We start from the raw sequence: 57,671 nt of genomic DNA, 5'->3' as shown, positions 1-57,671 counted from the left end.
AGACGATGATCGCACCACCGGTCGCCAGATCGTCGAATGTGAGCTTTCGGTGAAAACTGTCCCGGGCGATCATTGCACCGCTCGGCCCGCCAACCTGAACCGCCGCAGCATCCTGACCGCCGACCATTTCCAGAAGCTCCCAGACTGAATGACCGTAAGGAAGCTCGTAAATCCCAGGGTTTAAACAGTCACCGCAGACCGAGAACAGCTTGGTTCCATGACTGCCTTCAGTGCCCATGTCATGGAACCACTTCGCACCCTGGTCCAGAATGCGTGCGGCATGGCAGAAGGTCTCCACATTGTTGACCACGGTCGGATAGCCGAGATACCCGCGATTGACCGGGAACGGCGGGCGGGTTTTCGGCTCACCCGGCAACCCTTCACAAGAACTGATCAGGGCACCTTCTTCGCCGCATATGTAGGCACCCGCCCCCATCTGGATCCGAACATCAAAGTCGAAGCGCTTGGTGCCAAGGATCGCTTTCCCAAGCAGTCCGCGCCGGCGGCGTTCCTCTAGCACTTGTTCCAAGAGTTCGCGCAGGTAGACATACTCGCCGCGCAGATAAAGGATCCCTTCCTTCGCCCCAACCGCACGGGCGGCTATTGTCATACCCTCGATCAGAAGATGTGGCCGCTCTGTGAGAAGAACGCGGTCCTTGAAGGTGCCAGGTTCGCCCTCATCTGCATTGCAGATCACAAAGGACCGCTCAGCGCGCTCAGCTGCCGCAAATCGCCATTTGCGCCCCGTCGTAAATCCAGCACCCCCACAACCGCGCAAGCCGCTTTCTTCAATCATCGAGATAATCTGGGAGGAGGTGATGCTGACCGCTTTGGAAAGGCCCGCATCTTCGGGCACCGGCCCGAGAAGCACAGCACCGGCATGGCGGATGTTGTTGTGCACCATGCGCACTGCACGGTCATGCGGTGAGAGAGTGGCAAACCGGTCGCTGACAAGATCTTCTGGGCATCCGCCTGCTTTAATCGTCAGGGCCACTTCCCGCGCAGATTGAGCTGTCAGATTGGTCAGGACAATATCGTTGACCATCGCTGCAGGCGCTTGGTCGCACATACCAATGCAGGGAGTGTATTCAATGGACACGGCCCCATCTGCGGATGTTTCGCCAATCTTGACCCCGAGCGCATCTTCGAAAGCGGCTGTGACGGCTTCCAGTCCGGCATACCGATCGACAATATCGTCGCACAGACGGATGGTGGTCCGGCCTTTCGGCTTCAGGGACAGGAAGGAATAAAAGCTCGCGACCCCTTCGACCTCAATCCGGGTCAGGCCAGTTTCTTCAGCGATCTGGTCCATGGTCGCTGGTGCAATGCATCGGAAACGGTCCTGAATCTCGCGCAGGATATCCAGCATCCGGTGCTTGTCATTGCCGAAACGTTCGCAGATCTCGGCGATCGCACCGTCTGGTACCGGGGTCACGCTGCAAGCTGTCCTCGATACTCCGTTGCCAGCCTGCTGACCGTTATCCATGAATTTCTCCCAAGGTCCGGCAGGACCCGAATGCAAGCCTTTTTCACTTCGTAAGGCGACACACCCGGACCTGAGGTTCGCCGCATCACTGGCAAAACTCCGTAGCCCACACCGTTCCAGAGATGGCCTGACACGTCTTTGAGCAATATCAACGGACAGCAACCAAACGGCTCAGCCTGAGCCCGAATGCAGCACCTACAAAAAAGCCCAGGCAATGTGCCCGGGCTTTTGATAACCGTTGATGGTCGATTTTACATGCTGCACTCACCAGCGTAGGCATCCGCATGATCGCTCAAGCCGGTGGCAATGATCTTGTTGGTATAGACATCGCCTTCCTTGATGACTTCGCGGACATAGATGTCCTGGATCGGGTGGTGATTGTCGCCAAACTTGAAGTCACCACGGGTCGATGCGAAATCAGCTTCCTTGAGTGCCGCGCGGAATGCATCAGCATCCTTCACATCCGCCTTGGCCATCGCCGACAGCAGAAGATTGGCGGTGTCAAAGCCTTGTGACGCATAGAGCGACGGCAGGCGGCCATATTCAGCCTGGAAGCTTTCGACGAAGGCCTTGTTGGCCGGATTGTCGATGTCCTTTGACCACTGGCTGGTGTTTTTCACGCCCATCGCCGCATCGCCGACAGCTTGCAGAATGCCTTGGTCGAAAGAGAACGCCGGCCCAACGACCGGAAGGTCGATTCCACTGTCCGCGTACTGCTTCAGGAAGGAAATCCCCATGCCACCTGGCAGGAAAAAGAACACGCTATCAGCACCGGAGGCCCGGATCTGAGCAAGCTCTGCGGCGTAGTCAGTCTGGCCGAGTTTGGTATAAAGCTCGCCAGCCAGCTCACCACCATAAAACCGCTTGTACCCTGTCAACGCGTCTTTGCCGGCCGGATAGTTCGGCGCCAGAATGAAGCTGTTCTTGTAGCCTTGGTCCTTGGCGTAGGCACCGGCTGCTTCGTGCAAATTGTCGTTCTGCCAGGCCACATTGAAATAGTTCGGGTGGCAGCCTTTACCTGCGAGAGCGGATGGCCCCGCATTTGGCGACAGATAGAATTTGCCCTGGGCGGTTACAGATGGCACGACGGCCATAGCAAGATTTGACCAGATAATGCCGGTCAGAACGTCAACATTTTCCGACTGCACCAACTTGTCCGCCAGCTTCACAGCCACATCCGGTTTGCGTTGATCGTCTTCAACGATCACTTCCAGGTCGGAGTTGCCTGCCTGTTTCACAGCAAGCAGGAAACCATCCCGCACATCGATACCAAGCCCGGCGCCGCCACCGGACAACGTGGTGATCATGCCAACTTTGACCGGCTCCGCCACGGCGGCACCGCTCAGCATGGCCAGCACACTTGCTGTTGCCGCAAGTCTCTTCAACATCAGAACTTCCCCTCTGTTCAACTGCTCCCGGACCTTGTTTTTCAGGTCCTTGATCAGCAGCTTAACTCGAGGATCGGAATTGGCAATGCTTCTTCTGCTTGACCGTAAATCTTGCCAGGTGCGCTCAGAGTTCCGTCCGGACATGCCAGAGTTCGGGGAACAGTTCGACCTCCAGCATGCGCTTCAGATAGGTCACACCTCCCGTGCCGCCGGTGCCTCGCTTGAATCCAATCACACGTTCCACCGTGGTGACGTGATTGAACCGCCAACGCCGGAAGTAGTCTTCCAGGTCAACCAGCTTTTCACCCACTTCATAAAGCGCCCAATATTGTGCGGGATCACGATAGACCTTCTGCCAAAGGTCCACGATTTCGGGCACCTCGTCATGCGGTTTGTCCGATGGTTTTGCGATCACATGCTCAGGAACGTCCAGTCCTTGCCGCTGCGCAAATGACAGCACCACCTGATAAAGGCTTGGCTTGGCAAGTTCCTGATGCAGCAAATCGACGTTTTCGGGGACATGTTCATGCGGACGGATCATCGCAAGATTGCGGTTTCCAAGGGCATATTCGATCAGGCGGTATTGCAGGGACTGGAACCCGGAGGACAATCCGAGTGAATCCCGGAACTGTGTGTAATCGCTTGGTGTCATGGTCCGAAGCACGTCCCACGCAGAATTCAATTGCTCCATGATCCTGCTGACACGTGCAAGCAGCTTCATCGCTTCCGGCATGTGATCTTCGGCAATGGCTGTCCGTGCCCCTTCCAACTCGTGAAGCATCAACTTCATCCAAAGCTCGGACGTTTGGTGTTGAATAATGAACAGCAACTCATCCGGAGCCTTCGACAAGGGAGCTTGCGAGCTCAGGATAGTCTCAAGACCGAGGTAGTCGCCGTATGACATTTTGCCGGAAAACGCCATTTCCGCGCCTTCAGTCTCAGGATTATAGCCACCAGACTGAGTTTCGTTTTTGTTGTTCATGAAACACCTCACCTCCAGAATCATCCGGGAAGGTTTCAGCTTCACTCAATCAAGGCAAGAACAAACGACCAGCGACAATTAAGTCTCAAACCTCACGCTGCGGCTTCAATTCTTTGCAGCATTCAAGATCGCAGTTGCTGAAAAATCGTACTGCGACAGGCCGGTCATAGCCTGACTGAAACGGAGAAAATCGATCTTGGCCCAGTTCTGATCACCCAACCGGTCGAGGAAGAGATTGACGTTATCCCGGGTGATCGCGGACATCTGGAAAGACACATTATCTAGTGCACTCTTGGGTGCGGGTCGGTTGTAGTAATCATAGAGCATCACGATGACCCAGGCTCCGGCGAAAAAATGACCGCCATGCGTCATGGTCAACTGTCCATTCTTGACCGCCTCCATCCCCGCTTTTGACCAATTCAACCCAGCAAAGGCAATATTCTCACCGGGCTTCATACCAAGCTCGATTGCTGCCCGTTTTGCTCCAAGGGCAATGGCGTCATTCGCGCCCCAGATGGCATCAACCTTCGTCCGATTCAAAAACGACTTTGTCCGCTCATAAGCAGTCTCTTCGTTCCAATTCACCGGTACTGCGCCGATTAGATCGACACCGCTGTCAGCCGCAGCCTGTTCCATACCCCTTTGCCGGTCGAGAGCCGCCGGCGTGCTATCGTCGCCGGTGAGGGCCAACATCCTTAGGCCGCCGTTGGCTGCACCTCCGGTTTTTCCGAAGGAGACTAGGGACTGCGCCATCTCATAGCCGGCCCATTCATTGTTTGGGGTAATGGACCCGATGATCGAGGACTGAACGCGCTCGTTCAAAACTCCGTACTGGGATTGGGTCAACGTGTTTAGAAGAAATACTGTCTCAACCGGCTGCCCATCAAGCAGCTGCATCAACCGGGCACCTTCCTGAAGCTCATTCACCAAGATGAAAAAGTCAGGCAGATCTCCCTTGCTGAGACGCTCCTGTAAGAGCTTCTCCATATAATAGGGTCGCCGGTCGGCATTCAAAATTTCAAGATCGACATCGAAGTCTGCAGCCGCCGCCTGCATGGTCTTTGAAACATGGCCCCAAAACCCGCTGTCCCCACCTGGATTAACGAATGTGACACGGAAGCCAGCGGCATGAACATTGGCCGCGCAAGCACTCACGAGAACACCGAAGGCCAGCAGGATGCTGCGCAGGATAGTCATGATAAGCACCGCCCCCTTCACAATTGAAGTGTTCGCGACCGATGCTTTATCCTATTACCGACATTCCGCATTGTATACGTTGTAAAAACACCTCATCAACCACTGCGGATCGCTCGGTCGTCCTTGTCAAAGAAGTGCATGCGGCTTTCATCGAACTTCAGTCCGATGCGGGTCCCTTCTGCGATTTCTTCACTGCCGCTGATCCGCACCAGGACAGTATCAAGGCCATCAAGCGCGACATAAAGGAACGTGTCAGCCCCGAGATATTCGGCAACCTCAACGGTGCCCGAACAGTGCCCCTCTTCCGGTGCAACAACCAGCATGTGTTCCGGCCGGATGCCCAGTTTGACCGGCGCACCGGATGCACCACCATGCGGGTAATGGCCACCGCCATGTCCATCGAGCGAGAACGTATCTCCTGTTACTGAACAGGGCAGAACATTCATCTTCGGGGACCCGATAAACTGGGCAACGAAAAGATTGTCGGGCCGCTCATAGAGTTCGCGCGGAGAGCCGACTTGCTCGATCTCGCCAGCCTGCAGGACAACAATTTTGTCCGCAAGTGTCATCGCCTCGACCTGATCATGGGTCACGTAGATCATGGTCGTTCCAAGACTCTTGTGGAGTCGGGCAACTTCGAACCGCATTTCAACACGCAGCGCGGCATCCAGGTTGGATAACGGCTCATCAAACAAGAAGGCGCTTGGTTCGCGAACAATGGCCCGGCCGATGGCAACACGTTGCCGCTGACCACCGGACAAAGCTTTGGGCCTACGTTCAAGGTAATCATCCAGCTTTAGAATCTCCGCCGCCGCGTTCACTTTCCGGTCGATCTCCGCTTTTGGCACGCCTGCAGTCTTCAGGCCGAACCCTACATTCTCCCGAACGGACATGTGCGGATAAAGCGCATAGGACTGAAACACCATTGAAAGACCGCGCCCGGAGGGCGGCAATGCGGTGACGTCCTTGCCGTCAATCTCGATTGCGCCGCGGCTCGATTCTTCAAGTCCGGAAATCAGACGCAGCAAAGTGGACTTTCCGCACCCGGATGGGCCGACAAAGATGACGAATTCACCGTCCTGGATATCGAGATCAATTCCCTTGATGACTTGCAGATCACCGAACCACTTCTCGACACTCTTGAGCTGGATTGCACCCATATCTGCTGCCCCCTTAAGCCGCTTGATCTGCTTGCGATGGTCTTGCCCAGGCAAGCCAGATCGCCGCTGTCCAAGAGAATGATCCGCCACCGGCAGCTTCTGCCGTTTCCGGGCTGAAATATTCCGCAAATCCGCCGGTTTGAATGAGCGCCGCCGTGTCACGCCGAAGCCTGTCAGACCGGCCTGGGTCACCAACTTCCGCGAAACCGCGAGCAATCATGAAATTGACCATCGCCCAGACAGGGCCGCGCCAGTAACGCAAATGCTCATAGGCTTGATGCTCCGGATCGTAGGACGGCATCAGATATCGCACCTTTGCGCTGATCCGGTCGAAATGTTCCTGAAGCGGCTTTAACACCTCAGGATCAGTAAGGCCTGCATAGGGCGCAAGGAAAGACGCACTTGAAACACCGTCGGTCTGTTTCCCGGTTCGCAGGTTCATGGCAACGTGTGCCTTGAGCTCTGCATTCCACAGACGCGCAGCGCCCGTTTCCATCCGGCTGATCCATCCCTCAATTTCCGGCTGCGCGGCAGTTTCTCCGAGGCGATCGGCGAGTGCCAAGAGATCTCGGCAAGCTCTCAAGAGAATGAAGGTAATACCGGGGTCAGCCACAAAAAACGGACAGGTTCGGGCAACCTTCTCGGGATCCCAACCCACTTTCCGGCAAGCCGCAACGATAGAAAGGTAGCGGTCATAGTCCTCTTTGTGCGGGCGCATGGCCGGATCGACATGAGAGGTATCTTTCCGCTCGTATGGAGCGACATCCTTGATTTCGACACCGCGCAAGGCGTCATCCCAGTCCGGAAGATTGTCCCGTCCTGATTCCCAGGGATGAATCACAGCAATTACGCCGAGATTGTCTGGATCCCGGTAAGCCATGAACCAACGGTGCCATTGAAGGATTTTTGGGAAGAGCAACTTCGCCCGATCCAGAGCGGCGTCAGAGGCATCAAGTTCCAGCAAGTCCTGGACGATGGTTGCGGCGACCGGAGGCTGAGAGTGGCCTGAACTTGGAATGGGTCCGCCATCTGTTCCCCAAACGGATGGGCCGGGGAAGTAACTCGGATCGTCCTTCCGGAACAGGATATGCGGGACCATCCCGTCTCGCCATTGCCCCTCGAAGAGAAGCTCTATCTCCCGCCAGGCCCGGTCGGTGTCGAAGGTCGCAAAACCTCGGGCAACAAAGACCGAATCCCAGTTCCATTGGTAGGGGTAAAGCCCCTTTGTCGGCACCGTGTATCCACCCTGGTCGTTGTCGGTCAGGATTTTCCGGGCGACTTGGTCTAACTCAATCTGTGACACGAAGATCTCCTTGAGCTTCTTGTGAGCTCTTTGATGAGTTGGTTAGCCCTTCACACTGCCGGCCGTCAGGCCTTGGACAAGGAAGCGTTCGAACCAAAGAAAGATGAAGAGAACCGGAACGGTCGCGATCACTGCGCCTGCCATAAGGTGCTGGCGCGGAACCTCCGAAGAGTTCAGCGAAACCACACCGCGCGACAGGGTAAATATGTCCGGATCATCGAGGAACATGAAAGCAAACAGGAACTCGTTCCAGGCAATCATGAACACATAGAGCGATACAGAGGCCAATGCCGGCAATGACAACGGCAGCGTGATCTTCATGATCACCCCAAGCCTGGACAATCCGTCCATCAGGCCAGCTTCTTCCAATTCAGACGGCAAACCTCGGAAATAACCTTGCAACATATAGAGCGCGACCGGAATTGTTGTTGCTGGATAGACAATCAGCAAACCGGTCAACGTGTTGCGCAGCCCCAGCTGTGAGAAGACGGCATAAAGCGGGATCACAAGAACAATCGCCGGAACCATGTAGATCAGGAGCACCGAACGGGACAAAAGCGCCTGCCCCGGAAACCGCAACCGGGAGACCGCATAAGCGCCGGGCACCGAAAACAGCAGCGTCAGGATCACGGTACCCACCGACACGATGGCCGAGACCATCAGATAGCGGCCGAAATTGAACTGCGTGAAGAGCTCGACATAGGACCGGAAGAGCCCGTCAAACCCTTGCGAGAGGTCGATCGACAGATCAAGCGGATTGGCAAGCAACGCCTGCTGACTTTTCAGCGATGTCATCACCATCACGTAAAAGGGCAGCGCGACGATAATCGTGAAGACGACGAAACCAATTCCCTTGAAGATTCGGATGTAGATCACCTCGCGTTCGTACCGCGACATCGACCCGAGAGTTGCGCCATTAAGGCTCACATGGTTGGCCGCCGTGACGCTGGCAACGAAGGCGAGCAGTCCGGCCAATTGCCAAAAGGGAACGTTGTTTAGAGGCAAAGTGAAAGGCGCCGCGAACGTACCCAACAGCAGAATCAACGTCAGGACGACCGCGGACAGCACCCAGGCAGGCATCCCTTTTATGTCCGCAGTCTGCCTCCAAACCAGAGCCAGCGCTCCAATCAAGCCCGCCACTCCCGCGGCGGTCGCCTGAGGCAGAGCCACTTCGCCAGTGATAAGGGTCAAGGTAACCCCGATCACCACCATGGCAATCACGCCCCAAATAAGGCCCGTGATGGCTATCAGAAGAATGCTGCCGGGTCTCATAGGCCTTCCTCCTTTGGTGAGAAGTGCAGGAAGAGTGTCGCGAACGTAACGAGGACAACAAAGATCACCACGGCTACCGCAGCCCCTGCTCCAAGGTTGGACAGGGCAAACCCTTGTTCATAAACATCAACTGTCAACGTTCTCGTTCCGGCATTCCCGCCAGTCAGAAGGAAGATGTCGTCGAACTTGTTGAAGGTCCAAATGAAACGGAGAAGGAACAGGACCGACAGGATGCCCATCAACTGCGGCAAGGACAGGTACCAGAACTGCTGTAGCGGCGTTGCACCATCCATTTCAGCCGCTTCATAGATATCTGTGTTGAGGGACTGCATGCGCGCGAGAATGAACAGGAAAGACAAGGGGAAGTAACGCCATGCCTCAAATGCAATCACGGTCGACAGCGCCAGAGGAAACTCCATCGGGATCCCGAAGAATGAAAACTCCACGGCCCGCTGACCAAAGAAATTGATCGGGTCCGCAACTACACCCATTTTCGTCAAAAGCGCGTTTAAGGTTCCGGAAAACGGGTCGAACAGAACCACCCAGGTGAAGGCAACGGCAATCACCGGCGAGACGTAAGGAAAGAGGAACAGTCCGCGAAGAAACCCGCGCCCCCTGAACGTCGTGTTCAAAAGTTGAGCAGCAAACAGCCCGAGCACCAATGCTCCGGCAGTTCCGAAGATCGTGTAATAGAACGTCACCCGCAGCACCGACCAAAATTCATCTGCATCAAAGATCCGGACGAAATTGTCGAAGGTGAAGTCGAGGTTTGTCAGGACATTGTCTGCATCGCCCGACACCTCGGGGATGCTTGCCCGCTCGGGGCGGTCAGCTGCCAAATAGGCCGGGGTTACTGTTCCCTCAAAGCGCAGCCGCTCACGCCATTTTGGCGGAACAGTTCCGATGTCACATGTGATCGACACGCCTTGAAGCGCGCAAACCTCAGGCACGCTCGTTACGTCGAACCCGTCAGGGAGTGTGTCCCGCAAAACAACATCCCGGATTTCCTTGTCCTGCGAGGAGTTGCGCAGCCGGTATTCGAGTGTCGCCGCATCGCCTGCACTTTCCGGATTGCCGCGCATGCGTTCGTTTACCAGCACACTTGGGGGCCGGAGGTCCGCGAGTTGAACCGGCTTGAAGCTGATCCAGAAATTGGCAAGCAACGGACCGGCAACAATGGCGAGAATGATCAGGAATGTTGGCGCCAACATCAGGTAGGCGAGCCGCATCTCCCGTCGTTGCATCGGTCCAATGCCTTTCGGCGGCCGGCGCTCAGCGATGGTCTTGTCCTGCGCGGTCATGGTTTCCTGCTCAAGTTTCAAACGGACAGAGATAGGGCAAAAAGTCCCTGTGCCTCGACGGTTCAACCCGTCGAAACTTCATAGTGCAAAGGCCCTCTTTCAATGAGGGGTGATGGCCGATGGGGTTGGCCCGTGTTCGAGAACACGGGCCATTTTGCAGTTACTGGATCTTGGCCAGTTCTTCGTTCATCTGAGCAACGGTCTGTGCTGCGTCCCGTTCGCCATCAATGTATTCCCGGACAAGCCGGTTGATCGCCTGGCTATTGATAATCTTGGAGGCCAAAGACAACTGTCCTTCCTTGACGCCCCAACGCGCAGCCGTATCGAGACCGGCAACAATGGTGCTGATGGTCTCGGCATCATAAAGATCGGTCAACGGTGCCTTGCGGTCCACACCAACCGGCAACTTGGACCAGCCTTCAACAAACGCTGTCGGATTGTCTTTGGTGCCTCGGCGGATTGGGAACTTGCCCTCCGGTGCGATCGACAGGGTCGACATGTAACCGTCATCCATCGAGAACTCTACAAACTGCATGGCAGCGTCCGTGTCCGCATCGTTTGTGATGCCGAAGTAACGCACATCCCCCCAGGCAGCGCCATCCGGATTTGACGGGCCCTTCAAGGTTGTCACGATACCGGTTTTTGACGCCAGTTCTTTGGATGTCGGGTCATCGGAAATGGTTGGCGGGGCACTGTCGCGAAGACCGGCGAGCTCATCGAGAATGAACGGAGACCAGATGATCATGGCCGCTTTGCCGGCAAAGTATAGCTCGCGAGACTGCTTCCAAAACAGATCTCCTGGAGGAGATGCCTCTGCAATTGCTTTATAGAACTCGAGTGCTTCGATCGTCTTTTTCTCGTCCAGCGGCTTGAAGCCGTCATTGCCAACCGGGCTGACGCCATTGGCCAAAAGAACATGCTCGAGCACCTGGCTCATAAAGTTCTCATCAACCTTGGTGGCTGCGACGAATGCAAACATTTTCGGCGGGTTATGCAGTTTCTCAACCGCTGCCAAAATGTTCTCGTAGCTGTCAGGAGCTGCGAGGCCATTCGCATCGAAAAGATCCTTGCGATAGACAACCATTTGTGTCCAGCCATCAACCGGCACAGAAGCAATCCCACCTTCGACCGCGGCCATTGCCACTGCGCCAGGCGCAAATGTATCGGTTCCCAGATTTTCCAGAACCTCTGTCGCCGCTTCGGTGTCCAGGATACCGGCCTCTGCCCATGGCAGCGCATACTGCAGGGTGTGATAAATCACATCCGGCAGATCACCGGCAGCGAAAGCTGCGGTAGCACGGGTTCCAAGATCGGATTCCGTGACTGGAATGACATCAACCTCGATGCCGGTTTTGTCCTTGAAGGCCGCAGCCAGTTCTTCCTGTTTCGCCAGCCGCTCCGGCTGCTCTTCCGTCGTCCAGAAACGCAGGGTTTGCGCCTGAGCCACCGTAATGCCCAATGCGAGTACACCCGCAATGGTCGAGGTCAGGAAAGTGCTCCTCCCAATCATGTCAGTCTCCCTTACTGCCAGTTATGGCTGTTGGTTCAGCCGGGACCGGAGCACTTCTGCCAGTGCCTCCGGTGTCTTATGCGGCGCGCCGTCTGATACGCGCCGGATCAAAGTTGCTTCTGAAAGTGCCTTGAGGGTCTTCGGATCTTTGCCGTCTAAAACATCGATCAACATCCGGGCGACGCGGCTGCCTGCTTCCGACGCACTTTGCGAAAAGGTGGTAAGCGGCGGCTCGAGATAGTCACCAAAGGGCAGTCCGTCATAGCCGATGATCGTGACATCAGAACCGACGGTCAGGCCATGTTTCCGGCAATATTGAATAGCGCCAATCGCAAGCGCATCTGTCACGCACAACAAGGCGGTGGGCGGCAGATCGTTGCCCGCCAGAAGTCGTTCCGCTCCAGCAAAACCGCCTTCTTCGTTGAGGTCCACGAATGTTTCAAGAGCGGGATCATAAGATACGCCCAACGCCTCGAGACCGGCACGGTAGCCATCCCGGCGCTGGAGCGCGAAATTCAGCTCTAGCGATCCGCCTATGAATCCGATGCGGCTGTGTCCGAGGCTGTAGATATGCCGCACGCCATCGGCGAAGGTTTTTTCATTGTCGATGTCGAACCACGCATGGGTGTCAGGAAGATGCGACCGGCCGTGCGTGACGAAGGGAAAGCCTTGTTCGCTCAAGAACGCAATACGCGGATCTTCAACTTCGGTTCTGGTGAGAATAAAACCATCGACCTTCCGCCGGGCAATAAGACGCTGAAGCGTCTCGATCATGTGATCCCGCGAGTGGGCGGTTGTCACCAGGAGATCAATCCCGAGTTCATCCAAGGCCCGTGCAATTCCATCGATAAACTCAGACAGAAATGGATCAGCGCCATTGCCATGCCCAACGGGTATGACAATGCCGAGCGTATCCTGCCGACCCCGTTTCAAGTTACGGGCAGTCGCCGACGGCTGATAACCAAGATCCTTGACGGCTTTCAGGATGCGCTCGCGGGTGGCTTGGGAAATGTCGGTGTAATTGTTCAGGACCCGCGAAACGGTTCCCTTTGCGACGCCCACATGGCGCGCAACGTCGTCAATCGTCACTGACCCGCGGTGACCCGACATTTTTCCTCCCAAAGGCCGAGCGGCCCGAATTTCTTTATGCCTGCGGCTCAGATGATCGAAGGCGATTTATTTCGATAATGGTTCCAAAACCGATTTCGGAAGTCAACAAAATCGGTTTTGGAAACTCAAAAATTCGTTTTTGCAGAACGGGAAGGCTTTGGCAGATAAACGAAACTTCAATCGGAAAGGTTTCGGAACAGATCCAAACAGCGCCAGCTTGGCAGTGTTACCACGCACACACTCCCCTGAGAGTATGCCTCTATCGGTAAATCAGAAGAGCACTCGCCCGCAGCTGGTCGACCAGTACTTTATACAAAACAGTTAAGCCCGCGCAGAAAAGGCGCGGACTCGATGTTGGCAGATCTGAAAACAGGCCGCTAGAACGGTACACCCGAGACCAGAATGACATTCGCATAAGGTGTGCATTCGCCCGTGCGAATAACGGCGCGCGCCTGCTTCGTCCGCGTTTTGAAGTCCTCGTGAGGCACCCGGTCATGCTCGATCGGCTTGCCGGTTTCCGCAGCCCAATGGGCCAGCCGAACTTCGATCTCGGTCGCCAGTTCCGCACTTGCCTCTTCGGCGAAAACAGCTTTCTCGACTACCAATTCGCTCGTCAGAACATCCAGGATATCAAAGAAGCCGGGCACCCCAGGCGAAACAGCCAAGTCAATGACATCGACGCCCGGCGGCACCGGAAGACCAGCGTCTGCAACAACGATTTCATCCATGTGCCCGAGGGAGGCGATCAGCGTACTCATGTGCCGATTCAGCATCGGGGTCCGTTTCATGGGCGTTTCCTTCGCATCCTTTATCGGTCAAGTCAGGGAAACCAGCGCCTCACAGAGCGGCACCGGGTCGTAATAAGGATCTGATTTGCTGGATATCAGATCCAGCCGCAAAACGGTAATGCCAAGTTGCTCCACTGCCCCGATATCATCTTCTTCCGTGCTTTGATCCGTTACGACAAAATTCAACAGCTGTTCGACCGGGCAATCGCTACCGGCATCTTTTCGAAGATAAGCAAGCAATGCCTGAACGCGATCCTCAAGCGTCATTCCGGGCGCTTCGGGATCATGACCCAAACTGGGCACATACACTTTGGGAACCGTGCGGCTGGCAACAGCTCGGCCAACACCCCGAGGCAAAAGGCTGGCAATCAGGCTTGTGTACAGGCTGCCGGGGGAATAGCAGATGAGATCCGCAGACTGCACCAAAGCCGTATTGCGTTCCGGGAACACGGACACCGCCGGTTCCCGTGTTTGCAAGCTTCTGTTCAGGAATATCTCCTCAATCGGCGACGTCAACGGCGCTTGTTCTTTGCCTGTGAGAAGGTGCTGTCCGACGACAATGTCGCCGGTTTCGAGCTTGGCCGCCAGATGCAGATTGTCATCGGATACAGCCTTAACATGGCCGAGCACGCCAACCAGTTTTGCGACCAGGAAGATAATAGGTTCCAACTGTTTGTTTTGGTTAAGATAACCACCGGCAAGAATGAGATTGCCGATGCTTGCGCCGCGCAAATCAAACGTTGGCGGGCACCCCTTCTGAAACGTCCGCAGCTGGTTTTGAATGAGCGTCCGCATCGGTTGTTCAACGACTGCCACGAGCGGATGGATGCCGGCGATCATCGCCTCAAGCTCACCTGCCAGTTCCTCTTGTCCAGACTCTTTGGCAAACCGATGCGTGAACAGCCGGAACACATCGGGCTGACCAAGAACGGTTTCATCTGCAAGAGCCATCAGACGGCTTCTGAGATCACCTATCGCAGGCATATCGAAGGCAAGCCGCAACCCTTGTGAACTGCCTCCGGAATCAAAAGGCGTCACAAGGTGAATGGAGTTGTGCGTATACCTTTTCAGGCACCTTGAAACATCATTCAGCGCGGAGCCGCCGCTAAAGAACAAAAGCCGCGGACCGAGCTTGGGATTGGACGAAAACCGCGCAATACGGAATTGGTCCGGCATTCGCACTGCCCGGGTAAGGGTCACTTCAGACACGCGGCTTCCTTTTTGCCCATTCTTTCGAGGTGTTTCAGGTCATTTGCCACTAGAATAACAAAAAGGAGTTACCTCTCTGTGACTTAGATGGAGATTGGCGATCCAGCGTTTCCATCAGCCACAGCGAATATCAGCCACGAGAATGCCGTCTGCACCACCTTCGCAAGCAGCGATCAACATTGCAGCGGCCTTTTGATGATCCGGATGCGGCGCATAGTCGGCAAGAACAGCTTCATCGCTGACCGTTACAATAAACCCATATTGAAACGGCTTCGATTTGCCCTCCAGATCGAGGTTCGGACCATGTGTGACTGAAAGCACGCCAGAAAGTTTATCTACTAGCCCTGAAATCAACGCCATCGGTTCAACGAGCGCTGATAGATTATCCGGATCCCTCAACGACAGCAAAACACAGTGCTGCAGCATGCCTCACACTCCATTGATGTAAATTGCCCGGAAATCATTCACATTCGTCAGTGTTGGACCTGTCACGACCTGATCACCAATTGCTCTGAAAAACTCATGAGCATCATTCCGGTCAAGCGCGTCACTCATCGACACACCCCTCGCAGTGGCCCTGGAAGGGGTGTCAGGACCGATAATCGCGCCGGCCACTTCGGCTGCGCCATCGACACCGTCTGTATCGCAAGCAATCGCATGGATACCCGCTGCACCTTTGAGCGAATTTGCCAAAGCTAATGCATATTCTGCATTGGGACCGCCAACTCCGTCGCCGCGCCGCGTAACCGTCAATTCTCCACCCGACAACAGGATCAAAGGCCGCTCTGATGCTCCCCGCTCTTTTTGCCTTTGCAGAGCAAGGTCCGCATGTGTTGCGGCAACATCTCGCGCCTCGCCTTCCAAGGCATCACCAAGGATCTCGACGTCGCATCCAGCCTTCCCTGCAAGGCTTCTCGCAGCTTCCAAGGACTGCGACGGCGCGGCAAAGATAGTGTTTGTCACGCGGCCCAGACGTTCATGGTCTGGCGGCAAAACTCCGGTTTGCCCAGAGAGGACCTCCGAAACCGAGCCCGGTACATCTATGCTCCATCGTGCGAGGATTTGAAGGGCATCTTCCGGAGTACTGCCGTCCCCGACCGTTGGCCCGGACCCGATCTCAGCCGGATCATCTCCTGGAACATCGGACAAAAGCAATGCCACCATCTTTGCCGGATAAGCAGCGGCCGCAAGCTGCCCCCCCTTCACCCGGCTCAGATGCTTGCGAACAACGTTCATTTGGCCGATCGGCGCGCCGGATGCGAGCAGCGCCTGATTGACCGCCTGTTTCTCTTCAAGACTGATGGCTCCTGCGGGTGCGGTCAAAAGAGCTGATGCACCACCGGAAATGAGGGCAAGAACGCAATCATCCCCGTCAAGATTGGATAGCAACTCCAGCATGCGTTTCGTCGCGTCCTGTCCGGCCTTGTCCGGCACCGGGTGCGCAGCCTCGACAATCTCAATGCCCTTTGTGGGGCGCCCATAGCCGTAGCGAGTGATGACCAACCCTTCACAAGCCCCCCATTCTGCCTCAACGGCCTCTGCCATTCGTGCGGACGCTTTTCCAGCACCGATCACAACAACCCTGCCATCAGGTTTTGCAGGCAACTGGCTCGCAAGGCTCTTCATCGGATCAGCAACCTCAACGGCCCGCTCAAAAAGAGCACGTAGCAACTCTTGGGGGTTGGTAGCCATATTCTGTCTCCAAGACGAAAAGGTTGGGAGTTCTTTTGAGCGCAAAAGCTGAATGAATTGCAAGCTATGCTTGGCTGGAAAAGGACCACTTCGGATCTTGTGGTGGTATAGATTGGACGAAAATCAGAGTTCCGGTCGCTTTTGTAACCACCCAAGGCACCGCCACATACCCCTCTACCGCAGGATTGATCATGACAGTGGATCCAGTACTTCAATCACCCGCCTTTGTGGATGCCATTCGAAACCCGAAAGATCCAAACCATCTGATGGTCATCAAACCGGTCACGCGGAACATCCGCGTTTTTGCAGGTGAAGCCCTGCTTGCCGAGACAACAAATGCCATTCGTGTAATGGAGGTTGGTAGAGGCGTTTATGATCCGGTCATCTATGTACCGGAAAACAGCCTCCAGTCGCCCTTCTCTGAGCTTAGCAAATCGACGCATTGCCCGATTAAAGGAGATGCGAGCTATGTAGCCATTGGCGGAGATGAGATTGGCTGGGTCTATAAGACACCGCTTCAGATGAGCCTCCAGCTGAAAAACCACTACGCGTTTTGGCCAGACAAAGTCAGGATCGTCGAAGGCAACTAGCGAAAGGACGAGCCGGACCGAAGCCGGCAACCAGAGCTTGATACCTAACAAAAGCCGACGACATCATTGCTTCCCCAAAAGAAATTGTCACTGGAAACTGTGTGTGGTAGCTAGCGACAACTCTTCGGCAGCTTAACTGGCTGCCACCAGTATTTAGCTTTAACTGCGAAAACGACTTTCCGAGAAAACGCAAAAATGCGGCCGGCAAAATGAATTATCCGTTTCGCGATCAATACCACCGCTTAAGAAAACCATTGCTGCGGCTGTGCGACTCACTTCTGCCGGCACGTCCCCGTTCAGATCTGCTGCAGCCTTTGCTTGAGCGCACAAGTGACCCTTTCTGTTTTGAAACGGCCGCCCCAATGCCTGAACAAGCAAGAGCGTGGGCAGAAGAACGAAAAGGCGCGACAGAGAGGGAAGGCCTTTACAAAGCCCTGGCCCCCTGTTCAGTCGACCCCAAGATTGGTGTCCTGTTTCACCAAGGGCGCGTGATCTGGAAAACCAGTGACTTGCCAGAACGCGAGCGCAGTCCGCTCTTTTTTGCCCATAGGAAGTCACCCTCCCGCCAACTTCCAGAAGCTATCGTGCTTCATCACGTCTTCGGCGATAACTATTTCCACTTTTTCATGTTCATCATGAACAAGGTTTGGCTGGTGGAACAGTTCGGCTTGCCGCGCTCGATCCCCTTTCTTGTAAATGCGGTATCAGCCAACACACCGTTTTTTCGTCAGGCTCAGGAACTGGGCGCGTTCTTTGGACGCGATGTTATCGTTCAAGGTCGGCGAGAGATCGTAAAGGTCGATCAGGCATATTTGGCTTTACCATTTTTCTGCAACGCGGACACGATGACGTGGATTGCCAGCGTGTTCAGGAATAAAACCCCTGAACAGCCTGACAGACCTGTCTTCACGATCCGGAGCAGCACGGCCCCCAATGGCCGTTTGTTTCGAAACCAGGACAAGGTTTCACGCCTTGCCGAGAAAGCTGGTTTTGAGGTGCTTGATCCGGCAACCATGACCCTCAAGGAACAGGCAAACCGGTTTGCAAAGGCCCCCATTATTGCCGGTGCTCACGGGGCTGCCTTGACAAATATGATTTTCCGCGCAGGAAAACCGACAGGCATTATCGAGCTGTTCAGCCCGAGCATGGGCTCTCCGCATTATGCAATGATGGCTCGCGAGTTTGGCTTTTGTTATCGCTCGACGCTCACGAAGAACCCGGAAGGCCGGACGTTCACCGCCAGCACCGAAGTCGATCTCGTCGAACTGGAAAAAATGTTCGACGATATGCTGGCACAGGTTCAAACGTAAGAAATCATAGTCCAGATACACTGGCGCTTGCTGCACTTTGCCGCATCCGGGATCACGTGAAGAGAAATGTAAATCAATCTGATGGCGTCACCGCAAGACCTCTCGACCGTCACACGTTTAATCGTGACCTTTAACAGCGCGGACGTGCTTGAGTACTCACGTATCCCGGCGCACGAGCTTGCGACACTCGCTGTCGACAATGCCAGCAGTGACAATACACCCGCCGAGGCTCAAACTCTTGGCTATGAGGTGCTGAACCTCGACCAGAACGTCGGATACGCCAACGCGATTATGGCCGGCCTTGAAAAGATCGAGACCGAATTCGCACTGATCGCCAATCCTGATGTGCAGATTTCAACAAAGGCCGTGCAAGCACTCTTGGGCGCAGCTGCACGAAACTCTGATTGCAGTCTTTTCATTCCGAGAATCTTCAAGCCGGACGGCAGCGAGTTCTTTCGCTACGAAACCAGGTTTGATCCGCGTGTACGAAACCGCGTTCCCCCATCAACAGATCAAAACGTGGATACCGTCAGCGGCGCAGTATTGCTAGTGCGGAGAAAGCCATTCATTCAATACGGCGGCTTCGACACGAATATCTTTTTGTATTTTGAAGATGATGAACTTTCGCTGCGATTTCGAAAACTCAATCAACCCATGCGCTTTGTGGCTGACGCCAGCGCCAAGCATATTGGAGATGGGTCTTCAGGAAATACCGTCTCGGCCAACCGGATCAAGGACATTTCCTTCGGCTGGTCGTGGGGCTATTTGATGGACAAAATGCAGCTTGGAAACCGCTGGATTACGTTCTTCAAAATTCTCGGCAAACTGCTGGTCTATGTTGCCAGCTTCCGGTCAGGCAAAGCGCGGCGGCAAATAGGCATAGCCAACGGCTTTCTCAAGAACCTCGCGGGTCAACCCGCGCCATTCTTGAGAAATTCCAAGTAAATTACATGTCGACTAAAAAGTCCTGAGATCAGGCGACCGCGCGGGCCAGAGCACACTGTGACCAAAGGTCGTTGATCGCATTGACAAGACGTTCAATGTCATCTGCCGTGTGCAATGGCGTCGGGGTAAAGCGCAGCCGTTCCGTGCCGACCGGCACGGTTGGATAGTTGATCGGCTGAACGTAAATGCCATAGGTATCCAGCAAAATGTCCGAGATCCACTTGCACTTCTTCGCATCACCCACCATCACCGGGACGATATGGCTCGGGTTGTCCATGTGCGGGATGCCGCTTTTGTCCAGCGCTGCGCGAACTTGAGCCACCCGGTCTTTGTGCGCCTTGCGTTCAAACGGGCTGGCTTTCAGGTGTTTGATCGAAGCAGCGGCTCCGGCCGCAAGAGCCGGCGGCAAAGCCGTTGTAAAAATGAAGCCGGATGCAAACGAGCGAATGAAATCAACCACGGTCTTGGAACCGGTGATGTAACCACCCATGACACCGAAAGCCTTGCCGAGGGTGCCCTCGATGATGGTCAACCGGTCCATGAGGCCTTCTTGTTCGGCAACACCACCACCGCGCGGGCCGTACATGCCGACGGCATGAACTTCATCAAGGTAGGTCATGGCGCCGAACCTGTCGGCGACGTCGCAGATTTCCTTGATCGGAGCGATATCACCGTCCATGGAATAGACGCTCTCGAATGCCACAAGCTTCGGTGCATTCGGGTCATCAGCTGCCATCAGACGCTCAAGGTCGGCGACATCATTGTGCTTGAAGATCCGCTTTTCGCAACGGGCGTGGCGAATGCCTTCGATCATAGACGCATGATTGAGCGCATCGGAATAGACGATCATTCCTGGAACTTCTGATGCCAGCGTTCCGAGCGCCGCCCAGTTCGACACATAGCCGGACGTGAAAATAAGCGCCGCGTCCTTTGCATGAAGGTCCGCCAGCTCTTTTTCCAACAAGACGTGATAGTGATTGGTGCCGGAAATGTTTCGGGTCCCACCTGCGCCAGCGCCGCACTTTGAAAGCACGTCCTGCATGGCGTTTGTCACCTTCTCGTGCTGCCCCATGCCAAGGTAGTCATTTGAGCACCAGACGGTCACTTCCTGGGTTGATCCATCTTCGCGGTAACGCGTTGCCTTCGGGAAATCGCCTGAATGCCGCTCCAAATCCGCGAACACGCGGTAATTGCCATTATCATGGAGTTTGCTCAGTCGATCTTCCAGGTACGCATTCACGTCCATGGTGCGGCTCCCTCAATCCGCCAGGTCCAGCCCCGGCTGCTCATTCATTTCCACATCAGCCTGCGTCCGGGCTGCGCGTTCGCTCTTCAAAAAGGCGATCTGGCTCATTTCGGCCAGAGGCTCACCTTATATTCATTCAAAACTAAATATCAAACTTAGTTCCATGACAAAAATCAAAAACGGCTCTGCGGCGATACGCCATAGGCCGAAGATTGCCGACGAGCCCAACCCACGTATGCATGCTCCCTGAGATTATCGCTTGCACATCACCGCAAAACATGAATACTGATTCATGTTTGAAGAAACCGGAATTGATCCATGGGAACCACCGCCGCACCGAACAAGCACGCGTCCGCGAAAACGAGCGCAAAAGCTGCGACACCGCAGCCCAAGACGGCGCGCGGTGAAGCTACAAGGCGCGCCATACTGGCGGCGGCAGAACGGGTCATTGGAGAAAAGGGATACAACGACGCCTCCATCGGTCACATTACCAGCGAGGCTGGTGTCGCCCAAGGTACCTTTTACATCTATTTCAAAACCAAGGAGCAGGTCTTCTCGGAACTGGTCTTGGAGATGGGCCGGCTCGTCCGTCACTCGATTTCCGAATCGACGTCAACGCTGACGGACCACCTGAATGTCGAGAAGGCCGGCCTGACCGCATTCTTGAGGTTCGTGCGAGCCCATCCAAACCTTTATAAGATCGTTCAGGAAGCCCTGTTCGTTGATCCAGCCGCATACCGCGAGTACTACGCGAAATTCGCTTCCGGATACCGGGTAGGCCTTACAGCCGCAGTCAAAAAGGGTCAGATTTCTGAGGGTGATGCGGAAACGCGGGCGTGGGCTCTGATGGGAATTGCCCGCGCGCTCGGAGAGCAACTGGTCGTCTTCAATACTCAGAAAACCATTCCCGAGCTTGTCGACAGCGCCCATGATTTGATCGCCAACGGCCTGAAGCCATGACCCTGGTAGATACCGAGCACAAAGATGGTGCCATATGGCTCTATCTGAACCGGCCTGCGCGCCACAACGCACTCACCCAGCCTCTATTAGATGAGCTTTTTACAGCACTCAAACTGGCTGAAGCAAAGAAACCTACGGCGCTCGTCCTCTCCGCAAGGGGCCGCAGTTTTTCGACCGGTGGAGATATCGGCGGTTTTCTCGACCAGGCAGGATCACAAGACCAGCTGCTGGCCTACGCGGATCAGCTGGTTGGCGCCCTGCATGATGTGGTCCTGTCTCTTCTTGCCTTTCCATCACCGGTTCTGGCAGCCGTGAACGGCCCTGTCACCGGCGGTTCAACAGGCTTGGTGCTGGCAGCAGACATGGTCGCGCTGTCGAACACCGCATTCATTCAACCATACTATTCTGAAGTTGGATTTGCCCCGGATGGCGGCTGGACAGCAATGCTGCCCGAAAAGATCGGCACCGCCAAAGCACTGGAAATTCAGTATCTCAACTCGCGGCTCTCAGCGGAAGAGGCACGGCGTTTCGGACTGGCGACCCACGTTTGCGCCCCATCCGATATTGAACCGAAGATAGCAGAATGGGTCACCGGAATTTCCTGCCGATTTGCGCAGACCCATATCGCGACGCGTCAAAACGTCTGGGATGAACCGCGCCGGCAACTGGTGAAGGAGCGGCTTGATCGGGAAAAGGCCCGGTTCCTCGACCTGATCTCCAGACCGGAAACGCTCGCCGGCATGCAAGAATTTACAAAACAAAGCGCCTGAGCATCAGCACTAGAGCTGACCAGGATCCAAGTGTTGGGAGGACACATGGAGTTCTTGACCGATATGGCCGCCAAGCGGGCGGAACTGACACCTGACGCTGTGGCCTTTACCGATCATGACAGCGGGCTCGCATATACATTTTCCGACATCAACATCCGCGCAAATCAGCTGGCCAATCGCCTGCTCGAAAACGGCTTGTCACGGGGCGATCGGATGGCGGTGCTCTGTCACAATCATCCAGATTTCTTTGTTCTCCTGTTCGCCGCTCAGAAGTCCGGAGTATTGTTGGTGCCGCTCAACTGGCGTCAGCCCGTGGCCGAGCTCAAGCCCATTCTGCAAGCCTCCCGGTCCAAGGTCCTGTTTCACGACGAGGCGTTCACCGAGGCCGCAAAATTACTTGCAGCAGAAACTGGTCTGGAGCTGGTTCCGATCGGCGCGATTGATGATGGCAAGAGCGCGCTCAACCAATACCTTGAGGGCTCCACAACTTCCGCGCCCAACGAAGCCGCCATCAAGGCAAGCGAGCCCTGGTATCTGCTTTACACATCCGGCACGACAGGCCTACCCAAGGCCGTCATCCAGACCGCCGGCATGGCCACTGCCAACATGATCAACTACTGCCAGGCAACCGGCCTGAGCACGCACGAAACAGGCGTCAACTTCCTGCCGCTGTTTCACACGGCCGGGATCAATCTGCCGACCATGCCGATCTTTCTGAATGGCGGGTCTTCGACGGTGCTGCGCAAGTTTGAGCCCGACGTTGTGCTTGACCTGGTGAACGAGGGCAAAGTCACAGCGTTCTTCGGCGTTCCGGCGATTTACCAGGCCCTTGCACTGTCTAACTCCCTCAGCAGAATAGATTTTTCAAAAGTGCGCTCACTGGGCTGCGGCGGCGCACCTGTTCCAAAACACCTTCTGGTCGACTTCCAAAAACGTGGCGTCACAATCTGCAACGGCATGGGCATGACGGAAACCGGTCCAACCGTCTTCCTGATGGATAAGGACAAAGCTGCAGACAAGATCGGCTCCGTCGGCAAGGCCCAGATTATGACCGATGTCCGCCTGCAGTCTTCAGATGGCGCGGTCATTGACGGCGCGGGCGAAGGTGAAGTTCAGTTTCGCGGTCCCAATATCACACCTGGCTACATGGACAACAAGGAGGCAACCCTTGCGATCTTCACCGTCGATGGCTGGCTGAAGTCCGGTGACATCGCCCGCAGGGATGAAGACGGCTACTACTACATCGTCGACCGGATCAAGGACATGTACATCTCCGGCGGCGAGAACGTTTACCCCGCCGAGGTCGAAAAGGTTCTGGACGCTCACCCGGCCATTCTGGAAGCTGTCGTGATCGGCGTTCCGGACGAAAAATGGGGCGAAGTTGGCGCGGCGTTCCTGGTACCGCGGCCTGGCGAAGAGATCGACACCGCTGCCCTGCCCGGCTGGTGCCGGGATCATCTTGCCCCTTACAAGATCCCGAAAACCTTTACCGTTACTGACGATTTGCCGCGCACGGCGGCCGGCAAGGTCCGCAAAAACATTCTCAAAGACAATTTGCTTCAAAAATTGCCCGAGGAGGCCTGAACGATGAGCCTGATTGACGAAGCACCGGCAACGGCAACTTTCACCTGGATCCCAACCCAGGCCGAATTCGATGCCTTCGCCAAACTCTCCGGTGACGACAACCCAATCCATGTTGATCCGGACTTCTCGGCGCGCACGAGGTTCGGCAGAACGGTCTCGCACGGCATGCTGCTCTACACCCGCGTGTTCGGATATTTGCAGGAGCTCTATCCAAGTCGCGCTCATAAAGTGCAAAACCTGATGTTCCCCAACCCGTCCTATGCCGATGAAGAACTGACGCTGCGGTTCTCCGAAACTGCCGGCATGCCTGGAGAGATCCAGATTGAAATCTCAAGAACAGCGGATGGAGCTGTCACCCTGTCCGGAAGCTGCGAACTGACGGAGGCGCGTGATGTTTGAAATCGGTCAACGCGACGAGATCAAAAGGTCCTACACGGTTACCGACATGGCGGATTTTGCCGCCCTTGCCGGCCCAAATGCAGTTGCGCCCGAGACAGTTCCCGGCCCGCTGATCGGCGGTCTGTTTTCCTATCTCCTCGGCGTCAAACTGCCTGGAAGGGGTACGAATTATCTCAAGCAGAGCCTTGAGTTCTTGACGCCCGCGCCGGTCGGTGAAGAACTCACCGCGTCCGTCACCATCACCCGCCTGCGCCCTGAAAAGCATTTGGTAGACCTTGAAACCGTTTGCGAGACTGCCGACGGCACCCGCATCTGCCAGGGCCGCGCCCTCGTCTATGTCGAGGATGTGGGCAAGGGGTGATTTCTACCATTCTCTCCGTGATGCCAAGGCTGTGACGCAAGCGGTCCGGCAAGGCCTTTTCTCCGACACCCCTGGCTTGATGTTGAGCCCAGTCGTTTCCAAAGCGAAAGGGAAATGGCAAAACCTATCCACACCCGCCGTCGTCATCCCCGCTTCTTGCGGGGATCCATTGGCACCCGAGGACAAGGAAAGGGGCATGGCGTTGCAGTCCGGCTGCGGGCTCAAAATTTCCTCTGGCCGATGCGGGTAGGTGGATTGGATCCCCGCATGAAGCGGGGATGACCGCAGAAGGAGAAGGCACGGCTTTGCCGCAATCACGGGCTGTCACCCCGGACGTGGTCCGGGGCCTACTCGTTTCCAGAGCGCCGGGGGAAAAAAGGATCCATAGGCCCCCAACCGGCATCATCCCCGTGCCATGCGGAAATGGCCGTTGATGCCGCGTTACCGGGTCACCTCACCCAGCATCAAAGCCTTAAACTTCTCCGGTTCTTCCAGATGCGGCGCGTGGCCGGAGTGGTCGAACAGGGTGAGCTGAAGGTCCGGGACATTTTCGGAATGCCACCGGTGAACCTCGGGACTGTAAAGTTGGCTTTTTGCCCCGGCCGCGAGGTGGAATGGGACTGGGAAGGTTCTGAGCAGTTCCCGGAAATCGAGGGCTGTCAACGACATCCACATGTCCTTGAGCCAGATCGGATTGGCTTTTGCGATTTCCCTGCTGGCATAGTCCAGCAAGCCCGGGCACGGTTCGCTGTCAGCTGCAAACATGCGCCGTGCGATCCGGCGCGGCAGGCGCTGCCAGTCGGCGGTGATCGTGTTGATGAAATGGGTGTTCTGGTCGGCCGTCAGACCACTCCGCGTTCCGTTTAGCCAGTCTTCATCGTTCAGGACCTTCGGCGACATGTCGATGGCAATCATCGAGCCAATCCGACCCGCGCCGTGCCGCTCGATAAGCGCATAGGAAACGAGTGCTCCCATAGACCAGCCACACAAGATAACGTCTTGAAGATCCTGTTCATTCAAGTGGGCCTGGATGGCGTCTGCCGCAGCCTCGATTGTGCGCGGAACACGATCCCCCGTTGCCCCATGCCCGGGAAGATCCGGAACAATGCAGCGTGCATGGTCTTTCAAGTCCGCAACCTGGCGATCGAAGAACATGCCGGGGCAGGACCAGCCATGAACAAAAACAATCGGCCGGCCGGCACCCTCGTCGCGAATGTAAAGTCCTGATGCCGTCACGTACGCCCTGCCCTCAAGCGCCCCACAATTCCGGACGGGAAGAAATAGACGGACAGAATGAACAAAACGCCGAGCCACAGCAACCAGCGTTCCGGCGCAACGAGCGTCGAGACCAGCGGAATGGCACTGGTGGCCTCGGCGGCAACACCCATCAGGTTCTGCAAATAGGTCTGCGCCAGGATGAAGATCGTGGCTCCAATGACGGCCCCATAGAGCGTTCCCATGCCACCGATCACAACCATCAGCAGGATGTCGATCATTATTTCCATCGACAACGTCGTCGCAGGGCCCGTGTAGCGCAACCAGATTGCGAGCAAGGACCCGGCCAGCGCCGCCATGACCGCCGACAGGACGGTCGCGGTGGTCCGGTACCAGACGACACGGTAGCCGATGGCTTCCGCCCGGAAGGCATTGTCCCGCACGGCTTTCAGCGTCCGGCCAAACGGTGAGTTCACGATCCGCAGCATGGTCAAAAAGAGGATCAGCGAGGCGAAGAAGACAAGATAATAGAGCAGCAGCTTGCCATTGATGCGCACATCAAAGATCTTCTCATCGACAAGTTTGAAGGCTGGCTTGAACTCACGCGGGATGCTGTAGTTCAAACCGTCTTCACCGCCGGTCAACCACGAAAGTTGCGACACCAGAACGGCGAAGGCACTGGCAACGGCAAGGGTGACCATAGCGAAAAAGATCGCCTTGACCCGCAAGGAAAACAGCCCGATTGCGAGCGCGAAGACCGCTGCGACGATGGCCCCTGCAGCCGTACCCCAGATCATGGACCCGTAGGTCGGGCCGGTCGTCGACAAGGCCAGTGCCGTGCCATAGGCGCCGATCCCGAAGAACATGGTGTGCGCGAAAGAGACGATGCCGGCATAGCCCAGAAGCAGGTCATAGCTCGCCACCAGAACGATGAAGATGCAGATCTTTGCCGCCGTTTCCAGCGACCGGGTGCCGGGAAACAAGAACGGCGCAAAGGCCAGCGAAATCAGGATGACAAGCAGAAGCACGGCAAGCAGACCGCTGCGCGGCGTATCGCCTGAAAGAAGTTTGATCAGCATCTGCAGTTCCTCACTTCGCCTTGACGACCGGATAAAGCCCCTGCGGCCGCCACATGAGCACCGCCACCATCAACGCGATGGTTGAAATGAGCGCCACCTTCGGCGCCAGGAACGCCGTGTAGTTGGCCAGCAACCCGACAAGCAGCGCGCCGATGAAACAGCCTTCGACGGAACCCAGCCCCCCGATGATCACCACGATGAAAACAAGCACCATGATTTCAGAGCCCATGTGCGCGGTGATGGTCTCCTGGTAGAGGCCCCACATGACACCGCCAAGACCTGCGAGCGCAGAGCCCGTCATGAAGACGATCAGGAACAGGCGCCGGATCCGGTAGCCGAGCGACTCCACCATCTCACCGTTTTCAACACCGGCGCGGACAAGCAGGCCAATCTTCGTGTTCTTCAAGATGTGGCGCATGCCGAGAAACAGCGCGAGGCCGATGGCAACCGCGACGAGGCGGTACTTCTCAATGGCCGCATCGCCGAGGACAATGGAACCCTGCAGCGCTTCGGGTCGCGACAGGTGCATCTCGTCCGGCCCCCAGACGACGTGGATCATCTGCTGCGCCACAATCAGCCCGCCCATGGTCACAAGGATCTGTTTGAGGTGTTCACCGTAAACGGGTTTCACAATCACCCGTTCGAAGGCATAGCCGAGACCGCCGGTGATCAGCATCGCGGCCAGAATGGCAACCAGCAGAGCGCTCAAGTTAAGGAGCACGCTGGGTGAGGCGGTCCAGCCGGCGAGCCACGCAAGGACGGTAAATCCGACAAAGGCACCGACGGTGACAAACGCCCCGTGACCGAAATTGATCACGTCCATCAGACCGAAAACGACGGTCAGTCCAGACGCCATGATGAAGATCATCATGCCCATCGCAAGACCGGCCACGGTCAGGGTCAGCCAGGTGGACGGGTTGCCAATCGCAAGCAGCCCGGCAAGTGCCAGAACCGGAACAAGCAGAACAGGTAGCTTGTGCATCAGCTGCTCAGTTACGGGAACCTTCTCGATGCGCGGTTTGATCGTCGTGTCGCTCATTGGTGCGCCTCCAGGCTCAGTCCCATCAGCCGTTCCTGCATTTCGGAATTGGCGGCCAGCTCCGCCATGCCGCCGGAGTGAATGATCCGGCCATCATCCATGACAGCAACGGTGTCGCCGATGCTTGAGGCCATGGAAAAATTCTGTTCTACCAGCAAGATGGTGGTGTCAGTGTTCTTCAACTCGCGCAAGGCATCTGTCATCGCATTGATGATTGCGGGTGCGAGCCCCTTGGTCGGCTCGTCAATCAAGATTAAGCGGCGCGGTTCAATGATGGCGCGGGCGACAGAGAGCATCTGCTTCTGCCCGCCCGAGAGCGTTCCGGCGGACGAATTCCAGAAGCTGCCGATCGGGGGAAACAGCTCCTTGATCCAGGACAGCCGCTTTGGATCCATCGTCCCGTTTGCCGCAGCCAGGATCATGTTTTCTTCAACCGTCAGATCGGTGAAGATCCCCATGTCTTCGGGAACAAAGGCAATGCCCCGGCCCGCGATGGCCGGTGTGTTCAGCTTGGTGATATCGTGGTCGGCGAAATGGATCTCACCCTGACTGGCAGTCCAGAGCCCCATAATGGTGCGCAAGGTCGTGGTCTTGCCAGCGCCGTTGCGGCCGAGCAGAACGGTGACACCGCCCTCTGGAACAATCAGGTCGACACCCTGGAGGATATGATAGGGACCGATATGCGTGTGCACGCCGGACAGGGACAAAAGCGTGTTTGTCATCATGCGGCCTCCGGTGTCTTGCCGAGATAAGCTTCCTGCACCACCGGCAGGGCAATCACTTCTGCAGGGTCGCCATCCGCCACCAGCGCGCCGTTGTGCAGGACGATAATCCGGTCAGCGAGGGAGCGAATGACATCCATCTTGTGTTCAACAAGCAGGATGGTCCGATCCATATCGGCCTTCAGCTTGCCGATTAACTCCAGGATGATCGGGACTTCATCAACACTCATGCCCGCTGTCGGCTCATCAAACATTAGAACCTGCGGCCCAAGGGCGATCAGCATAGCGACTTCCAGCTTCCGCTGATCACCATGCGGCAGAGCCGATACGGTCTGATCGGCCTGATCAATCAGCCGGACCTCGTTCAGCACATGATCTGCGCGCTCGATGAGTTCGATATGACTTTCGGCAATGGAAAACAAATCGAAGCCCTGGCGCGCCTTGGCCTGCGCCACCAGACGTACATTTTCGCGAACGGTCAGCGTTGGAAACAAGTTGGTCAGCTGGAACGCCCGGCCAATTCCCTTGTCCGTCCGCTCGGGAACCGACATCCGTGTGATGTTCTCACCATTCAGAAGCACCGTACCGCTGGTCGCATTGAGTTGCCCGGACATCAGATTGAAATAGGTGGTCTTACCCGCTCCATTCGGCCCGACGATGGCGGTCAATGTGCCACGGTCAAAGGCACAAGACACGTGATCGACAGCAACGTGCCCGCCGAAGCGAATGGTCAGGTCTTTCGTTTCCAGAATAGGATGTTCTTTGGTCACGGTTCGAGGACTTCCGAGCTCAAGGACAAAAGGATCAGATCAACTGAAACGTTTGGGTTTCAGCCATCAAAACTCTAGCAGTGAGAGAAAGGAAACAGGGATCAAGGCAGGCTGCAACCCGCCTTGATCCGATAAGATCACTGGTTGCGGATCGGAATGTTCATGTCCTCGATCGTCAGCTCGCGGACCAGCTCCGGAATGCCCCATTCAACATCCGGATCCACCTTGATCTTGAAGTGGTACATGGACTGCAACGCCTGATGGTCTTCGGGACGGAACATCATCTTGCCCTTTGGCGTTTCGAACTCCATGCCTTCCATTGCCGCAATCAGCTCTTCGGTGTCGGTAGACCCGGCCTTCTTGATCGCTTCAACAATTGCAAGGCCGGCCGTCATGCCGCCGGCGGTGAAGAAATCCGGCGGCGAGTTGAAACGCTTCTGGTGCTCGGCCACCAGCCAGTCATTCACCGGGTTTTGCGGGATCTCATGGTAGTAATAGGTTGCCCCTTCCATGCCCGGAAGCTCTTTATACGCCTTCATGGCCGCCAGGATGTTGCCACCAGTTGCGATCTCGACCCCGAAACGCTCCGGCTCCATCGCCTTGATCTTGGAGATCGGGTTGCCGCCACCGGCCCAGATCACGAACAGGAACTTGCGGCCCGGCTCGTCTTTGAGCGCGTCAAAGATCCGCTGCGCATTAGCAGTGAAGTCCTTGGTATCGGTCGGTGCATATTCTTCAAAGACCAGATTTGCGCCGGTGCCCTCAAGGGCCTCCTTGAACGCTGCAACGCCATCACGGCCGAAGGCATAGTCTTGTGCAAGGGTTGCGATGGAGACGCCTTCCTGACCAAGAGCAACCGCATTGGCAATTGCATCCTGGGACGAGTTTCGGGAAGTCCGGAAGATGTAGCGGTTCCAGTTCGCACCAGTAATGGAATCGGCAACGGCCGGTTCCACGATCAGGATCTTCTCATACTCTTCAGCAACCGGCAGCATGGCAAGTGCCACACCTGAGGACACCGGGCCAACAGCGATGTCCACCTCGTCATCGCCATAAGCTTCCGCCAGTGCCCCCTTGGCAATATCCGGCTTCAGCTGGGTGTCTTTTTCAATCACCACGATCTTGCGGCCATCGATTTCCATGGTCCCGTCAGTGGCGTACTCAAGACCCATCATAAGCCCTGTATGCGACTGCTTCGCATAGGCCTCAAGAGCCCCGGTCTTGCCGTAAACATGGGCGATTTTGATGTCCTCGGCCGCCGCACCAAAGGTACTGGCCGCCAGTAGTCCGAGCCCGGCCGCAAGCGGAGCGGCCCAGCGTGAAACGCGGATCGTCATAAAAATTTCCTCCCGTTTGCGCAGTATCGGACACCAAACGGTGCTGGTGCTAGTCTCACAGCCAGTTTGTGGGGGTCCGTCCTACGGCTGCGATATATGAAACCTGAATCAGTATTCATGTCAAGAACCAATCCCGAGAGCAATGCCTCTTGCAGGGTCTCTAGGACCTCTTTCCGTATCGGCAGGTAGGTAGATGAGAAAGACGCATTCGGGCGTTTTTTATTTGGACAAAAATGTTTGATAACTGTCCTGGTTACCGCAATGCGACGGAGCAAACATGTCGGCTCTCAAACTTACAAACCCATTTCGTATCTTCGCAAGGCTTCGCGAGCTGCGGGACGAAGAACGCAAGCAAGCACAGTCCAACCTGTTTTTGTCTCAGGCGCTTGAAAAGGAGAAAATGGAGGGGCACCGCCTTGCCGTCATTGCCCGAACGGTCGCGCTTGGTCTGGTCATTCTCCTCATCCCTTTTTTGAACCCCACGCTCAGTGCCCTTTATTACCAGGCTTGGGTCTTGGTTTTCATTGCACTTGGATGGTTGCAACTCCGCCTGGCGAGCGTCGGATACTCCAGAGCGGAACTCCTGCTGATTTTCCTGGACCTTTTTCTGCTCACCGCACTCTTTACGACAGCCAATCCCTTCGTCAGCGAGGACATACCGACCGCAATCACCTACCGGTTCGACAACTTCATTTATTTCTTCATTATTCTGGCGGTTGGCACACTCGCCTATTCATGGCGCACGGTCTGGGCAATCGGAACTTGGGTTGCCATTCTCTGGGTGCTCGGCATGCTTCGTGTTTCATTGTTCGGCCACGAGGTGCCAGAACTCAGCGCGCTGGCCGCCCAAGCGTTTTCAGCAAACCCCATAATCTTGGGGGAACTGGATCCCAACAGTGTCCAGCCCGGTGTCAGGATCCAGGAGATCGTGGTCTTTTTCATGGTCGCAGCGATACTGGCGTTGAAGGGATGGCGGTCAAACCAGCTGCTCATGCGGCAAGCGGATATCGCAGCAGAACGGGCCAACCTGTCTCGCTACTTTCCTTCAAGTCTCGTGGATGTTCTGGCCTCATCGGACCGCGATATCGGTGCCGTCCGGACACAGGACGTCGCTGTTCTCTTCACGGATATCGTCGGCTTTACCGAATTCGCCGAACGGCACAAACCTGAACAGGTGATGACCTTGCTCAGGCAGTACCATGCCATGGTTGAGCGAGTGATATTCCAGAATGGAGGCACGCTCGACAAGTATCTTGGCGACGGGGTGATGGCGACCTTTGGCACGCCTGAAACAAAGCCAGGAGACGCCGCAAATGCGCTCAAGGCTGCTACCCAGCTTCTCGAAGAAAACGAAGCCTTCAACAAAGCACAGGCGGACCTTGGCCTGGACCCGATCCAGATTTCGGTCGGTGTTCATTTCGGCCCTGTGATTCTTGGCGATATCGGGCCGTCGCGGCGCCTAGAATTTGCGGTCGTTGGCGACACTGTGAATGTCGCCAGCCGCCTTGAGGCCGCGACACGGGACCTTGGATGCAGATGCGTGGTGAGCGAAGACCTGATTAAGAAAGCAGGATACTCTGAGGATACCCCCCAGCCCGATCTCGCCGAGTTTTCCGGACAACAGGCCATCAAACTTCGTGGACGCAGAACGTCGATCAACGTCTGCACGATTTGACGCTGCTTGGTGCCAACAATGATCAGGTTTTGTTTCGTCAGGCTGCTTCGCCCTCGACCAGCTGCTTCAAAATAGCTGCATAGTTGTCAACGCCTTGGGCGCCGGTGATCAGGTGCCGCCGGTCGAACACAACGGCCGGAACACCCTGAATGCCATTTTGTATCCAAAACTTCTCTTCTTGTTTCACCGGACCGGCGTACCGCCCATCTTCCAGGACCTTCTGCGCCTCAGTTTCATCCAGCCCAACACTGCCGGCAATCTTTACCAGAACAGCATTGTCGTTCAGATCTTTCCCGTCCCTGAAGTAAGCTTCAAAGAGTGCCATTTTCAAAGGATGTTCTTGTCCCTGTGGGCCGGCCCAATGAATGAGTTGATGCGCCTTGAACGTATTGACCATCCGGCTCTCATCGGAAAACTGGAATTCAAATCCAAGCTCCTTGCCGAGCTCTGTCAATCTGTCGCGTGCAGCCTGTGACTGCTCAGCGGTCGAGCCGTATTTCCGCATGATGTGCTCACGCAGGTTTTCACCATCCCCGGCCATATCCGGGTTGAGTTCAAACGGGTGCCACTTGATGGCAACAGAGACCCCGTTTTTTTCGATCGCTTGTTCCAGTTGCTTGAAACCGACGATGCACCAAGGGCATACAACATCGGACACGATGTCGATCTGGAGCAGTTCTTCCATGTCGAGATCTGTCATGTCGGTCATTGGCTTGGTCCTTTCTGCCCCGTGCACAGCGGGTATTCAAAGTGTGGCATCGCCCTTTGGCGGCGGGTTCCACCCCCGCTCCGTACGCTCATGTTTTTCATCACCGTGATCAGTCCGCATGATTTCAAACAGAGTTTGCGAGTGCGCGCGCATCGCATCAATATAAGACTTGTCGACGCCGCCGTCGTTATAGTTTTCCCGAAGGTCGTCCAGCATCGCACGATCGTGATGCCAAAAGTCCTTCGCTTTGCTGCGTGCCCGAAACGGGTGCATGCCAAGATCTATTAGGGCGCGGCGTCCCATTGTCATCGCGCCTTCAAAGACTTCACGTTCGGCATGATGGGCCCCCGCTTGTTCGAGTTCGTAGACATGGTGGCGGTCCCGTGCTCGCGCAAGGATCCGCACTTTCGGATATGTCTTGGCAACATGCTCAACAACCATTGTCTGCTTGTCCCGGTCATCCAATGCCGCAATGAAGAGGTCTGCATCTTGCAAACCAGCTCCGTGCAGCAAATCCGGCCGCGTTGCATCACCATAAAAGGTCTTCAGGCCCACTTTCCCAAGATTTTCAACTGTTTGCGGATCGTGATCAAGGATCACGACATCATAACCGCTTGTAATCAGGAGCCGCCCGACTATCTGGCCGAACCGACCCATCCCCGCAATAACAATGCGCCCTTTTCGATCGATTTCGTCAGCCGGTCTGTTCGATTGGGTTACGGCTCTGGGCGCAATGACCTTTTCATAGAGAATGAATAGGGCCGGTGTCAGCAACATGGAAATCGCAACGACCAGCGTCAGTGTCTGAAGCAGGGCTGGCTCCAGAACACCCGCGCTCAAAGCAAACCCGAACAGGACAAATGCGAACTCCCCCGCTTGGGCAAGCCCTAAAGCGAAGAGCCATTTGTCAGCGCCTTTCAGCTTAAAAATTGTCCCCAACCCGAAGAGAAGGACGAACTTGGTAACGATCAAGCCAATTGCCAGACCAAAAATGGTAACAGGCGCGCCGAACAAGAGGTTGAAGTCTATCCCGGCCCCGACCGTCAGGAAAAACAGCCCCAGAAGCAGGCCCTTGAACGGTTCAATGTCACTTTCAAGCTCGTGCCGGTAGTCGCTATCGGACAGGACCACGCCGGCAAGAAACGTCCCAAGGGCGGGCGACAGACCAACAAAGTCCATCAAAAGGGCGATGCCGATCACCAACAGCAGTGCGGTTGCTGTGAATATCTCCCGCAGATGCGATTCGGCGATGAACCGGAAGACGGGCCGCATCAAATGACGTCCAGCCACAATGATGGCGGCAATCACGGCGAGGATGACCACTGCCTGCAACCAGCCGGGTAGGCTCGCCAACGCCTCGCCGCCATGCGCAGCCCCATCACCATGTCCGCCGCCATGCCCCGCGCTGTGGGAATCACCCTGGCTGCCACCGCCATGGCCAACCGCGAGAAGTGGCAGGATGGCTAGCATGGGAATAACGGCGATGTCCTGGGTCAAGAGAACCGAGAAAGAACTCTGCCCGCCTTCCGTCTTCAGCCAGCCTTTTTCATTGAGGGTTTGCAAGACGATTGCAGTTGAAGACAGCGCGAGGATCATGCCCAGCGCGACCGCGCTTTGCCAGACAAGGCCGAATGCCAACCCCGCACCTGCAAAGACGGCTGTGGTTCCAAGAACCTGAAGCCCGCCCAACCCGATGAGCTGCTTGCGCATTTTCCAAAGCATGGCCGGTTGCAGCTCAAGGCCAACCAGAAACAACATCATAACCACGCCGAACTCGGCGAAATGCTGCACTTCGGTCGTCTCAGATCCGACAATCCCGAGAACGGGACCAATCACCACGCCAGCGATGAGATAGCCGAGAACGGATCCAAGCCCCAGACGGTTCGCAATCGGCACCGCGATCACAGCCGCGCAGAGATAAACAAAGGCGTCACTGAGAAGTTCCATCAGACCGCCTCCCCTTTGAGAATGAAGTCGTCGAGAACATCCGAGATCTGTTTTTCCTTCCCAGCCTTTTCGAGATCGAACCGGTCCGCAACCATCGCCTTCAAAAGATCATCATAGGCGTTGCGGTGCACATTCAACCGGTTTTCTTCCAAGGCTCTTCCGGCGCCGAACATGATAAAAGGTGCCAGAAACCGCATGCCGCATAGATCCGCTGTCTTCTCGAACGGGGCAAGCAAACTGCGAATATCGGAGTGGTTCAGACCGTCGGCTGAATAGGCTTCCGGTTTGGCACCGGCTGTCGTCACATTCATGAAGCTTTTGCCGACAAGCGCTTTGCCATGAAGGCCATAAGCGAAGCCGTGCTCAAGCACCAGATCTTGCCACTCCTTCATGATCGACGGCGCTGAATACCAATAGAACGGATGCTGAAAGATGATGATGTCGTGGGTCCGCAGCCGCTCTTGCTCCACATCGACACGGATGTCGAAATCGGGGTATTCGGCATAAAGATCAACCGCCGTCACCCCTTGGACGTCTTTTGCAGTTTCAAACAGGGGCTGATTGATCTCCGACCGGTCAGGCCGGGGATGGGCGTAAAGAACAAGAACTTTTGCCAAAGGACACTCCGGTAAGCGAGGAAGGCGGCCAGCCGCTAAGGACCGCCCGCCAACACGGTGAGTTCAAGCTGCTGCGGCTGAACCAAATTTTGTAAAATGCTACGCTTTCTTTACGTCAGCTGCAAAACGCGCCGCATTTTCCTTCAGAAACGCGCTTTCATCCGCATCGCCCCAGAAAGCCGGTTGAGCCTTCGGGATCGTCAGGGCCTTTTGAACCGCTGGACGCGCATCGATCCGGTCGAACCAGGCCTTGAGATGGTCCAGTCCATCTATCGAAACCTTTGCCCAAGGGTACGCCCGCGCCCAGGGGTAGGTGGCGATATCGGCAATCGAATACGCGTCTCCGGCGAGCCAGTCACGGCTCTCAAGCCGCGTGTTCAAAACCTCCAGAAGACGGCGCGTTTCGTCCACATAGCGTTTGATGGAAAACGGTTCTTCGTGTCCGTTCGGCGCGGCGATGCGCTGGAAATACATGGCTTGCCCCATCATGGGGCCAACACCGGCCATCTGGAACATTAGCCACTGGTGTGTTTCTGAACGGGCCTTGGGTTCTTCAGGCAGAAACACGCCGTATTTTTCAGCCAAGTACCACAGGATTGCACCGCTTTCGAATACGGCGAACTCGCCATTGCTGCGGTCGACTATGGTCGGGATCCGCCCGTTCGGATTAAGCTTCACATGGTCCGGAGCCTTCTGCTCCTTTTTGGAAAAATCAATAAAGGTCAGATCGTACGGAACACCGGCTTCCTCCAGAAAGATCACCGGCTTGTAGCCGTTCATGGTCGCTGCGGTGTAAAGATGAATATCAGGCTGCGGCATGGGACGTGTCCTCTTTGAAGATTTCGGTCAGATGCGCGTCGAGGCGGACAAAATCGTTTTCGATATCCGGGTTTTTCATGACATCGTAGGCAGCAAACGTCGGCAGTTTCTCTAGGCCGAAAAAGCGTGCGTTCATATGCATCGGCATCATCAAATCATCGACGGATCGGCCCTGAAAGAGGAATTCCTGCGCGTCATCGAAAGCCTCGCGCGGCGCGTTGAATGTCACGGACAACATGTAGGCTTTGCCGATGAGACTGCCGCCAGCACCATAGTTTTCTTTTGGTGCTTCAGCTGTGCGTCCATCGCCAGCACAAAGACGCCCATCCATTCCGGCCGTGTAGACATCATCCTGATACTTCTTGAAAGACCACGGCACACCCATCCAGTTGACTGGGAACTGCATGACAATCGTGTCGGCCCACTGGTGATTTCCCACCTCGATTTCTGTGTCATAGTTCTTTGCGGTCTCAACAACCCGGACTTCATCGCCGCGATCTTCAAAAAACGCCTTGGCACGCTCCACCAGTGCAGCGTTTAGCCTCCCCTCGGCAAATGGATAAGGCTGATGCCCGTTGATGATCAGAATTCGCGCCATGCGCAAACACCTCTTGAGCTGACGTACCGCCGGATCACGACGGCGCTACTTGATTTCAGCCCTGAGATGAGCGATTAAGTTACAAAGATCAACCAGTATACTTTTTGTAACCTAAAAATCAGGAGAGGATCACGGAATGGCCGGTCGGCTGGAGACTGTTGGCAAACGCAGGGTCGTGCTGGAAGCCTGCACGGAACCCTGTCCCATTGAGCGCGGCATGCGCATTCTCGGCGGCAAGTGGACAGGCTCGCTTCTTTGGCACCTTAAGGACGGTCCCGTCCGCTTCAACGACCTGTCAAGGATGCTGGGAGGTGCCAGCAAAAAAATGATCGCGGAACGTCTCAAACAACTGGAAGAGCGCGGTCTTGTCACCCGGACAGTTCTTCAAACCGCGCCCGTTTCCGTCGAATACGAAATCACCGAGTTTGGCGCGACCGCTTTGAAGTTTCTGGATGAACTCCGGATCTGGTCAGAGAACCTGCCCCAGGACCACTTGGTCTATAGCTGAACCCGGCTCCCTGTTTTGCTCGACTTGGTGTTTACATAAATCACGGGTTCGAAATTGAGCGCGTCAATAAACGTTGGCACCGCTGGGCGCTCGTTCAGAATAGCTTTGAGATTTTACTGGCCCGATTGAAGCGCAGTACGCGCTTCCTGAATCACGCAGACCGCGCAAGTTTACTCAGCGCGCATCATCGTCATAACTAACAATCACTAGCCGAAAAAAGGTAGGCGCCACAACGGCGCCTGTTTTAATTTGGTTTTGGTGTGCGATCTAATCAGGCCGCCAAGAGTATGTGATCGTGCGGTAGTGCATCAGCAAATTCTACGCCGCAACCAGACCCGGTGTGCCGAACAACAGTGCCCTGCAGGCGGCTTCCATCCAGGAATTCTAGGACCAGCTTCTCACCAAGTGGAAGTTCAGACATGTCCATGATTTGAGCACCGGTAATGCTGACGTCAATCAGCTGGACCGTTCTCTTTTTGCCCTGTCCGAAAGTTATCGTAACATCTTCCGAAATTGCCTTTCGCGCAGCCTTCCTGCGGTCTTCCACGTCCTTGGTGACGCCTTCGAGAAAATGCTCAACTTCACTAGCCAGGCTATTGCTTGCTTCAGATACGAGATCTGCAGCCGAGTTTACAGCCGTGGCTTCCTCTGAAGTCTGCAAAACTGCCCCGGAAACTGTCGTCATGCTGCCAGCCGCGTTGGCAGTACTATCACTTGCCGATTTAGCCGAACGCGCAATCTCTTGGTTGGCTGCGCGTTGTTCCTCGATTGCGCCGGCAACAGACCCAGTCAGATCTCGGATCTCGGACACTTTTTCGGCAATATTACCGATTGCACCGGCCGCATCGCGGACAGAGTTCTGAATACCTGTAATTCGCCCAGATATCTCGTCAGTTGCCTTGGAGGTTTGTTCCGCCAATTCCTTGACCTCTGAAGCCACCACTGCAAACCCGCGCCCGGCTTCGCCGGCGCGTGCCGCTTCGATGGTCGCATTCAGTGCGAGCAGATTGGTTTGCTCGGCGATATCCCGGATCAAATTCACAACACTGCCAATATGTTCGGCAGCCTCAGACAACGTTTGAACGTTGTCGTTGGTCGCTTCCGCAGCTGCCACTGTTTCTGCTACAATCCGGATTGTCGCTTCGGTCTGATTGGCAATCTCTTGCACTGTTGCCGTCATTTCCTCCGTCGCGGCTGCAACGGCAGCGACATTTTCAGAAGCACTGTTTGAAGCATAGCCAGCTTGATCGGACTCCGATTTAGCATTTGAGGCCAAATCTTCGAGTGTCGTTGCTGCCTGCTGCATTCTCGCCATTTGATCCCCGACCGTGGCGAGACGGTCTGTCATGATGGATTTGAAATCGCGAATGAGGTTTTCCAGAAGGGCTTGACGCTGACGCTCTCGATCCCGCTCGCCGCGCGCATGAGCTTCAAGCTCCAACCTCTGGATAGCATTGTCACGAAACACATCGACCGATTTGATCATCTCTCCAATTTCATCCGCACGGCCGGAATCATCGAGTTCAATCTTTGTATCACCGGTCGCAAGTCTGTTCATCGCGACAACCAGATTGTTTATTGGCTGTGTGATGGACCGTGCTGCAACGAAACCGGCAAGCGCAGCGATTCCGAGCAGAACCACCCCCAACAACAGCATTCTATTGCGCATTGCAATAACCGGCTCATAAGCTTCGGAGTAGGCTTGCATGGCGACGATGGCAAAGGATTGCCCCTGATACTCGAAGCGCATAGCCTCTACGTCGAGTCTTTCACCGCGATGAAGAGTATCATACCCAAACGCCTGACCGTTTGCGAACGCCTCTTCAATGATTGGGCTTTCCAACCGTGTTGCAAGAATATCATTCTGATCCGGGGTATACTCGGTGTCATTGCGCATCAATCGATCTTCGCCGATCAAAGCTAGCTCACCGGTCTCGCCGAGCCCTAGGTTGTGGCGCATCAACTCATTAATCTTGTCGATCGGCATTTGGAAAGCGAGTACTCCAATTGCCTCACCATCTGCCTTCACTGGATAGGCCATAAAGCTGGCTGGCGCATCATAGCTCGGCCCATAAGGCGCGAAGTCCTCAAAGGCAACGACGTGATGCTCCGTGATTTTCATTGCTTTCCGGAACACCTCTCCTAGATCGGACGACGCCCATTCCCCGCCACCAGACTGAAAGTTGGTCGCGTAATCCAGTTCCTTAAAAACCGAATAGATCAGGTTGCCATCAGCGTCGAACAGAAAAACATCGTAGTACCCCTCATCCTGTTGCAGCTCGTGAAACCAAGGATGGTACTTTGCGTGTATTACATCGTACAGGCTGCCTGTTTTGGCATCGTAGAGCTTATCCTTCTCCCCCGTGGGGTGCGGATTTTCCGTAATGTATGCCCGCTGCAGCTCGGATTTCGTATCAATGCCGGAATCGGCCATTTCTTGCCAAGCGGTTGAAAAGTCTTGAACCGCCGAAACAGTTCCAGGGTTTTCAGCAATCAGGTTGAGTTGCCGTTCGATGGTTTGAAGGTAATTCAGCGTCTCATCTGCACCGACCTGCGCCGCTGCTGACAAACGAGCTTCAGTTAGCTCCTGAACGGCTGCACTCGACGTCAAATAACTGGAGACCCCAATGCCAATACCAACCGCTGCAGCGCACCCGACCACTAGAGCTGGAATTTTCTTCGAAAGTTTCAGTCCGGACAGCATCAGACCCCCAAAACACACAAGATGATTCGACAGTTGACGCTAAGGTAGATTCACAAACAAAACTTTAAATACTTAACATGATAAAATTATCGATGAATAGGCATTTATGACAATATTTATCCGCAGGGTTATGACTGTGGATTGCCCGCAATTTTTGAAATATCCCTCGTCAGGCGAGTTCGCGACAATCCACCAATGCACCCCGATGCTGGATAACAGTTCCGGCGAGACGTGCACCTGCGGCAACGCTTGTGTCAACATCACCCGATACGAGATATTCAGCAAGAAACGCGGCGTTGAAACTGTCGCCGGCGGCGGTTGTGTCGACCACATTGCGGACCGGGTCCGGACGGAACGACTTTCGGTCGTTTTCGGTTGCCACAATCACCTCTTGCGGTCCGTTCTTGACGACAATCATCGCTGCCCCGGCCTTGAGATAGCGATCCGCGCTCTCAGATGGGCTCGCGTCGCCAAAGTGGGCTTCCTCATCCTCAAAGGACGGCATCAGGAAATCACACAGGCCCGCAGCCTCAGTAACGCAATCCCGCATGGTCTGCGGATCTTCCCAAAGACGCGGCCGGAGATTGGGATCGAAGGCGGCCCGGGCCCCTTTCTGGCGTGCGGCAGCAAGTGACGATAGGAATGTCTGGCGGCCTTCCGGTGAAAGGATGCCGAGCGTAATACCGCTGAAATAGATCAGCCCTGCCGTATCCATCGCCGTCGACAGAGCAACAGCATCATCTGCAAGGCATCGGGCAGCAGACTGCGACCGCCAGTAGGCAAAGCTGCGTTCGCCATCCTTCAGCTGGATAAGGTAGAGACCGATTGTGCGGTCATTCATCCGCTGGATGTGATCGGTTGCAAGCCCCGCCCCATCAAGAAACGCAATCATTTCTTCGGAGATCTGATCGTTGCCAACTGCGGTGAGATAGGAAACAGTCCAATCCTGGCTTAAGGACTTTCGCACATACCAGGCAGTGTTCAGCGTATCTCCAGCGAAACCCTTTGCAAAAGTCCCCCCTCCGGTCGGCGCCATTTCCACCATGCACTCACCAATTGCCAGAAAATTTGATGGCACGAACCTTCCTCCGGGGCAGTATACAGGCACGAAAAAACCGCAGAATTCTGCGGCTTAAATCCATTAGCACGAAACAGGTCAATTGCGGAAGGGGTGATATTCGCAGACACGGTGCCCTGCTCGCCACTGCGATAACCTGGCTTTGGTTCAACCTCGCGGCTGTTACTTGATGCCGGCGCGCATGAAGCTCTGCACAAACTGGCGCTGAAACAGCAGGAATGCGATCAAAAGAGGACCGGATGTCATGAGCGTCGCTGCGTTGATCACGGACCATTCGATCCCGCTATCGATCGCGGAAAACACGCTAAGACCAACGGTCACCGGGCGTGTTTCGACCGAGTTCGTCACAATCAAGGGCCAAAGAAAGTTGTTCCAGTGGTGGCTGACGGACACCAGGCCATAGGCGAGGTACGTCGGTTTTGCGAGCGGAATATAGACTTTCCATAGGACGCCGAGAACCGACGCCCCTTCAATCCGGGCTGCCTCGTCCAGCTCCTTCGGAATGGTCATGAAGGTCTGGCGCAGCAGGAAGATCCCGAAGCCGGATGCGATGTAAGGCAGCGCAATTGCCGGAATGGTGTCGACAAGGTTCAGCAACCGCATGGTCTGATAGTTTTCCACCATCAGAATGTCCGGCATGACCAGCAATTGAAGCAACACCAAAGCAAACAGGACATTGCGGCCGGGAAACTCAAACCGTGCGAAGGCGAAGGCGGCCAAGGTGCACAAGAAAAATTGTCCTGCTAGGATCATCGACACCAGAATGAAGGTGTTGAGAAAGTAGCGATGAAAGGGCGCAGCGTCCCAAGCCTTTACAAAGTTCTCCGTCGTCAGCGGCGCAAACAAATCGAAGTTGGCTTCATAAGCCGATGGATGGATGGCGGTCCAGACCGCGTAGGCCAGCGGCAGGATCCATAGAAGCGCCAGCGCCCAGGCAGCAAAGGTATTCAAAAAACGGTCAAAGATGTCGGAGGCGCGGGTCATTTGTAATGCACCTTGCGGTCAAAGAAGAAGAACTGGCCAATGGCAAGGAGCGATAACAACACCAACAGGGCGACGGTGAGTGTCGCGCCATAAGCGGTCTCCCAGAAACGGAAGGCAACTTCGTAGATGTAGAAGAGCAGCAGTGCTGAGGCATTGTCGGGACCACCGTCAGTCAGAATGAAGATGTGATCGACGAGCCTGAACGAGTTGATCACCGCATTGACGCAAACGAACAGGGTCGTTGGCATCAACAGAGGGAAGGTGATCCGCCAGAAAATGGTCCAGCGCCCAGCCCCTTCAATTTGCGCCGCTTCTTTCAAGGAAATGGGGATGGCTTGGAGTGCCGCTAGATAAAAGATCATGAAGAACCCGGCTTCTTTCCAGACAGTCACAACGATGATGGCGTTGAGGGCTGTTTCGGGATTGCCGAGGTAGTTGGATGCCGGCCAGCCAAACAGAAATCCGGTGATTTGATCGAACAGGCCAAAGCCGGGCGTATAAAAAAACAGCCAAATGTTTGCCACAGCAATGAGCGGCAGAACGGTCGGTGTAAAATAAGCCATGCGGACGAAGCTGCGACCGGCCAACTTGTCATTGACCCAAAGAGCCATGACAATAGCCAGGGCCACGGAGACCGGGATGGTGCCGATGGCAAACCAGAGATTGTTCCACAGCACCTTCCAGAAGACCGCGTCATTGAGCATGCGTTCGTAATTTTCGAGCCCGATGAATTTCGCAGGACGCCGGCCACGGGGCGTGGAAAAGAAGCTGTTCAAGAGCGTCGTGACAGCCGGAATATGCGTAAATGCGAACAGGAACACGAGTGCGGGCAGCAACAAGAGCCAGCCATAGATCCAGTCACGTCTCAGTCTCAACGTCTGCATGCGCGTCACAATCCGGAGATCTTTTCCCGGCCCGATCTAGGATCCTGACCCTAGAATGAGCGTCAACAAAAATGAAAAGCAGCGCACCGGGCCGTGATCCGATGCGCTGCTCCCCGACCCTCCTTAGCGGTATTCCGCCAGGATCTCGTCAGCTTGTGCCTGCGCTTCTTTCAAAGCCGCCTCAGCGTCTTTCTGGCCAGTGATGACAGCTGCCAGGGCGTCGTTGAAGATGCCGGTGACGCGCTGGTTCTGGTATGTGGACAGCTCGGCCTTGGCGAACTCAAGCTGATCTCGGGCAACCAGAGCCGGAGCGAAGTCAGCCGTGTAGGCTTTCATCTCTTCGGTTTCCCAGGTCTCGGCGCGCGGAGCGACGTATCCGGTAGCGATGGTCCACTTTGCAGACTGTTCCGGCGCAGTGATCCACTGAACGAACTCGACAGCGGCCTTGTTCTGCTCATCGGACGCGCCCTTGAACAGATAGAAGTTGCCGCCACCTGTCGGAGCGCCGCGTGTCACTTTTGCAGGCAGCATTGCAACACCGAAATCAAACGGCGCGTTGTCACGCACATTGGTCAGGTTGCCGGTGGAGGTCCACATCATGGCCGTCTGGCCTTCGAAGAAAGCCTTCGGTGTCGCGCCCCACTCAATGATGCCAGGAGCCATAACTTCGTGCTTGGTGCTCAGGTCAACGAGGTATTGCAGTGCCTCAACAACCTTCGGATCATCGAAGTTGGTTTTGTTGCCTTCCGCATTCACAAGCTCTGCACTATTTGCGATGGCGAGGCCTTGGAACAGCCAGTATGGGAAACCGGAAGACGGGATGCGCACACCCCATTGTGTTGCATTACCGGACGCGTCTTTTTTGGTCAGCTTCTTGCCGAATTCGACCATTTCTTCCCAGGTCTCTGGAGCGACTTCCGGGTCAAGACCAGCTTCCTTGAAAGCTTCCTTGTTCCAGTAAAGCACCGGCGTGGAGCGCTGGAACGGGATGCCGTAGGTCTTGCCACCAGTCTGGCTGTTTTCCATGAACGCAGGATAGAAACCTTCGAGCCATTTCTTGTCTTCCTCGGTGGTGAGGTAGTCGTCGAACGGCACAATGAGGTCTTCGTCGATCAGTGTGTACATGTCGACGGACAGGATCACGCTGAGTTGCGGCGGGTTGCCACCACGCGAAGCAGTGATCGCCTTGGCAACTGTGTCCTGATAGGAACCAGCGTAGACCGCGTCGATGTTCACATCCGGGTTTTGAGCGACGTATTCAGCGGTCAACTCTTGAATGGTGTCAGCTGCTTTGCCGCCGACAGCAACCGGGAAATAGAACTGAAGATCAACAGCCTGAGCGGACGCCCAGGTGCTGAATGTCAAAGCCGTTGCAGCAACGGCCTTCAGGAAAGTGGACTTCAACATTCGTTTTCTTCCTAAGGCTAATGACTTCCTAGGGTTTGAACATCCGCACAGGGCGGGGTTTCCACGCGGGCCCACGTAGACTGTCAGGAGCGCAACTGCGCCCCAATTTCAGAAACAAGATCATCCCGGCGCGCACCGGACTGCGCATCAAAGACGTGCAAGGCATCCGGCTCAAAGCCGAGTTCAATGGACTGACCGGGTGTAACCGGATCTGCGGTCGTCAACCGGACTTGGAACGCCGTATCGGCAACAACGCAGTCGGCGAGAATGTCCGCGCCAAGATATTCGACCGTGCGGATCGTCGCCTCCAGTGGGCCACCCACCTGGCGCCGCATGGCTTCAGGGCGAACACCCAACTTGTGCGATGGCGCATTTTCAAGTTTTCGAAAGGCCGCTGCCGGGAACAAGTTCATCGGCGGCGTGCCGATAAACCGGGCTGCAAAGGGTGTGGCCGGCCGATCATAAAGCGTCCGCGGCCCTGCGGCCTGAACCAATTGCCCTTTGTTTAACAGGACAACCTGGTCCGCCATTGTGATGGCTTCAACCTGATCGTGGGTGACATAGACCATGGTAAAACCGAGTTGCCGTTGCAGCGCACGGATTTCCACCCGCATTTCGTGGCGAAGTTTGGCATCAAGGTTGGACAGCGGCTCGTCCATCAAACAGATCGGCTTCTCGCCGATAATCGCCCGGCCCAGCGCAACCCGCTGCTGCTGACCGCCGGAAAGCTGGCCGGGTTTCCGCTCTAGAAGCTGGGACAAGCCCAGAAGGTCAGCGACCTTCCGCAAGCGCTCATCGCGTTCCGCCCGGCCAACTCGGCGCACCTTCAAACCAAAGATGATGTTCTCTGCGACCGACAAGTGCGGGAACAGCGCGTAGGACTGAAACACCATCGACAAGTCTCGCTTGGACGACGGTGTGTGGGTCACATCGCTTTCACCAATCTTGATGCTCCCCGACGAAACGCTTTCCAGTCCGGCGATCATCCTCAAGGTCGTGGATTTGCCACAACCGGATGGCCCCAACAGAGCTGTAAAAGACCCCGCGGGCATTGTGATGCTGAGATTGTCGACCGCCACCGTCTCCCCCCAGACGCGGGAGATGTTCTCCAGAACGATCGGTTTACCAGCGCTGGACAGGTTCAGGTCTGTCATTGGTCACCCTCCGCCGATCCGGGGAGATGGACAATGGTCTGCGCATCTTTCAAACTCTCCAGAAAGGCCCGAGGCACAGGCTTGTCGGTGAAAATATCTGTTACGTCGCTCAAGTGGCCGCCCCGAACGTGGGCACTCCGGCCAAACTTGCTGTTGTCGAGAACAAGATAGGAAGTCCGGCAATTGGCCAGAATAGCCTGACGGGCCGCGACCTCGTCTTCATGGAAGTCAAGCAACGTGCCGTCTTCATCGACGCCGGCAACACCAAAGATGCCGATATCCACCTTGTAGTTCGCAAAAAACGACTGGGCAGATGACCCAAGAACGTCCCTGTCGCCGTAGCGCAGCCGGCCACCCGCAATCGTGACTTGAAAGGACGGATTGCTTGAGGCACTGAACGCTACGTTCAAATTGTTGGTAAAGACCGCCAGATTCTCGTGACCGGTCAAAGCCTGCATCACGATCTCAGGCGTTGTACCAATGGAAAAAGCTATCGACTGATTGTTTTCAACCCGAGCTGCGACCTGACGAGCGATATCCTGCTTGCCCGGAAGGTTCAGAATCTGCCGGGTGGAGTAGTGGATGTTGGCAGCGCGCGCCGGTGGCTCGACGCCACCGTGGGTCCGGCGCAAAATTCCAAGTTCACAAAGTCCGTTTACATCGCGGCGAATTGTCTGGGTTGTCACTTCAAACCGCTCGGCCAATTCCTCAACTGAGGCAAATCCGGCTTTTTGAACCAGATCAGCAATCTCTGCCTGCCGTTTTGTAATATCAATTTGCCCGAGCATACGACGCACCCAACATTCCTGCCGCCGCTGCCATATCTCGTCCGACCAGGCACAATCAAATCCGGATCGAACCGCTCAGCGGCTGTTCTCAACAATCAATCATTTTCATATGAACCTTATTCGACGCTCATATGAAAATGCTATGACAGTTTCAGCCGTGAGTTTGAAAATTGCTGCAAAACGCCGAGCGAGTGTCTGGCTACCGTCGCCTCTCAAAAACGAAAATCAATTGTGCTCTGGAGGCTTCCTCGCAAGTCAGCGGTGCCCGTTTTGCAGAGACCGGATCCGCGCCGGAAGCCTTTTCAATCAAAAAACACCGAGCTATCGATAAGCTGCTTTTACAGATCACAATTGCGAAACGCCGCTACGTTCGAAAACAGATCGCAGTGCTTGCAGGGCATTCAATCTATGAGCCTGGGCAATTTCGCTTGCTGCATTCTCATTACCACCTGAGAAAGCCTCTATCAAAGAGCGATGATCTGCATCCGCCTCAACAGGAGCGCCGTTCATTCGTGTGAGAACACGCACCGCCCGATGGATCTGATCCAGATTCAAACCGATTTCCCGCTCAAGGCGTGCATTGCTGTATCTGGCAATTATCCTGTGAAAGCGGTCGTCTTGATCAATCCATCCGTTCAGATCGTTCTGTTCCCGCGCAAGCAACGCGGCAGTTGACGCACACTCCAACTCGGCAAGCGCATCGATTTTGTTTTCAAGTCGAGCAAGAATTGAGGCCGCCAGCCCCTCAAGCGCTGCGAGGATTTCCATCACCTCTGTCAGGTCCTGAAGCTGGATGGACAACACCTTCGCCCCCCGCCGCGGGATCAACGAAACCAACCCTTCTGCCTCCAAACGGATCAACGCTTCGCGGACTGGCGTGCGGCTCATTTCAAGACGGGCAGCTATCTCTGGTTCGGGCGCCTGAAATCCGGGCGCAAGTTCACCGCTAAGTATATCTGTTTTAAGTTTTTCATATGCGTTGTTAACGCGGGTCTCTTTGACACGAGCAAGCATTGGCGGGCGAACCTGGTCCTTGTGGCACGGCACGAAACCCGCTTTGTACAGACGCTACCGCTTCTGGCCGTCACTTTGGCATACCAGAAGCAGCAGAATTGCATAAGACGAGTTTGTTGAAGGACGGTTCTGAGGCCAAATTCATTCTGGCCTGTAAATTTTATCATTAAGATTTTATTTAAACACGTTACGTAACGGAATAGATTACATCATTTTCGAACTAAGATATTGTTATAAAAACATAAATTGGAAATACACTCAATATAAAATAATTCGTAAAACTGCCAATATATAGAGACGCATACACGAGACGACAGGTGGGGTGCGATCAGCTTGGAAAGCTAAATTCGGCCTTCGAAGACACGCTGCCTTAAATCAGGATCACCTTGAGGGCCTTTTATGAACACCTTTCGAGAAGCCACCCCTCTTTGACGCCTGATCACCGAATTTAATATCGCCTACAAGCGCCTACAGCGCTCCAAAATTCTTAGTCCAAAAACACATATGCGGAATTATTACAATAGATAAAAAATACAATATTATAGATTTACATAAAAACTGTTTGTTATTACTTTTAACTTAAGCTCTCACGGAGTGCGTGGGGGCCTATATGAACTTGGCGACAGCTTTAATATCGTCAAACTACAATTCTGTTCTTTTATTTTTTTCGCTTGCGCTTTGCATCGCCGGAGCGATTTTCTCTGTTCAACTCATTGGAAGGCTAAACAAGAGCGCCGGAAAAGCGCGGACTATTCGATTGATTTGGGTCTCTTTGGTGCTTGGCACTTCGCTGTGGGCTGCCGGTGTGTTTGCCGCAGCCGCACCTATTCCATCGTCACAGACGGGATTTCAATTTGCGACCCTCATGGCCGCCTTGTTTGTCGCAACTGCCGGCACTTATGTAAGCATCTGGCTCCCCCAGTTAGCTAAAAACCTGATGATGCGGGTCATCAGCGGCGCCGTGTATGGAGCAGGTGTCGCAACAACCTTTTTAATGATTGGTTTTTCCTACAAGGTTGCCGGCATGCAGGCAGGAGCCGGACTTTCAGCCATCTGGCCAATCATCCTTGGGACCGTGTTCGGAGCCGCACTTTTTCCTTTGGCACTTGACGCAGCTGCTAAGACCAAACTGGTCCAGGGTGTCTGCTTTATCTCCATCCCGGCAGTTGTGTGCCTCCTTGCCTCACCAGTCTCGGTTCCACCTGAGGTCCCATACTGGTTTCCGCCGGGAATGAACTTGTTGCCGGTGTCCCAGACCCTGGTTGTTTCTGTTTTGCTACCCGCTCTCTGTGCAGTTTTCGCGGCATCTGGAGATGTTCTGGAACATCATTACAAACACTTGTCCCGCAGAACCTACCAGCATTTGGCCTTGCAGGATCCCCTCACCCACCTTCCAAACCGGCATTTTGTCGAGAACATTGCAGAGCAATTGCTCAAGGAAGCCAGCCAAAACCAAAAATTCTGCGCGGTGGTACTTGTCAGCCTTGACCAGTTCAAAACAGTGAACGAGCTACACGGCTACGCAACCGGCGACGCAGTCTTGAAGCAAATGGCCAGCCTTTTCCGGGAGGAATTCGCAGACCCCATCGTCATTTCAAGGTTTTATGGTGACGAGTTCCTCATCATAAATCCGACGGTAAATACCTTGGACGAAGCAACCAGCTTAGCCCGTCAGGTCCGCGATATGGCCAGACGCCCCATACAAACAGCAACCTACCGGCTCTCAATTCAATGCAGCATTGGTGTCGCCGTATCGCCAAGGGATGGTGAGAACCTGGCACAGCTGGTTCAGCGCGCAAACCTTGCGGCAAAACGGGCAAAATCCATTGGCGGGAATTCCATTCAACCTTATGTCACCGGCATGGAGGAAAACAATCGTTGGGAAGCCGCATTGGCAGCAGACCTTCGTTACGCCACGCTGGACAATCAACTAAACCTTTTGTTCCAAAAACAGAACCAAACCAAAACCGGTGAACTTGTAGGCTACGAAGCACTCGTACGATGGCGCCACGCGGAGAAGGGGCAAATTCCTCCAGAGGACTTTATTCCGATTGCCGAACGCTCAGGCATCATTCTGGATATTGGTGCATGGGTGCTTCGGGAGGCCTGTCGCGCCGCTGCTGACTGGCAAGACCCGGTCGCAGTTTCCGTCAACGCATCCCCCTCGCAGTTTACCCGCAGTGATTTCAGTGGCCTGGTCTCAACAGTGCTCATGGAAACAGGATTGGAACCGCATCGCCTTGAAATCGAACTGACCGAGAGCACCCCTATCGAAGACCATAGCCGAGTCCTTCAAACCATTATTGCGTTACGCGAAATGGGAGTACGGGTGGCGATGGACGATTATGGAACTGGTTATTCCTCTCTCAACACCTTGCAGGCATTTCCGTTCGACAAGTTGAAAGTCGATCGTGTTTTCACTCAATCTCTTGAGGACAGCCCGCAAGCCAGGGCGATCTTGCGCTCCGCTGTTTTGCTGGGACACAGCTTTGGTATACCCGTTATCGCCGAAGGCGTCGAAACGGAAAAGCAATTGAACTTTTTGAAAGAAATGGGTTGCCAGCAAGTGCAAGGCTTCCTCTTCGGAAAGCACCTGTTGCCAGGCCAAATCAAGTCGGCAAGAGAACCCGAAAAAAGACGCGCCGGATGAAGAATTTAATTCCACAGAACTTGAAAATATTTGAAAATTAACAAAAACAATTCAAAAATTAATATTCTGGACAATTATTACAATATGAAATCTACTATTTTATTGACAGGCATTAACGATAAACAATTGATTACAATTACCTTTGATTAACTATAAAACTTTACCTTAGTAGCAGATAACGAAAACGGTGCTGCTATGACAAACTCGAACGCATCTTCGACAACCGGAAAAGGTAGAGGCAACGATCGGCAAACGCTCTCGCGATTGCTGATGGCGAGCGCTGCTTTGGTCGGCGTTTTGATGTCAGGCGCTCCCTCATTCGCCCAGTCCCTCGAAGAAGCGATGGGCGCGGCATATGCCTTGAACCCCGGCCTGAAAGCAGAACGGTCCAGATATCAAGCGACCAACCAAGGTGTCTGGACTGCGCGTTCAGAGTTCCTGCCGACAGTGACCGGCAGTTACATCGGCGAACACAATTCGTTCCGGAACACTCGGGACACATTGTCAAGTGACCGGGAGTACTTCCACGAGCTTGGCGTCTCCATGTCGCAGACGCTCTTCCAGGGTTTTGCCGGTGTAAATCGTCTCAATCAGGCCCATGAAGAAGCCCAATCCGGCCGCAACCAGCTCATCGGAGCCGAACAGACGCTGTTGTTCAACACTGCGGATGCTTATTTGCGCGTGGTTCGGGATCGCGGCGTACTGGCTTATTTGAAGTCTTACACAAATGTTGTGCAGCGTGAGGTGAATGCTGCACGAGCACGCTACAAATCTGGCGATGCCACGCGTACCGACATCGAACAGGCTCTTGCCCGCCTTGCGGAGGCTCAAGGGAACAAGGACCAGGCTGTTGGCGATTTGGAAGCATCCGAAGCGCTCTATGAACGCCTCACCGGGCAAAAACCTGGAAAAATCGGCTGGCCGGGCATCCCCAAGACCATCGAACCTGCAGGTCTTGATGATGCCATCACAGTTGCTTTTCAGAACAACCCGTCCATTCGCGCCGCGATGAATGACGCGCGGGCGGCACGATTTGCTGCGCGCGCCTCAGTTGGCGACATGCTGCCCCGGGTTTCCTTGGAAGGCGAATGGTCGAATGGATACCGGCGCGATTTCAGCGACCGCGATCGGGAAGACTACCGGCTTGGCATTCGGGTGACGGCTCCGTTCTTCACCGGTGGTCGGAACATTGCATCTGTGAAGCGTGCCAAATACACCGCAGCGCAAGAAGAGTATGAGCTGGATGATACGCAACAGATTATCCGCGAGAACGTCATTCGTGCCATGAAGCAACGCGCGGCGGCGCGCCTTCGGGCCAAAGCTGGTGTCCGCGCAATCGAAGCCAACAAGCGCGCAGTCAAAGGTCTTCAAGTCGAGTTTGAAAGTGGCCAGCGCACATTGCTCAACGTGCTGGACGGCGAACGTGAGTTGCTGTTGAGCCAGGTCGACTACGTCCGGGCCCAGTATGACGCGAAAATCGCGGACTTTTTCCTGCTGGCCAATATCGGCCGGCTGGCACCGCAGCACTTTGCCATTATCGAAGAGCGGCCGGCGCCGCCGTCCCGGATTATCCCTGAATTCAATACGTGGGATTTGCGTCTCGGGCCGACGGAGAATGATCCGTTCCAGTCTGGCGTCATTGAGATTGCAGAGACCGAACCGGTGATCATTCAAGCAGAAGCGCTTCCTCCGATCCAATAGACGGTCCAGCTGCCGACATTAAAAAAGCGGGCTGCAAGGCCCGCTTTTTTGTGCTTTAGAAGCTGTCCGGATCAGGAGTATTGGATACCCTCGATCTCGGCAAAGTCGACGCGGCCGCCGTCTGCAAGATCGATGTGGCCACCGGAGTCTTGAGACAGTGACACTTCACCGTTGAGTGGATCGACATTCTCAATGCTGCCATCGGTCACGGTCACCGACCAGTCGGTGCCGTATTCACCGATTTGGGTGCCATTCGTGCCGTCACCGAGATCAATGATATCAATCCAGTTTTCACCGGCACCGCCGTAGATGGAGTCGTTGCCGTCGCCCAGCATGTAGGCAAAGACGTCGGAGCCGTCACCACCATTCATGCTGTCGTCGCCTGGACCGCCGTCGAGCGTATCATCACCCGGGCCGCCAAAGAGGGCGTCGCTGCCTCCCTCACCGCTCAAGGTGTCGTCACCACCCTTGCCGAACAAGGCGTCATTGGCACCTTCACCAACCAGCTCATCATCATCTTCCGTGCCGACCTGGAATGTCGGGAGCTCGATGACATTGCTGTCTTCATCGTCGCTCTCGTCATCATCATCGCCATCATTGCTGAAGCGGCTAGCCGAGGAGGCTGCAAGCTCATTGTCGTCGTCGCGCTCATCGTCATCATCGTCGCGATCATCGTCATCATCATCATCACCGGCGACTGGCGGCATATCATCTTCTGTATCGTCAACATCCACGACATCAAAGGTAATGGTTTCAGTGTCTGAAAGACCCTCGCCATCGGTTGCCGTTACATCAAGTGTGATGCTTTGCTCTTCTTCGTAATCGAGTTCGACCCCATCTTTCAGTTTCAACATGTATCCGTTGCCATCCGGCACGACCTCAAAGCGGTCATCAGATACTGTGAACGTATGGGTGTCCCCAACGTCCGGGTCGACAACAGAGAGTGCCACCACTCCCGCGCCAGCAGAATTTTCGGTCACATTGACCGGATTGCCAACAATGAGATCCGGGGCAGCGTTGCTACCGGCAACTACGTCAATCGGGAAAGTTCCGGAAGCCTCTGATCCATCGCTGGACGTTGCCGTGATGACAACATCGATGGTTTCACCCGGTGTCAGGGTTGCGCCATCAGCCACGGTCACAACACCTGTGAACTCATCTATGTCGAACCGGCTGTCGTCGATCGTGTAGGTCACCGTGTCTGCGGCATCGGCATCCTCTGCAATCGCGGTCAATCCAACCAAAGCACCAGCGGCAACTGATGCGGCCACAAGGTTTTTAGCTGTATCGGCATCACGAACCGGCCCCACGTCGAACTTGGAGACTGCCGGACCTTCATCGTACCCGTTGACCGTGATCTTCAGGTCTGCAGTGTCCGTGTTACCACCACTGTCGGTGACGGTGTACGTGAACACTTCAACATCAGATTCCCCTTGGCCAAGCGACTGCGCGGCGGGGCTGTCGGGATCAAGGATGTAGGTGTACGTACCATCAGAGTTGATCAGCAGCGATCCGTAGTCACCTGGTATGGTCGAGCCCGGCGCATAATCCTGGCCGTCGAAGGAGACGTTCGTGACCGTCAGAGCACCTTCCGCATCCGTGTCATTGGTTAGGACATTGCCTTCCACTTTTGCTGTCTGACCGGACGAGTCGGCCGTCTCCGTTGCGCCCCAACCACTGTCGTTCATGACATAGGCATCCGGGATGGAGACAGTTCCGGTCTCCGGATCGATCTGATAAACGCGGCCGCCATTGGTGAAGGCATAGAGCTGCCCGCCATCGTCACCGACCAACCCAAAGGCGTTGGACACCGGCAAGGTCGCAACAACATCGATGGTCGCCCCGGTATCCGGATTGATTTCCACGATTTTGCCGTTGGATGTTGACAGGTACAAACTGCCATTGGCAAAGGCCAAATCACCGGCAGAACCATAGTCCATCTGCCCGATCGTGGTCAGGCTGCCGTCACTGACATCCACGGTATACAACTTGCCGGAGCTGTCCGCCGCATAAAGGGTGCCGTCCGGACCGAACTCCAGTGCATTCATCGACGTTCCGAACCGCGACGAGGAAATCTTTGTTGCCTCGCCAGTATCCGGATCAATGGAGTAAAGCTTACTGAAGCTGATGCCATAAAGATTTCCGGCACTGTCCAGCGCAATGTCGGTCATCGCACCAACACCCGTCGACCCGATTACGACGTCGGAACCATCCGAACTGATCAGGTGAATTTCACCGTCATCATCGCTGTAATAGAAAGATGTCTTCGTCAGCCCGACTGTCGCCGCATCGTCATTTGCCACTGGCGGCTCGTCAAACTCCGTGACATCAATCCGGAATGTCTCAGTAACACTGGACCCATCTGTAGAGGTTGCCGTCACGTCCAGGTCGACAAACGGTGTTTGCTCCGCATCAAAGCTGGCATTGTCCGCAACGGTCACCACACCGGTGTCCGGGTCAATCTCAAAACGCGGATCAGTGATTGCGTAGGTCACGCTGTCCCCGGCATCCGGCTCATTTGCGAACGCCGTCAAACCAACAACAGTGCCTGCCGTTGCGCCCTCGGCGATCACATTATCCGATGTGTCGCTATCAATGAGATCTGTGAGCGGTGTGTTGGTCTCATCGATGTCAATGACATCAATCACAACCACTTCCGTATCAGACAAACCGCCCTGATCAGTCGCAGTTACTTCCAGGGTAACCTGCGTTTCAGTCTCATAATCGAGTGCCTGATTGTCCTTCAGCTTGAGCATGTACTTGTCGCCAGAGACAACAACTTCAAACCGGTCATCAGACACCGTGAACGTGTGGGTGTCGCCTATGTCAGGATCAATGACCGACAAGGGAGCGATTTCCGCGCCGAAGAACTCTTCAACAACAGCTGTGCGATTGTCTGAGACGATGGAAACGCTGTCGATCAGTGCTCCGCCGTTGTTGTCAGACCCGATTTCAACAAAGGTCAGCGTGTTGGAGCCGTCACCGGATCCACCGACAATGTTGAAGTTGTAGGTCTGCCAGCCGGTTCCCGTGGTCGCCGGATCAATCGTGTCGATCAGCTCACCATTCCAGTAAACCTCGGCAACACTCTGACCGACACCGCCCCGAGACTTCATGTCAAACTGAAGCTCGTAAACCTGACCTTCCATTTGGCCTTCGATCTGCTGGGATGCCCAACCGTTCGTGACCGAAGCCAAATCCAGATGGTGATTGCCGTCAGTGGCACCGAAGTTGTTGTGGCCCGCCTGATGGACATCAACGTTGTCGTAGGACCAGCCTTCAATCGAATTCGGATCCTGGTACCAGCCAGATCCATCCGAGCCGCCCAACTGTCCGTCAAAGTTCTCAAAGCTGCCGTTGATGATGAACTGCTGCGAACCGCTTTCCAGCTCAACGATGAGATCCGGCGGCTCGTTGCCGTCCGTGATGTCGATCGAGAACGTCTGGCTGGAGGAAGATCCATCCGTTGAGGTCGCCTTTACAGTCACATCGACAGTTGGCTCGGTCTCGGCATCGAACTGAGCACCATCTTTGACAGTGATAACACCCGAGGTCTCATCAATCTCAAAGCGGTCACCGCCGCCAGTCAGCTCATAGGTGACCGTATCGGTCGCATCTTCGTCCTCGGCAAAAGCCGTGATGCCAGTGTTCTCGCCACCATCTGAAGACTCGGAGATCGTGTTGTCGCTTGTGTCGACATCCGAAACCGGGCCGATGTCGAACTCATCTTCATCACCCACTTCAACCGTGAAGGTCTTCGTTGCGGACGTCCCGTCTGTGGACGTCGCCTTGACCGTGACGTCAATCGTCGGCGTGGTCTCGCGATCGATATCCGCACCCGGAGCGACCGAGATCACACCAGAAGTCGGGTCGATCACGAAAGGAGAGTTCTGATCTACGATCTCATAAGTGACATCGTCAGACGTATCCGGATCGGTCGCAAACGCTGTCACACCAACAACGGTGCCAGCATCGGAATTTTCCGCAACCAGGTTCGCTGTAGCGTCGCTGTCGGTCAGCGGGCCGATTGGTTCTGCACCCTCGTCAATGTCGATGACGTCGATCACCACTGTTTCCGTATCGGACAGACCACCGGTGTCGGTTGCTGTGATCTGGACGGTCACCTGTTGCTCGGTCTCATAATCGAGCGCCTGGTCGTCTTTCAGCTTCAGCAGATACTTGCCGTCGGCGGCAACCACCTCGAACCGGTCGTCGGACACTGTGAAAGTATGCGTGTCGCCCACATCAGGATCGATGACGGAGAGCGGAACAACCTTGGCACCTTCCAATTCTTCATAGACGCCTATCCGGTTTGTGCCGGTCAGTTCGACGTTATCGATGAACGCGCCATAAGTGTTGTTGTCTTCACTGGTTTCACGGAATTCAAGGACGTCATTGCCGCCTGTTCCGACAACCTGGACCTCAAGCGTTTCCCAGTTGCCGAAAGCTGGATCGACAGTGGAAACCAGTTCACCGTTCCAATAAACCTCGACGGTGTTGGAGGCATCATCCCTGCGCGCCTGGACATCGAATGAAAGGTCATAAACCTGACCCACCGACGTCTCGACGGTTTGGGAAATCGAATTGACGTTCTTTTCAGAATCCAACTCGAGATGCTGGTCACCCTCGGTGGCTTTGATACCGCCGAAGTTGTCCCAGACCTCCATTTTGCCGTTACTCGTCCAGGCACCTGAACTGTCTTCCGAAAATTGATTCCACTTTCCGGTGGCAACGTCGAAGGACTCGAACGAACCGTTTTTGATGAGGTTGGTGCCGATGTCGCCATACTCAACAACGAGATCCGGCGGCTCGTTACCGTCTGTGACATCAATCGAGAAAGTGTTACTGGACGAAGATCCATCCGTGGACGTTGCCTTGACGGTTACGTCGACAGTCGGTTCTGTTTCCGCATCAAACTGCGCACCGTCTTTCACAGTGATGACGCCGGTCGTCTCGTCGATCTCGAAGCGATCGTTGCCACCTGTCAACTCATAGGTGACAGTGTCGGTCGCATCCTCGTCCTCGGCAAAAGCAGTAATGCCGGTGACCTCGCCGCCATCAGCGGTCTCAGATATGGTGTTATCGCTTGTATCGACATCTGAAACAGGACCGATGTCAAACTCGTCTTCGTCACCGACTTCAACCGTGAAGGTCTTCGTCGTCGAAGTCCCGTCCGTCGACGTTGCTTTGACCGTGACGTCGATCGACGGAGTCGTCTCGCGATCAATGTCCGCACCCTGTGCGACAGAGATCACGCCAGACGTCGGATCGATCACAAACGGAGAGTCTTGATCAACGATCTCGTAGGTCACGTCATCGGCCGTGTCCGGATCGGTCGCAAACGCCGTCACGCCAACAACAGTGCCAGCATCGGAGTTTTCCGCAACCAGGTTGTCGCTCGTATCGCTGTCGGACAGCGGACCGATCGGCTCTGAGTTTTCATCGACATCGATCACGTCGACAATGACGGTTTCAGTGTCGGAAAGACCACCGCTATCGGTCGCTGTCACTTGGACCGTGACCTGCTGCTCGGTCTCATAGTCGAGCGCTTGGTCATCTTTCAGCTTCAGCAGATACTTGCCATCTGCAGCCACAACCTCGAACCGGTCATCGGACACGGTGAAGGTGTGCGTATCGCCCACATCCGGGTCGATGACAGAAAGCGGCGCGACTTCAGCGCCCTTGAACTCTTCCAGGATCGCGATGCGG

General features: G+C 55.2%; 47 protein-coding genes (2 of these 47 running past the window's edge). 12 read left to right on the top strand and 35 right to left on the bottom strand.

All coding sequences use genetic code 11. The annotated features are described in order from the left end of the window. The 14 genes from AC0J4F_RS08985 to AC0J4F_RS08920 form a co-directional block, all read right to left on the bottom strand. A protein-coding gene (locus tag AC0J4F_RS08985; RefSeq protein ID WP_473026012.1) for an NAD(P)H-dependent oxidoreductase subunit E crosses the window boundary here: on the bottom strand, positions 1-1,435 show its 5' portion. 395 nt of this gene lie to the left of the window's left edge; the window shows 1,435 of its 1,830 coding nt (coding positions 1-1,435); the start codon lies at positions 1,433-1,435; its stop codon lies beyond the left edge, outside the window. Positions 1,436-1,737: 302 nt separating this feature from the next. After that, positions 1,738-2,874, bottom strand: a complete 1,137-nt coding sequence (locus tag AC0J4F_RS08980; RefSeq protein WP_209174704.1) for an ABC transporter substrate-binding protein — start codon at positions 2,872-2,874, stop codon at positions 1,738-1,740. Positions 2,875-2,998: 124 nt separating this feature from the next. Beyond that, on the bottom strand, positions 2,999-3,856 hold the full coding sequence (kynA, locus tag AC0J4F_RS08975) for a tryptophan 2,3-dioxygenase (protein WP_473026011.1): 858 nt from the start codon (positions 3,854-3,856) through the stop codon (positions 2,999-3,001). Between the two features lie 105 nt (positions 3,857-3,961). Beyond that, positions 3,962-5,053, bottom strand: a complete 1,092-nt coding sequence (locus AC0J4F_RS08970) for an ABC transporter substrate-binding protein (RefSeq protein WP_473026010.1) — start codon at positions 5,051-5,053, stop codon at positions 3,962-3,964. A 95-nt stretch (positions 5,054-5,148) separates the two neighbouring features. Then, positions 5,149-6,213, bottom strand: a complete 1,065-nt coding sequence (locus AC0J4F_RS08965; RefSeq protein ID WP_473026009.1) for an ABC transporter ATP-binding protein — start codon at positions 6,211-6,213, stop codon at positions 5,149-5,151. A 13-nt stretch (positions 6,214-6,226) separates the two neighbouring features. After that, positions 6,227-7,516 carry an MGH1-like glycoside hydrolase domain-containing protein gene (locus AC0J4F_RS08960; protein ID WP_133951644.1) on the bottom strand — a complete coding sequence of 430 codons (1,290 nt, stop codon included), beginning with the start codon at positions 7,514-7,516 and terminating at the stop codon, positions 6,227-6,229. Positions 7,517-7,558: 42 nt separating this feature from the next. After that, positions 7,559-8,788, bottom strand: a complete 1,230-nt coding sequence (locus AC0J4F_RS08955; RefSeq protein WP_133951643.1) for a carbohydrate ABC transporter permease — start codon at positions 8,786-8,788, stop codon at positions 7,559-7,561. Further along, positions 8,785-10,089 (bottom strand): carbohydrate ABC transporter permease, encoded by a 1,305-nt coding sequence (locus AC0J4F_RS08950; protein WP_473026008.1) that lies wholly within the window; start codon positions 10,087-10,089, stop codon positions 8,785-8,787. The genes AC0J4F_RS08955 and AC0J4F_RS08950 overlap by 4 nt, the downstream gene beginning before the upstream one ends. A 160-nt stretch (positions 10,090-10,249) precedes the next feature. Next, positions 10,250-11,599 (bottom strand): ABC transporter substrate-binding protein, encoded by a 1,350-nt coding sequence (locus AC0J4F_RS08945; protein ID WP_473026007.1) that lies wholly within the window; start codon positions 11,597-11,599, stop codon positions 10,250-10,252. A 21-nt stretch (positions 11,600-11,620) separates the two neighbouring features. Continuing rightward, positions 11,621-12,709, bottom strand: coding sequence for a LacI family DNA-binding transcriptional regulator (locus AC0J4F_RS08940; protein ID WP_473026006.1), 1,089 nt, complete (start codon positions 12,707-12,709; stop codon positions 11,621-11,623). A 377-nt stretch (positions 12,710-13,086) separates the two neighbouring features. After that, positions 13,087-13,497: a D-ribose pyranase gene (rbsD, locus tag AC0J4F_RS08935; RefSeq protein WP_473026005.1), complete on the bottom strand. Its 411-nt coding sequence runs from the start codon at positions 13,495-13,497 to the stop codon at positions 13,087-13,089. Positions 13,498-13,524: 27 nt separating this feature from the next. Next, a complete protein-coding gene (locus AC0J4F_RS08930; protein ID WP_473026416.1) occupies positions 13,525-14,673 on the bottom strand; it encodes a GAK system CofD-like protein in 1,149 nt (382 codons plus the stop codon). A 147-nt stretch (positions 14,674-14,820) separates the two neighbouring features. After that, positions 14,821-15,132, bottom strand: a complete 312-nt coding sequence (locus tag AC0J4F_RS08925; protein ID WP_133951633.1) for a Dabb family protein — start codon at positions 15,130-15,132, stop codon at positions 14,821-14,823. A 3-nt stretch (positions 15,133-15,135) separates the two neighbouring features. Next, on the bottom strand, positions 15,136-16,398 hold the full coding sequence (locus AC0J4F_RS08920) for a glycerate kinase type-2 family protein (RefSeq protein WP_473026004.1): 1,263 nt from the start codon (positions 16,396-16,398) through the stop codon (positions 15,136-15,138). Positions 16,399-16,589: 191 nt separating this feature from the next. Here AC0J4F_RS08920 and AC0J4F_RS08915 point away from each other — a divergent pair, with 191 nt between their 5' ends. From AC0J4F_RS08915 to AC0J4F_RS08905, 3 genes are all read left to right on the top strand, one after another. After that, positions 16,590-16,988 carry a DUF427 domain-containing protein gene (locus AC0J4F_RS08915; protein WP_473026003.1) on the top strand — a complete coding sequence of 133 codons (399 nt, stop codon included), beginning with the start codon at positions 16,590-16,592 and terminating at the stop codon, positions 16,986-16,988. 362 nt (positions 16,989-17,350) lie between these two features. Then, the gene (locus AC0J4F_RS08910) at positions 17,351-18,298 is read left to right on the top strand and encodes a glycosyltransferase family 61 protein (protein WP_473026002.1); all 948 of its coding nucleotides are present in this window, start codon (positions 17,351-17,353) and stop codon (positions 18,296-18,298) included. Positions 18,299-18,379: 81 nt separating this feature from the next. Continuing rightward, positions 18,380-19,243, top strand: a complete 864-nt coding sequence (locus AC0J4F_RS08905; RefSeq protein WP_473026001.1) for a glycosyltransferase — start codon at positions 18,380-18,382, stop codon at positions 19,241-19,243. Between the two features lie 28 nt (positions 19,244-19,271). Here AC0J4F_RS08905 and hemA read toward each other — a convergent pair whose 3' ends face one another. Next, complete coding sequence (gene hemA / locus AC0J4F_RS08900; RefSeq protein WP_133951623.1) at positions 19,272-20,489, bottom strand: 5-aminolevulinate synthase; 1,218 nt, start codon at positions 20,487-20,489, stop codon at positions 19,272-19,274. Positions 20,490-20,807: 318 nt separating this feature from the next. Here hemA and AC0J4F_RS08895 point away from each other — a divergent pair, with 318 nt between their 5' ends. The 5 genes from AC0J4F_RS08895 to AC0J4F_RS08875 are packed head-to-tail and all read left to right on the top strand — an operon-like array spanning position 20,808 to position 24,563. Continuing rightward, positions 20,808-21,449 carry a TetR/AcrR family transcriptional regulator gene (locus AC0J4F_RS08895; RefSeq protein WP_133951622.1) on the top strand — a complete coding sequence of 214 codons (642 nt, stop codon included), beginning with the start codon at positions 20,808-20,810 and terminating at the stop codon, positions 21,447-21,449. Further along, entirely contained in the window at positions 21,446-22,219 is a 774-nt protein-coding gene (locus AC0J4F_RS08890; RefSeq protein ID WP_133951620.1) for an enoyl-CoA hydratase/isomerase family protein, read from the top strand. The genes AC0J4F_RS08895 and AC0J4F_RS08890 overlap by 4 nt, the downstream gene beginning before the upstream one ends. Before the next feature lie 45 nt (positions 22,220-22,264). Beyond that, positions 22,265-23,803 carry an AMP-binding protein gene (locus tag AC0J4F_RS08885; protein ID WP_473026000.1) on the top strand — a complete coding sequence of 513 codons (1,539 nt, stop codon included), beginning with the start codon at positions 22,265-22,267 and terminating at the stop codon, positions 23,801-23,803. Positions 23,804-23,806: 3 nt separating this feature from the next. Further along, the gene (locus tag AC0J4F_RS08880; RefSeq protein ID WP_473025999.1) at positions 23,807-24,202 is read left to right on the top strand and encodes a MaoC/PaaZ C-terminal domain-containing protein; all 396 of its coding nucleotides are present in this window, start codon (positions 23,807-23,809) and stop codon (positions 24,200-24,202) included. Continuing rightward, the gene (locus AC0J4F_RS08875; RefSeq protein ID WP_420339808.1) at positions 24,195-24,563 is read left to right on the top strand and encodes a hotdog family protein; all 369 of its coding nucleotides are present in this window, start codon (positions 24,195-24,197) and stop codon (positions 24,561-24,563) included. The genes AC0J4F_RS08880 and AC0J4F_RS08875 overlap by 8 nt, the downstream gene beginning before the upstream one ends. A gap of 441 nt (positions 24,564-25,004) precedes the next feature. Here the strand turns inward: AC0J4F_RS08875 and AC0J4F_RS08870 are convergent, their stop codons facing one another. The 6 genes from AC0J4F_RS08870 to AC0J4F_RS08845 all read right to left on the bottom strand — a co-directional run bounded on the left by AC0J4F_RS08870 (position 25,005) and on the right by AC0J4F_RS08845 (position 30,725). Beyond that, positions 25,005-25,799, bottom strand: coding sequence for an alpha/beta fold hydrolase (locus tag AC0J4F_RS08870; RefSeq protein WP_473025998.1), 795 nt, complete (start codon positions 25,797-25,799; stop codon positions 25,005-25,007). Beyond that, positions 25,796-26,857: a branched-chain amino acid ABC transporter permease gene (locus tag AC0J4F_RS08865; protein ID WP_055670804.1), complete on the bottom strand. Its 1,062-nt coding sequence runs from the start codon at positions 26,855-26,857 to the stop codon at positions 25,796-25,798. The genes AC0J4F_RS08870 and AC0J4F_RS08865 overlap by 4 nt, the downstream gene beginning before the upstream one ends. 10 nt (positions 26,858-26,867) lie before the next feature. Next, positions 26,868-27,896: a branched-chain amino acid ABC transporter permease gene (locus AC0J4F_RS08860; RefSeq protein WP_209174727.1), complete on the bottom strand. Its 1,029-nt coding sequence runs from the start codon at positions 27,894-27,896 to the stop codon at positions 26,868-26,870. After that, positions 27,893-28,618: an ABC transporter ATP-binding protein gene (locus AC0J4F_RS08855; protein WP_473026415.1), complete on the bottom strand. Its 726-nt coding sequence runs from the start codon at positions 28,616-28,618 to the stop codon at positions 27,893-27,895. Before AC0J4F_RS08855 ends, AC0J4F_RS08860 begins: the two co-directional genes overlap by 4 nt. Beyond that, entirely contained in the window at positions 28,618-29,388 is a 771-nt protein-coding gene (locus AC0J4F_RS08850) for an ABC transporter ATP-binding protein (protein WP_133951606.1), read from the bottom strand. Before AC0J4F_RS08850 ends, AC0J4F_RS08855 begins: the two co-directional genes overlap by 1 nt. Positions 29,389-29,525: 137 nt before the next feature. Next, positions 29,526-30,725, bottom strand: a complete 1,200-nt coding sequence (locus AC0J4F_RS08845; protein ID WP_209179764.1) for a substrate-binding domain-containing protein — start codon at positions 30,723-30,725, stop codon at positions 29,526-29,528. A gap of 277 nt (positions 30,726-31,002) precedes the next feature. Between AC0J4F_RS08845 and AC0J4F_RS08840 the strand changes: the two genes are divergently transcribed. After that, entirely contained in the window at positions 31,003-32,400 is a 1,398-nt protein-coding gene (locus AC0J4F_RS08840; protein WP_473025997.1) for an adenylate/guanylate cyclase domain-containing protein, read from the top strand. A 37-nt stretch (positions 32,401-32,437) separates the two neighbouring features. On the opposite strand, the gene AC0J4F_RS08835 is transcribed toward AC0J4F_RS08840, so the two are convergent. The 5 genes from AC0J4F_RS08835 to AC0J4F_RS08815 form a co-directional block, all read right to left on the bottom strand. Beyond that, positions 32,438-33,109: a DsbA family oxidoreductase gene (locus AC0J4F_RS08835; RefSeq protein WP_133951601.1), complete on the bottom strand. Its 672-nt coding sequence runs from the start codon at positions 33,107-33,109 to the stop codon at positions 32,438-32,440. Positions 33,110-33,145: 36 nt separating this feature from the next. Beyond that, positions 33,146-35,056: a monovalent cation:proton antiporter-2 (CPA2) family protein gene (locus tag AC0J4F_RS08830; protein WP_133951599.1), complete on the bottom strand. Its 1,911-nt coding sequence runs from the start codon at positions 35,054-35,056 to the stop codon at positions 33,146-33,148. Continuing rightward, the gene (locus tag AC0J4F_RS08825; RefSeq protein WP_473025996.1) at positions 35,056-35,673 is read right to left on the bottom strand and encodes an NAD(P)H-dependent oxidoreductase; all 618 of its coding nucleotides are present in this window, start codon (positions 35,671-35,673) and stop codon (positions 35,056-35,058) included. The genes AC0J4F_RS08830 and AC0J4F_RS08825 overlap by 1 nt, the downstream gene beginning before the upstream one ends. A 99-nt stretch (positions 35,674-35,772) precedes the next feature. Next, on the bottom strand, positions 35,773-36,492 hold the full coding sequence (locus AC0J4F_RS08820) for a glutathione binding-like protein (protein WP_133951595.1): 720 nt from the start codon (positions 36,490-36,492) through the stop codon (positions 35,773-35,775). Next, positions 36,479-37,090 carry an NAD(P)H-dependent oxidoreductase gene (locus AC0J4F_RS08815; RefSeq protein ID WP_133951593.1) on the bottom strand — a complete coding sequence of 204 codons (612 nt, stop codon included), beginning with the start codon at positions 37,088-37,090 and terminating at the stop codon, positions 36,479-36,481. Before AC0J4F_RS08815 ends, AC0J4F_RS08820 begins: the two co-directional genes overlap by 14 nt. Before the next feature lie 136 nt (positions 37,091-37,226). On the opposite strand from AC0J4F_RS08815, the gene AC0J4F_RS08810 reads away from it, so the two are divergent. Then, positions 37,227-37,598, top strand: coding sequence for a winged helix-turn-helix transcriptional regulator (locus tag AC0J4F_RS08810; RefSeq protein ID WP_133951591.1), 372 nt, complete (start codon positions 37,227-37,229; stop codon positions 37,596-37,598). 271 nt (positions 37,599-37,869) lie between these two features. On the opposite strand, the gene AC0J4F_RS08805 is transcribed toward AC0J4F_RS08810, so the two are convergent. The 8 genes from AC0J4F_RS08805 to AC0J4F_RS08770 form a co-directional block, all read right to left on the bottom strand. Beyond that, positions 37,870-40,302 carry a methyl-accepting chemotaxis protein gene (locus AC0J4F_RS08805; RefSeq protein WP_473025995.1) on the bottom strand — a complete coding sequence of 811 codons (2,433 nt, stop codon included), beginning with the start codon at positions 40,300-40,302 and terminating at the stop codon, positions 37,870-37,872. A 169-nt stretch (positions 40,303-40,471) separates the two neighbouring features. Beyond that, positions 40,472-41,380 (bottom strand): sugar kinase, encoded by a 909-nt coding sequence (locus AC0J4F_RS08800; RefSeq protein ID WP_473025994.1) that lies wholly within the window; start codon positions 41,378-41,380, stop codon positions 40,472-40,474. A 162-nt stretch (positions 41,381-41,542) separates the two neighbouring features. After that, positions 41,543-42,364, bottom strand: a complete 822-nt coding sequence (locus AC0J4F_RS08795) for a carbohydrate ABC transporter permease (RefSeq protein ID WP_473025993.1) — start codon at positions 42,362-42,364, stop codon at positions 41,543-41,545. After that, entirely contained in the window at positions 42,361-43,248 is an 888-nt protein-coding gene (locus tag AC0J4F_RS08790; protein ID WP_473025992.1) for a carbohydrate ABC transporter permease, read from the bottom strand. Before AC0J4F_RS08790 ends, AC0J4F_RS08795 begins: the two co-directional genes overlap by 4 nt. 123 nt (positions 43,249-43,371) lie before the next feature. Further along, a complete protein-coding gene (locus tag AC0J4F_RS08785) occupies positions 43,372-44,655 on the bottom strand; it encodes an ABC transporter substrate-binding protein (protein WP_473025991.1) in 1,284 nt (427 codons plus the stop codon). An 83-nt stretch (positions 44,656-44,738) separates the two neighbouring features. Beyond that, positions 44,739-45,809 (bottom strand): ABC transporter ATP-binding protein, encoded by a 1,071-nt coding sequence (locus AC0J4F_RS08780; protein WP_473025990.1) that lies wholly within the window; start codon positions 45,807-45,809, stop codon positions 44,739-44,741. Next, complete coding sequence (locus AC0J4F_RS08775) at positions 45,806-46,597, bottom strand: DeoR/GlpR family DNA-binding transcription regulator (RefSeq protein ID WP_473025989.1); 792 nt, start codon at positions 46,595-46,597, stop codon at positions 45,806-45,808. Before AC0J4F_RS08775 ends, AC0J4F_RS08780 begins: the two co-directional genes overlap by 4 nt. A gap of 345 nt (positions 46,598-46,942) precedes the next feature. Further along, on the bottom strand, positions 46,943-47,611 hold the full coding sequence (locus AC0J4F_RS08770) for a GntR family transcriptional regulator (RefSeq protein WP_473025988.1): 669 nt from the start codon (positions 47,609-47,611) through the stop codon (positions 46,943-46,945). Between the two features lie 610 nt (positions 47,612-48,221). Between AC0J4F_RS08770 and AC0J4F_RS08765 the strand changes: the two genes are divergently transcribed. Both AC0J4F_RS08765 and AC0J4F_RS08760 read left to right on the top strand, forming a co-directional pair. Beyond that, positions 48,222-50,261: a bifunctional diguanylate cyclase/phosphodiesterase gene (locus AC0J4F_RS08765; protein ID WP_473025987.1), complete on the top strand. Its 2,040-nt coding sequence runs from the start codon at positions 48,222-48,224 to the stop codon at positions 50,259-50,261. 195 nt (positions 50,262-50,456) lie between these two features. Beyond that, positions 50,457-51,962: a TolC family outer membrane protein gene (locus tag AC0J4F_RS08760; RefSeq protein WP_473025986.1), complete on the top strand. Its 1,506-nt coding sequence runs from the start codon at positions 50,457-50,459 to the stop codon at positions 51,960-51,962. Between the two features lie 71 nt (positions 51,963-52,033). Here the strand turns inward: AC0J4F_RS08760 and AC0J4F_RS08755 are convergent, their stop codons facing one another. Next, a protein-coding gene (locus tag AC0J4F_RS08755; RefSeq protein WP_473025985.1) for a cadherin domain-containing protein crosses the window boundary here: on the bottom strand, positions 52,034-57,671 show its 3' portion. The gene runs 3,884 nt beyond the window's last position; the window shows 5,638 of its 9,522 coding nt (coding positions 3,885-9,522); its start codon lies off the right edge, out of view; it ends in the stop codon at positions 52,034-52,036.

Source organism: Roseibium sp. R5 (assembly GCF_055755305.1).
Note: the sequence above shows the minus strand (reverse complement) of the source record. Positions and strands in the feature narration are given on the sequence as shown.

What these genes read in the sequence shown, in the direction of transcription:
- AC0J4F_RS08880 (WP_473025999.1), top strand. Translation starts at nt 23,807, where the DNA reads ATGAGCCTGATTGACGAAGCACCGGCAACGGCAACTTTCACCTGGATC.
- AC0J4F_RS08805 (WP_473025995.1), bottom strand. Translation starts at nt 40,302, where the DNA reads ATGCTGTCCGGACTGAAACTTTCGAAGAAAATTCCAGCTCTAGTGGTC.
- AC0J4F_RS08925 (WP_133951633.1), bottom strand. Translation starts at nt 15,132, where the DNA reads ATGCTGCAGCACTGTGTTTTGCTGTCGTTGAGGGATCCGGATAATCTA.
- AC0J4F_RS08915 (WP_473026003.1), top strand. Translation starts at nt 16,590, where the DNA reads ATGACAGTGGATCCAGTACTTCAATCACCCGCCTTTGTGGATGCCATT.
- AC0J4F_RS08885 (WP_473026000.1), top strand. Translation starts at nt 22,265, where the DNA reads ATGGAGTTCTTGACCGATATGGCCGCCAAGCGGGCGGAACTGACACCT.
- AC0J4F_RS08965 (WP_473026009.1), bottom strand. Translation starts at nt 6,213, where the DNA reads ATGGGTGCAATCCAGCTCAAGAGTGTCGAGAAGTGGTTCGGTGATCTG.
- AC0J4F_RS08955 (WP_133951643.1), bottom strand. Translation starts at nt 8,788, where the DNA reads ATGAGACCCGGCAGCATTCTTCTGATAGCCATCACGGGCCTTATTTGG.
- AC0J4F_RS08760 (WP_473025986.1), top strand. Translation starts at nt 50,457, where the DNA reads ATGACAAACTCGAACGCATCTTCGACAACCGGAAAAGGTAGAGGCAAC.
- AC0J4F_RS08770 (WP_473025988.1), bottom strand. Translation starts at nt 47,611, where the DNA reads ATGCTTGCTCGTGTCAAAGAGACCCGCGTTAACAACGCATATGAAAAA.
- AC0J4F_RS08815 (WP_133951593.1), bottom strand. Translation starts at nt 37,090, where the DNA reads ATGGCGCGAATTCTGATCATCAACGGGCATCAGCCTTATCCATTTGCC.
- rbsD (WP_473026005.1), bottom strand. Translation starts at nt 13,497, where the DNA reads ATGAAACGGACCCCGATGCTGAATCGGCACATGAGTACGCTGATCGCC.
- AC0J4F_RS08775 (WP_473025989.1), bottom strand. Translation starts at nt 46,597, where the DNA reads ATGCTCGGGCAAATTGATATTACAAAACGGCAGGCAGAGATTGCTGAT.
- AC0J4F_RS08940 (WP_473026006.1), bottom strand. Translation starts at nt 12,709, where the DNA reads ATGTCGGGTCACCGCGGGTCAGTGACGATTGACGACGTTGCGCGCCAT.
- AC0J4F_RS08920 (WP_473026004.1), bottom strand. Translation starts at nt 16,398, where the DNA reads ATGGCTACCAACCCCCAAGAGTTGCTACGTGCTCTTTTTGAGCGGGCC.
- AC0J4F_RS08970 (WP_473026010.1), bottom strand. Translation starts at nt 5,053, where the DNA reads ATGACTATCCTGCGCAGCATCCTGCTGGCCTTCGGTGTTCTCGTGAGT.
- AC0J4F_RS08950 (WP_473026008.1), bottom strand. Translation starts at nt 10,089, where the DNA reads ATGACCGCGCAGGACAAGACCATCGCTGAGCGCCGGCCGCCGAAAGGC.
- AC0J4F_RS08785 (WP_473025991.1), bottom strand. Translation starts at nt 44,655, where the DNA reads ATGTTGAAGTCCACTTTCCTGAAGGCCGTTGCTGCAACGGCTTTGACA.
- AC0J4F_RS08890 (WP_133951620.1), top strand. Translation starts at nt 21,446, where the DNA reads ATGACCCTGGTAGATACCGAGCACAAAGATGGTGCCATATGGCTCTAT.
- hemA (WP_133951623.1), bottom strand. Translation starts at nt 20,489, where the DNA reads ATGGACGTGAATGCGTACCTGGAAGATCGACTGAGCAAACTCCATGAT.
- AC0J4F_RS08865 (WP_055670804.1), bottom strand. Translation starts at nt 26,857, where the DNA reads ATGCTGATCAAACTTCTTTCAGGCGATACGCCGCGCAGCGGTCTGCTT.
- AC0J4F_RS08845 (WP_209179764.1), bottom strand. Translation starts at nt 30,725, where the DNA reads ATGACGATCCGCGTTTCACGCTGGGCCGCTCCGCTTGCGGCCGGGCTC.
- AC0J4F_RS08835 (WP_133951601.1), bottom strand. Translation starts at nt 33,109, where the DNA reads ATGACCGACATGACAGATCTCGACATGGAAGAACTGCTCCAGATCGAC.
- AC0J4F_RS08855 (WP_473026415.1), bottom strand. Translation starts at nt 28,618, where the DNA reads ATGACAAACACGCTTTTGTCCCTGTCCGGCGTGCACACGCATATCGGT.
- AC0J4F_RS08875 (WP_420339808.1), top strand. Translation starts at nt 24,195, where the DNA reads ATGTTTGAAATCGGTCAACGCGACGAGATCAAAAGGTCCTACACGGTT.
- AC0J4F_RS08765 (WP_473025987.1), top strand. Translation starts at nt 48,222, where the DNA reads ATGAACTTGGCGACAGCTTTAATATCGTCAAACTACAATTCTGTTCTT.
- kynA (WP_473026011.1), bottom strand. Translation starts at nt 3,856, where the DNA reads ATGAACAACAAAAACGAAACTCAGTCTGGTGGCTATAATCCTGAGACT.
- AC0J4F_RS08980 (WP_209174704.1), bottom strand. Translation starts at nt 2,874, where the DNA reads ATGTTGAAGAGACTTGCGGCAACAGCAAGTGTGCTGGCCATGCTGAGC.
- AC0J4F_RS08820 (WP_133951595.1), bottom strand. Translation starts at nt 36,492, where the DNA reads ATGCCGCAGCCTGATATTCATCTTTACACCGCAGCGACCATGAACGGC.
- AC0J4F_RS08840 (WP_473025997.1), top strand. Translation starts at nt 31,003, where the DNA reads ATGTCGGCTCTCAAACTTACAAACCCATTTCGTATCTTCGCAAGGCTT.
- AC0J4F_RS08910 (WP_473026002.1), top strand. Translation starts at nt 17,351, where the DNA reads ATGCCTGAACAAGCAAGAGCGTGGGCAGAAGAACGAAAAGGCGCGACA.
- AC0J4F_RS08860 (WP_209174727.1), bottom strand. Translation starts at nt 27,896, where the DNA reads ATGAGCGACACGACGATCAAACCGCGCATCGAGAAGGTTCCCGTAACT.
- AC0J4F_RS08930 (WP_473026416.1), bottom strand. Translation starts at nt 14,673, where the DNA reads ATGCCGGACCAATTCCGTATTGCGCGGTTTTCGTCCAATCCCAAGCTC.
- AC0J4F_RS08795 (WP_473025993.1), bottom strand. Translation starts at nt 42,364, where the DNA reads ATGACCCGCGCCTCCGACATCTTTGACCGTTTTTTGAATACCTTTGCT.
- AC0J4F_RS08905 (WP_473026001.1), top strand. Translation starts at nt 18,380, where the DNA reads ATGGCGTCACCGCAAGACCTCTCGACCGTCACACGTTTAATCGTGACC.
- AC0J4F_RS08945 (WP_473026007.1), bottom strand. Translation starts at nt 11,599, where the DNA reads ATGATTGGGAGGAGCACTTTCCTGACCTCGACCATTGCGGGTGTACTC.
- AC0J4F_RS08810 (WP_133951591.1), top strand. Translation starts at nt 37,227, where the DNA reads ATGGCCGGTCGGCTGGAGACTGTTGGCAAACGCAGGGTCGTGCTGGAA.
- AC0J4F_RS08830 (WP_133951599.1), bottom strand. Translation starts at nt 35,056, where the DNA reads ATGGAACTTCTCAGTGACGCCTTTGTTTATCTCTGCGCGGCTGTGATC.
- AC0J4F_RS08895 (WP_133951622.1), top strand. Translation starts at nt 20,808, where the DNA reads ATGGGAACCACCGCCGCACCGAACAAGCACGCGTCCGCGAAAACGAGC.
- AC0J4F_RS08790 (WP_473025992.1), bottom strand. Translation starts at nt 43,248, where the DNA reads ATGCAGACGTTGAGACTGAGACGTGACTGGATCTATGGCTGGCTCTTG.
- AC0J4F_RS08780 (WP_473025990.1), bottom strand. Translation starts at nt 45,809, where the DNA reads ATGACAGACCTGAACCTGTCCAGCGCTGGTAAACCGATCGTTCTGGAG.